Annotated in this window: 46 protein-coding genes and 1 tRNA gene (2 of these 47 only partly in view); 26 read left to right on the forward strand and 21 right to left on the reverse strand. The window is 66.6% G+C overall.

Annotated features, from left to right (window positions below):
• Both JOF55_RS11060 and JOF55_RS11065 read right to left on the reverse strand, forming a co-directional pair.
• On the reverse strand, positions 1 to 2,015 hold the 5' portion of the coding sequence (locus JOF55_RS11060; protein WP_374727267.1) for a DUF6049 family protein. Its footprint begins 469 nt before the window's first position; 2,015 of the gene's 2,484 nt are visible here — the first part of the coding sequence; its start codon is at positions 2,013 to 2,015; the stop codon falls past the left edge of the window.
• A gap of 3 nt (positions 2,016 to 2,018) precedes the next feature.
• The gene (locus tag JOF55_RS11065; RefSeq protein ID WP_374727268.1) at positions 2,019 to 2,546 is read right to left on the reverse strand and encodes an NUDIX hydrolase; all 528 of its coding nucleotides are present in this window, start codon (positions 2,544 to 2,546) and stop codon (positions 2,019 to 2,021) included.
• Between the two features lie 257 nt (positions 2,547 to 2,803).
• On the opposite strand from JOF55_RS11065, the gene JOF55_RS11070 reads away from it, so the two are divergent.
• Together JOF55_RS11070 and JOF55_RS11075 are read left to right on the forward strand one after the other, a co-directional pair.
• Positions 2,804 to 4,264, forward strand: coding sequence for a CCA tRNA nucleotidyltransferase (locus tag JOF55_RS11070; RefSeq protein WP_374727453.1), 1,461 nt, complete (start codon positions 2,804 to 2,806; stop codon positions 4,262 to 4,264).
• Between the two features lie 174 nt (positions 4,265 to 4,438).
• Positions 4,439 to 5,011: a YqgE/AlgH family protein gene (locus tag JOF55_RS11075; RefSeq protein WP_310273202.1), complete on the forward strand. Its 573-nt coding sequence runs from the start codon at positions 4,439 to 4,441 to the stop codon at positions 5,009 to 5,011.
• Positions 5,012 to 5,077: 66 nt separating this feature from the next.
• Here the strand turns inward: JOF55_RS11075 and JOF55_RS11080 are convergent, their stop codons facing one another.
• Positions 5,078 to 5,512, reverse strand: a complete 435-nt coding sequence (locus JOF55_RS11080; RefSeq protein WP_310273204.1) for an SdpI family protein — start codon at positions 5,510 to 5,512, stop codon at positions 5,078 to 5,080.
• A gap of 67 nt (positions 5,513 to 5,579) precedes the next feature.
• Between JOF55_RS11080 and JOF55_RS11085 the strand changes: the two genes are divergently transcribed.
• Positions 5,580 to 6,710, forward strand: coding sequence for an esterase-like activity of phytase family protein (locus tag JOF55_RS11085; RefSeq protein WP_310273206.1), 1,131 nt, complete (start codon positions 5,580 to 5,582; stop codon positions 6,708 to 6,710).
• Positions 6,711 to 6,716: 6 nt separating this feature from the next.
• Here the strand turns inward: JOF55_RS11085 and JOF55_RS11090 are convergent, their stop codons facing one another.
• On the reverse strand, positions 6,717 to 9,035 hold the full coding sequence (locus JOF55_RS11090; RefSeq protein WP_310273208.1) for a type I restriction-modification system subunit M/S: 2,319 nt from the start codon (positions 9,033 to 9,035) through the stop codon (positions 6,717 to 6,719).
• Positions 9,032 to 9,715: a hypothetical protein gene (locus JOF55_RS11095; protein ID WP_310273210.1), complete on the reverse strand. Its 684-nt coding sequence runs from the start codon at positions 9,713 to 9,715 to the stop codon at positions 9,032 to 9,034. The genes JOF55_RS11090 and JOF55_RS11095 overlap by 4 nt, the downstream gene beginning before the upstream one ends.
• A gap of 335 nt (positions 9,716 to 10,050) precedes the next feature.
• On the opposite strand from JOF55_RS11095, the gene leuS reads away from it, so the two are divergent.
• From leuS to JOF55_RS11110, 3 genes are all read left to right on the forward strand, one after another.
• The gene (gene leuS / locus JOF55_RS11100) at positions 10,051 to 12,942 is read left to right on the forward strand and encodes a leucine--tRNA ligase (protein WP_310273212.1); all 2,892 of its coding nucleotides are present in this window, start codon (positions 10,051 to 10,053) and stop codon (positions 12,940 to 12,942) included.
• Between the two features lie 122 nt (positions 12,943 to 13,064).
• Positions 13,065 to 15,065 carry an acyl-CoA dehydrogenase family protein gene (locus tag JOF55_RS11105; RefSeq protein WP_310273215.1) on the forward strand — a complete coding sequence of 667 codons (2,001 nt, stop codon included), beginning with the start codon at positions 13,065 to 13,067 and terminating at the stop codon, positions 15,063 to 15,065.
• 116 nt (positions 15,066 to 15,181) lie between these two features.
• On the forward strand, positions 15,182 to 15,949 hold the full coding sequence (locus JOF55_RS11110) for a CAP domain-containing protein (RefSeq protein WP_310273216.1): 768 nt from the start codon (positions 15,182 to 15,184) through the stop codon (positions 15,947 to 15,949).
• Between the two features lie 50 nt (positions 15,950 to 15,999).
• Here the strand turns inward: JOF55_RS11110 and JOF55_RS11115 are convergent, their stop codons facing one another.
• Positions 16,000 to 16,731: a TetR/AcrR family transcriptional regulator gene (locus JOF55_RS11115; protein ID WP_310273218.1), complete on the reverse strand. Its 732-nt coding sequence runs from the start codon at positions 16,729 to 16,731 to the stop codon at positions 16,000 to 16,002.
• Positions 16,732 to 17,134: 403 nt separating this feature from the next.
• Here JOF55_RS11115 and JOF55_RS11120 point away from each other — a divergent pair, with 403 nt between their 5' ends.
• On the forward strand, positions 17,135 to 17,464 hold the full coding sequence (locus JOF55_RS11120) for a glutaredoxin family protein (RefSeq protein WP_374727454.1): 330 nt from the start codon (positions 17,135 to 17,137) through the stop codon (positions 17,462 to 17,464).
• Positions 17,465 to 18,268: 804 nt separating this feature from the next.
• Positions 18,269 to 19,906 (forward strand): phosphoenolpyruvate--protein phosphotransferase, encoded by a 1,638-nt coding sequence (gene ptsP / locus JOF55_RS11125; RefSeq protein ID WP_310273222.1) that lies wholly within the window; start codon positions 18,269 to 18,271, stop codon positions 19,904 to 19,906.
• A 71-nt stretch (positions 19,907 to 19,977) separates the two neighbouring features.
• Here ptsP and JOF55_RS11130 read toward each other — a convergent pair whose 3' ends face one another.
• Both JOF55_RS11130 and macS read right to left on the reverse strand, forming a co-directional pair.
• A complete protein-coding gene (locus JOF55_RS11130) occupies positions 19,978 to 20,649 on the reverse strand; it encodes a response regulator (RefSeq protein ID WP_310273224.1) in 672 nt (223 codons plus the stop codon).
• Positions 20,646 to 21,944 carry a MacS family sensor histidine kinase gene (gene macS / locus JOF55_RS11135; RefSeq protein WP_310273226.1) on the reverse strand — a complete coding sequence of 433 codons (1,299 nt, stop codon included), beginning with the start codon at positions 21,942 to 21,944 and terminating at the stop codon, positions 20,646 to 20,648. Before macS ends, JOF55_RS11130 begins: the two co-directional genes overlap by 4 nt.
• A gap of 181 nt (positions 21,945 to 22,125) precedes the next feature.
• Between macS and JOF55_RS11140 the strand changes: the two genes are divergently transcribed.
• Complete coding sequence (locus JOF55_RS11140) at positions 22,126 to 23,322, forward strand: GGDEF domain-containing protein (protein ID WP_310273228.1); 1,197 nt, start codon at positions 22,126 to 22,128, stop codon at positions 23,320 to 23,322.
• 3 nt (positions 23,323 to 23,325) lie between these two features.
• On the opposite strand, the gene JOF55_RS11145 is transcribed toward JOF55_RS11140, so the two are convergent.
• Positions 23,326 to 24,621 carry an AI-2E family transporter gene (locus JOF55_RS11145; protein ID WP_310273230.1) on the reverse strand — a complete coding sequence of 432 codons (1,296 nt, stop codon included), beginning with the start codon at positions 24,619 to 24,621 and terminating at the stop codon, positions 23,326 to 23,328.
• Positions 24,622 to 24,911: 290 nt separating this feature from the next.
• On the opposite strand from JOF55_RS11145, the gene JOF55_RS11150 reads away from it, so the two are divergent.
• Both JOF55_RS11150 and JOF55_RS11155 read left to right on the forward strand, forming a co-directional pair.
• Complete coding sequence (locus JOF55_RS11150; RefSeq protein WP_310273232.1) at positions 24,912 to 25,880, forward strand: hypothetical protein; 969 nt, start codon at positions 24,912 to 24,914, stop codon at positions 25,878 to 25,880.
• Between the two features lie 288 nt (positions 25,881 to 26,168).
• A complete protein-coding gene (locus JOF55_RS11155) occupies positions 26,169 to 27,752 on the forward strand; it encodes a hypothetical protein (RefSeq protein WP_310273233.1) in 1,584 nt (527 codons plus the stop codon).
• A 69-nt stretch (positions 27,753 to 27,821) separates the two neighbouring features.
• On the opposite strand, the gene JOF55_RS11160 is transcribed toward JOF55_RS11155, so the two are convergent.
• The gene (locus JOF55_RS11160; protein WP_310273235.1) at positions 27,822 to 29,144 is read right to left on the reverse strand and encodes a glycosyltransferase family 87 protein; all 1,323 of its coding nucleotides are present in this window, start codon (positions 29,142 to 29,144) and stop codon (positions 27,822 to 27,824) included.
• Between the two features lie 260 nt (positions 29,145 to 29,404).
• On the opposite strand from JOF55_RS11160, the gene JOF55_RS11165 reads away from it, so the two are divergent.
• Positions 29,405 to 30,256: a GGDEF domain-containing protein gene (locus JOF55_RS11165; RefSeq protein ID WP_310273237.1), complete on the forward strand. Its 852-nt coding sequence runs from the start codon at positions 29,405 to 29,407 to the stop codon at positions 30,254 to 30,256.
• A 1-nt stretch (position 30,257) separates the two neighbouring features.
• On the opposite strand, the gene JOF55_RS11170 is transcribed toward JOF55_RS11165, so the two are convergent.
• The 4 genes from JOF55_RS11170 to purS form a co-directional block, all read right to left on the reverse strand.
• Positions 30,258 to 32,414 carry a putative bifunctional diguanylate cyclase/phosphodiesterase gene (locus JOF55_RS11170; protein ID WP_310273238.1) on the reverse strand — a complete coding sequence of 719 codons (2,157 nt, stop codon included), beginning with the start codon at positions 32,412 to 32,414 and terminating at the stop codon, positions 30,258 to 30,260.
• Positions 32,415 to 32,625: 211 nt separating this feature from the next.
• On the reverse strand, positions 32,626 to 34,947 hold the full coding sequence (gene purL, locus JOF55_RS11175; protein ID WP_374727455.1) for a phosphoribosylformylglycinamidine synthase subunit PurL: 2,322 nt from the start codon (positions 34,945 to 34,947) through the stop codon (positions 32,626 to 32,628).
• A gap of 95 nt (positions 34,948 to 35,042) precedes the next feature.
• Entirely contained in the window at positions 35,043 to 35,759 is a 717-nt protein-coding gene (gene purQ / locus JOF55_RS11180) for a phosphoribosylformylglycinamidine synthase subunit PurQ (protein ID WP_310273242.1), read from the reverse strand.
• Positions 35,756 to 35,995 carry a phosphoribosylformylglycinamidine synthase subunit PurS gene (gene purS / locus JOF55_RS11185; RefSeq protein WP_310273245.1) on the reverse strand — a complete coding sequence of 80 codons (240 nt, stop codon included), beginning with the start codon at positions 35,993 to 35,995 and terminating at the stop codon, positions 35,756 to 35,758. Before purS ends, purQ begins: the two co-directional genes overlap by 4 nt.
• A gap of 262 nt (positions 35,996 to 36,257) precedes the next feature.
• On the opposite strand from purS, the gene JOF55_RS11190 reads away from it, so the two are divergent.
• From JOF55_RS11190 to JOF55_RS11200, 3 genes are all read left to right on the forward strand, one after another.
• Positions 36,258 to 36,611 (forward strand): CysS/YqeB C-terminal domain-containing protein, encoded by a 354-nt coding sequence (locus JOF55_RS11190; protein WP_310273247.1) that lies wholly within the window; start codon positions 36,258 to 36,260, stop codon positions 36,609 to 36,611.
• An 87-nt stretch (positions 36,612 to 36,698) separates the two neighbouring features.
• Positions 36,699 to 37,307 carry a TetR/AcrR family transcriptional regulator gene (locus JOF55_RS11195; protein ID WP_310273250.1) on the forward strand — a complete coding sequence of 203 codons (609 nt, stop codon included), beginning with the start codon at positions 36,699 to 36,701 and terminating at the stop codon, positions 37,305 to 37,307.
• A 45-nt stretch (positions 37,308 to 37,352) separates the two neighbouring features.
• Positions 37,353 to 38,381: an NAD-dependent epimerase/dehydratase family protein gene (locus tag JOF55_RS11200; RefSeq protein ID WP_310273252.1), complete on the forward strand. Its 1,029-nt coding sequence runs from the start codon at positions 37,353 to 37,355 to the stop codon at positions 38,379 to 38,381.
• On the opposite strand, the gene JOF55_RS11205 is transcribed toward JOF55_RS11200, so the two are convergent.
• The gene (locus JOF55_RS11205; RefSeq protein WP_310273254.1) at positions 38,370 to 39,227 is read right to left on the reverse strand and encodes a MaoC family dehydratase; all 858 of its coding nucleotides are present in this window, start codon (positions 39,225 to 39,227) and stop codon (positions 38,370 to 38,372) included. The two genes, JOF55_RS11200 and JOF55_RS11205, sit on opposite strands and share 12 nt — an antisense overlap.
• 1 nt (position 39,228) lies before the next feature.
• Complete coding sequence (locus tag JOF55_RS11210) at positions 39,229 to 40,566, reverse strand: 3-oxoacyl-ACP reductase (protein WP_310273256.1); 1,338 nt, start codon at positions 40,564 to 40,566, stop codon at positions 39,229 to 39,231.
• A 273-nt stretch (positions 40,567 to 40,839) separates the two neighbouring features.
• Here JOF55_RS11210 and JOF55_RS11215 point away from each other — a divergent pair, with 273 nt between their 5' ends.
• From JOF55_RS11215 to JOF55_RS11235, 5 genes are all read left to right on the forward strand, one after another.
• Positions 40,840 to 42,117, forward strand: a complete 1,278-nt coding sequence (locus JOF55_RS11215; RefSeq protein WP_310273258.1) for an acetyl-CoA C-acetyltransferase — start codon at positions 40,840 to 40,842, stop codon at positions 42,115 to 42,117.
• A 451-nt stretch (positions 42,118 to 42,568) separates the two neighbouring features.
• Complete coding sequence (locus tag JOF55_RS11220; RefSeq protein ID WP_310273260.1) at positions 42,569 to 42,769, forward strand: hypothetical protein; 201 nt, start codon at positions 42,569 to 42,571, stop codon at positions 42,767 to 42,769.
• 116 nt (positions 42,770 to 42,885) lie between these two features.
• Positions 42,886 to 44,832, forward strand: coding sequence for an NHL domain-containing thioredoxin family protein (locus tag JOF55_RS11225; RefSeq protein ID WP_374727456.1), 1,947 nt, complete (start codon positions 42,886 to 42,888; stop codon positions 44,830 to 44,832).
• Positions 44,833 to 44,908: 76 nt separating this feature from the next.
• Positions 44,909 to 45,229: a GroES family chaperonin gene (locus JOF55_RS11230; RefSeq protein ID WP_310273264.1), complete on the forward strand. Its 321-nt coding sequence runs from the start codon at positions 44,909 to 44,911 to the stop codon at positions 45,227 to 45,229.
• A 266-nt stretch (positions 45,230 to 45,495) separates the two neighbouring features.
• Complete coding sequence (locus JOF55_RS11235) at positions 45,496 to 47,667, forward strand: VanW family protein (RefSeq protein ID WP_310273266.1); 2,172 nt, start codon at positions 45,496 to 45,498, stop codon at positions 47,665 to 47,667.
• A gap of 248 nt (positions 47,668 to 47,915) precedes the next feature.
• Here the strand turns inward: JOF55_RS11235 and JOF55_RS11240 are convergent, their stop codons facing one another.
• Together JOF55_RS11240 and JOF55_RS11245 are read right to left on the reverse strand one after the other, a co-directional pair.
• Positions 47,916 to 49,757 carry an acyl-CoA dehydrogenase gene (locus JOF55_RS11240; RefSeq protein ID WP_310273268.1) on the reverse strand — a complete coding sequence of 614 codons (1,842 nt, stop codon included), beginning with the start codon at positions 49,755 to 49,757 and terminating at the stop codon, positions 47,916 to 47,918.
• Between the two features lie 214 nt (positions 49,758 to 49,971).
• Positions 49,972 to 50,304, reverse strand: a complete 333-nt coding sequence (locus JOF55_RS11245) for a YnfA family protein (protein ID WP_310273271.1) — start codon at positions 50,302 to 50,304, stop codon at positions 49,972 to 49,974.
• Between the two features lie 180 nt (positions 50,305 to 50,484).
• On the opposite strand from JOF55_RS11245, the gene JOF55_RS11250 reads away from it, so the two are divergent.
• The 3 genes from JOF55_RS11250 to JOF55_RS11260 all read left to right on the forward strand — a co-directional run bounded on the left by JOF55_RS11250 (position 50,485) and on the right by JOF55_RS11260 (position 52,446).
• Entirely contained in the window at positions 50,485 to 50,952 is a 468-nt protein-coding gene (locus JOF55_RS11250; protein ID WP_310273274.1) for a fluoride efflux transporter FluC, read from the forward strand.
• Entirely contained in the window at positions 50,949 to 51,326 is a 378-nt protein-coding gene (gene crcB / locus JOF55_RS11255) for a fluoride efflux transporter CrcB (RefSeq protein WP_310273277.1), read from the forward strand. Before JOF55_RS11250 ends, crcB begins: the two co-directional genes overlap by 4 nt.
• 139 nt (positions 51,327 to 51,465) lie before the next feature.
• Entirely contained in the window at positions 51,466 to 52,446 is a 981-nt protein-coding gene (locus tag JOF55_RS11260) for a mechanosensitive ion channel family protein (protein ID WP_310273280.1), read from the forward strand.
• 85 nt (positions 52,447 to 52,531) lie between these two features.
• On the opposite strand, the gene JOF55_RS11265 is transcribed toward JOF55_RS11260, so the two are convergent.
• A complete protein-coding gene (locus JOF55_RS11265) occupies positions 52,532 to 52,915 on the reverse strand; it encodes a LapA family protein (RefSeq protein WP_310273282.1) in 384 nt (127 codons plus the stop codon).
• A gap of 195 nt (positions 52,916 to 53,110) precedes the next feature.
• Here JOF55_RS11265 and JOF55_RS11270 point away from each other — a divergent pair, with 195 nt between their 5' ends.
• Positions 53,111 to 55,189 carry a putative bifunctional diguanylate cyclase/phosphodiesterase gene (locus JOF55_RS11270; protein ID WP_310273286.1) on the forward strand — a complete coding sequence of 693 codons (2,079 nt, stop codon included), beginning with the start codon at positions 53,111 to 53,113 and terminating at the stop codon, positions 55,187 to 55,189.
• A gap of 20 nt (positions 55,190 to 55,209) precedes the next feature.
• On the opposite strand, the gene JOF55_RS11275 is transcribed toward JOF55_RS11270, so the two are convergent.
• The gene (locus JOF55_RS11275; RefSeq protein ID WP_310273289.1) at positions 55,210 to 55,380 is read right to left on the reverse strand and encodes a hypothetical protein; all 171 of its coding nucleotides are present in this window, start codon (positions 55,378 to 55,380) and stop codon (positions 55,210 to 55,212) included.
• A 184-nt stretch (positions 55,381 to 55,564) separates the two neighbouring features.
• Here JOF55_RS11275 and JOF55_RS11280 point away from each other — a divergent pair, with 184 nt between their 5' ends.
• Positions 55,565 to 56,257 (forward strand): class I SAM-dependent methyltransferase, encoded by a 693-nt coding sequence (locus JOF55_RS11280; RefSeq protein WP_310273291.1) that lies wholly within the window; start codon positions 55,565 to 55,567, stop codon positions 56,255 to 56,257.
• Positions 56,258 to 57,467: 1,210 nt separating this feature from the next.
• Here the strand turns inward: JOF55_RS11280 and JOF55_RS11285 are convergent.
• Positions 57,468 to 57,541, reverse strand: a tRNA-Gly gene (locus JOF55_RS11285).
• A 116-nt stretch (positions 57,542 to 57,657) separates the two neighbouring features.
• On the opposite strand from JOF55_RS11285, the gene dcd reads away from it, so the two are divergent.
• Positions 57,658 to 57,671: the start of a dCTP deaminase gene (gene dcd / locus JOF55_RS11290; RefSeq protein ID WP_310273293.1), read on the forward strand. Its footprint extends 568 nt past the window's final position; 14 of the gene's 582 nt are visible here — the first part of the coding sequence; its start codon is at positions 57,658 to 57,660; its stop codon lies off the right edge, out of view.

Below are 57,671 nucleotides of genomic sequence, written 5' to 3' on the forward strand. Positions count from 1 at the left end.
ACCGTGATACCGGGCGGGCTGTCGACATGCAGGTTCACCCCGACCGTCACCGGCAGCCGGTTGTTCACCGTCACCGGAATCGGGCTGTTCGACGAGGTCAGCGAAATCTGCCCACCGAATTCGTCGATCCGGACCCCGGAGAGGGTGTTCTCGAGTGTTTCGGTCGCCATGCTCACCCAGCGCCGGGAGGCAGCAGGGTCACCCCGCCAGGCACTGGAAGCTCCGCGAAGCAGGCCGTTGCGCAGCGGAGTGGTCACCTCGACGGGGGCGATGTCGAGGGCGGGGTCGCGCTCGGCGGCGCGGTGGAACTCCCCGAGCTTGTGGTTCTGCGCGGCGAGCGTGTCGAGTACGTTCCGACGGATCTCCTCGGTGGCCGAGGACACCGGGTAGGTGAGTGTGGCCGTGGGAAGCTGTTCCGGGGCCGTCGGTTGCTGCGGTGCGTCCTGTTGCCCGGAGGATGCCGAGGTCGGCCGGGACGGTGCCGGAGTGGACGGTGAACCGGACGGGGCTTGCTCGGAGGAGGCGGTGGCATCCGTTTCCTCGGTGCTCGACCCGCCGGGGTCCGGGAGCCCGGTCGGTTGCACATAGCCCGCCTCGGTCAGGCGTTCGAGGCCGGTGAGCAGGTCGGTCAGGTCCTGTCCGTGCGGGTTCCAGCGCCTCGGTGGTGCCAGTACCGAGGTGGCGCCCTGCCCATCGGCCCCGACAGTGGCACGGAAGGTCAGGGCTCCGAGGGTGTTCTGTGCGGACAGCGTGGTATCCCGGGCGGACGACAGCGTCGTGGAACCACCGCTGCCCCGCGGATCCAGGGCGCGGGACAGCAGCGGGTCGACAGGCTGTGCCGCGGGGGTGTGGCCCGCGTTCTGCGTCTTGACCCGCACCGGCTGCAGTGAGCTCTCGGGCAGGGCCAGTGACTGCGGATGCATCAGTAGTGTGTCGATTCCCATCGCGGAAAGCTGCGTCGCTGCGGGCTCGTCCAGCGCCCCGTCGATGGGCCACAGTACGTCCCCTCGGGGCTCCACGCCGAGTACTCGGCGTATGACCCCGGCGCTGTCGAGGGCTCCACTGATGAGATCCGGCAGGCCCGCTCTGCCGAGCGCGACGATGTCCGCGTCGCTGTAGGGCAGGGCGATCACGCAGCGTCCCCGAGTGATGCCGCGCAGCTTGTCCAGCCAGCGCTTCGCGGCCTCGGTACCACTGCCCTGCCGGAGGCTCCCGTCGTCCTGACGTACCCGGTAACCGTCCGCCATCGAGTGGACGGTGGCGACCAGGGCGGGGTCGATGGCAAAGCACAGTCCCTTGCCCAGCGGTGAGCCGGGGCCGGCCTTCTTGCTGACTGCATCGACCAGTTCGAACAGGCGGCCACCCGGCGCCAGCGACTGCGACAGCCGGTCGTCGACGAGGATCGCGGGCCTGCCGAGAGTGCCTGCTCGCTCCACCTTCGGATAGCCGACCAGGGGAAGCAGCATCGTGACGGGAGTGGGCTGTGCGGGCTGCTTGGCGGTGCCGCCCGGAGGGGCTGCCACGGGCAGCAGGAAATGTGTGTCCGCCACGCGTGCGCGATTGCCGTAGGCGGGAACACCGTTGACGTTGAGCAGTACCGGATATACCCCGGCTTGAGCGATTCGCAGCGAGTCCGCTCCGCCTGCGATGGGAATGTGCAGTGTGAACGGGGTTTGCTCACCCGGAGAGAGCGTGTCGACGACGTCGGTGAACCGAGTCCGGAACGCGGTCCTGGCACTGCCTCGCAGCGCTTCCCGCACACTGGCCTCGGTCGCTCTCGGGGCACCGCGCTGGACCCGCATCTCCAGGTCGTCGATCGTCCTGTTGCCGGTGTTGGTCAGCGTTCCGGACACGGTCAACTCGGACGGTGAGTCGGCCCGAACAATCGAGGGAGTGACTTTGGTCACGTCTATGGTGACAAATGTTCGAGCCGATTGCGCAGTCGCTGTCGGAGCCGCCACCGGTACCAGTCCGAGCAGCAGTACGGATACCACGGCGGCAAGGAAGAACCTCAACCCTCACTCCGTCCCGGCACCCGGTTCCGCCATCCCGGTGGCGCTGCCGAGAAGCGCGACCGCGTGCCGGACCAGTCGGCGCTCGTCGGCGTAGGCCAATACCTCGTCCAGTTCACCAAGCGGCACCCAAGCCACCTCGGTGACCTCCACGTCCTCGTCGGAAAGCGCACCACCCACCGCTTCCAGCAGAAAGTGATGCACGGTCTTGTGTACTCGTCGGTTGTCCGCGACGAACCAGTAGTCGATCGCACCGATCGGTTGCGTCACCCTGGCAATGATCCCGGTCTCCTCGGCGACCTCTCGCACCGCAGTCTCCTCCGGGGACTCACCAGGTTCGATATGGCCCTTCGGCAACGACCACAGCAGTCGCCGCCGACGATCCAGCCTCCCGATGATGACAGCGTGGGATCCGGCTTGGTCGATCGCCAGTCCTCCTGCCGACGTTTCCTCCACCGTCCTCAGCCGACGCCGTCGGCGTCGGTTCCGACGCCCCGGCTGCGCGCTTCCGGGGCGTCCCGGGGAGGGAGGCATATCGCCGATGGTAATGCGCTTCGACGGGTGGCGATGGTGCATCACGCACGGTCGGTGCGGAGGTGCCCGTGTGTGCGAGTCTCCTGCAGGCCGTCGCGTGGGCATTGCTCGGGCGGCCGATATCCTGGTGTGTCGTGTCCCCTCCGGTTTCCGATTCATCAGCTCACGAGTCCGCACAGGTGCCTGCAGCGTCCCGGGAAGAGGCGGTCCAGGACGAGGTGTCCCGGCCCGAGACGTCTCGCTCCGAGGTCGGCGACATCGGGCAGGCCGCCCGGCAAAGCGCCATTGTGGAGCTGCTGAAGGTGGCCCCGGTGGCCGAAGAACTCGCGCGGCGCTTCGCCGAGGCGGGATACCGGCTGTACCTGGTCGGAGGCAGCGTACGGGACGCCCTGCTGGGCCGGTTGAGCGGTGATCTCGACTTCACCACCGATGCGCGCCCACCACAGGTTCGGCAATTGCTCGAGGACTGGGCGGAGACGGTCTGGGATACCGGTATCGAGTTCGGCACGCTGGGCGCCTACCGGCGTGGCACGACCGTGGAGATCACCACGTTCCGAGCGGACAGCTATGACCGGGTGAGCCGCAATCCGGAGGTCGTCTTCGGCGACAGTATCGATGACGACCTGTTGCGCCGCGATTTCACGGTCAACGCCATGGCCGTCGAGCTTCCACGGCGTTCCTTCGTCGACCCGTACGACGGTCTGACGAGCGTCGTGGACAGGAAGCTGGACACGCCGGCGACCCCGCAGGAGTCGTTCGCCGACGACCCGCTGCGCATGTTGCGTGCTGCTCGCTTCGTTTCCCAACTCGGATTCGAACCGGCCGCGCGGGTGGTCGAGGCGATGCGGGAGATGGCCGCTCAGCTCGAGCGCGTCACCCCGGAGCGGATCCAGCTGGAGCTGTCGAAACTGCTGTGCGGCAGGCACCCCAGACGCGGTGTCGAGTTACTGGTGGACACCGGGCTCGCCGAGTACATGCTGCCCGAGCTTCCCGCGATGCGTCTGGAGATCGACGAGCACCATCAGCACAAGGACGTCTACCGGCACTCGCTGGTCGTGCTGGAACAGGCGGTCGACCTGGAACGCGCCGCGGCCTCCGATGAGGAACCGGAACCCGAACCCGACCTGGTGCTGCGTATGGCGGCGTTGCTGCACGACATCGGCAAGCCCGCCACGCGGCGGTTCGAGTCCGGGGGCGGGGTGAGCTTTCACCACCACGAGGTCGTCGGTGCGAAGATGGCACGCAAACGGTTGCGGGCACTGCGGTATCCGAAGGATGTCATCAGCGACGTGTCCAACCTGGTGTATCTGCACCTGCGGTTCCACGGTTACGGCGACGGCCAGTGGACCGATTCGGCGGTGCGCCGATACGTGACCGACGCCGGGCACTTGCTGCCCCGGTTGCACAAGCTGGTCCGGGCGGACTGCACGACGCGCAATCGGCGCAAGGCCAACGCCCTGCGCCGTTCCTACGACGACCTGGAAGCGCGGATCGCTCGGATCGCCGAAGAGGAGGACCTCGCGCGGGTCCGGCCCGATCTGGACGGTAACGAGATCATGCGGCTGCTCGGTATCGCACCGGGGCCGATCGTGGGTCAGGCGTGGAGGCATCTCAAGGACGTGCGATTGGACCGTGGGCCGATGGAGCACGATGAGGCTGTTGCCGAGTTGTACCGCTGGGCTCGTGACCAGGGGATCGACGTCACCGAGTCGGAATGATCGCAAGCTGCTATTAATACTCGGCAGTATTGCTTGATATTGATACCGAGTGTGATTAGTCGGGAATCATCGTGTTCGCACCGCTGCCTGCGCCGAGCGCAGGCAGGGACGCGCCGACGTGCGGAAAACGGCGGGGCGCTGCCATCCGGGCCCGGGTAGTGCGATCATGCGTGTGTGGGATCCGACGCGGACGTGAAACCGGGGACACTGCTGGTCGCTGCTCCACAGTTGCTGGATGACAACTTCCGCCGGACGGTGGTCTTCGTCATCCACCATCGGGATCAGGGAACGCTCGGTGTCGTGCTGAACCGCCCGAGCGAAGTGGCGGTCCACGACGTGCTGCCCGAATGGGGAGGCTACGCCAGCGAGCCGCAGTCCCTGTTCGTGGGTGGGCCGGTGGAGCAGCGCACCGCGATCTGCCTGGCGGCTCTGCATGCGGGCGAGGACATCGAAGCCGCTACGAGTGTGGTCGGTGTCCGGGGCCCGGTGGGCCTGGTGGATCTCGAGAGCGACCCCGGTGAACTGGTGACCCGCACCCGCGGGATGCGTTTCTTCGCCGGGTATGCCGGTTGGGAGGCAGAGCAGCTCGCCGGTGAGATCGACCGCGGCGACTGGGTGGTCGTCCCCTCCCTCCCCGATGACGTCATCACGACGCCTGCCGAGGACCTGTGGGGACGGGTTCTGCGGCGGCAGGGCGCACCACTGGCGTTTTTGGCGACCCACCCCGGCGACGTTCAGCTCAACTGAGGTCACCCTGGTCAACTGAGATCGCCCGGCAGCTCGCGCCTCCCGATGGTGCTCGAACCGGCGTTGTCAACCACGCTGCAGTGCGCCGCAGCACCCACCCGCGCAGCCGCCGCACGGATCGGCGGAGACCGCTGCGGATGCGGGGTTCTTCGCCCTGACGGTCGCTGCGGCTCGGGTACCGAGTACACCGCCGATCATCATGAGTGCGAACCAGCCGATCAGGCCGATCACCGCGACCATGACGATGGTGAACAGGGACGGCAGCATCGGCAGTGCCGTGCCGGAGAGGACACCGACCGCGCCTCCCGCGAGCATCGCGGGTGCGGCGACACGGTTACCGAGCTCGAAGGCCTCCTCGGAGTGCATCGTCGCCGGGGTGCGGACACCGACGTAGCGGTTGCGGGTGAGCCGCCCGTGCAGGCTGCGCCATCCGACGAGCAGCACCGCGGCTCCGCCGAGAACGAGGATCGCGCCGAGAATGATCTGAACAACGAGCGTCACGGATCTCAGGGTAAGACTCCATCCGGATGTCACCCTCCGGACACCCGCATCGGATGTGCTGTGGGCCATGACGAGCAAGCGACTGGCAGGCCTGTGCACGGCCGTACTCCTCGTATCGACGGCGGCCTCGGCCTCGGCCGCCCCGCGCACCTTCGAAGCTTCCGGACCCACCGAAACGGGGGTGCGGTTGCTCGGTGCCACGGCGCTGCCCCACGGTTTGCGCTACGACGGAACGACCGTGGGCGGGTTGTCCGGTATCGATTACGACCCGCGCAGCGGGAACTGGGTACTGATCAGCGACGACCGCTCGCGGAAGCAGCCCGCACGGTTCTACACCGCCGATATCGACATGGGTGCCGGAGACATCGGTATCGAACTGACCGACACCGTGCCGCTGCGGCGACCGGACGGTACCGTCTACCCACCGTCCGGTACCGGTGGGAGCGTGGACCCGGAGGCCATCCGCTTCGACCCGCGCTCGCAGGACCTGTGGTGGAGCAGCGAGGGGGAACGGGCCGAGCATCGAAGAGACCCCGCCATCCTGCGCACCGAGCGTGACGGCTCGTTCGCCGGGCGGCTGCCGCTTGCCTCGAACCTGCGCATGCGCGAGCACACGGGACCGCGGCGGAACGAGACGCTCGAAGGTCTGACCTTCGCCGCGGGCGGTTCTCTGGTGGTCGGTTCCATGGAAGGACCGCTGATCCAGGACGGCGCAGCACCCACCGCCGAGCACGGAGCCCTGGGGCGGATTACCGTGCAGAACCGCTCGGGACAGGTGCTGTCGCAGTACGCGTATCCGATGGATCCCGTGTTCGCATCGCCCCCGAAAGGGGGGTCTGCCAACAACGGCGTGTCGGAGATTCTCGCCGTCAACAGGGGCAATCCGTTCCGGTACCTGGTGCTGGAGCGCTCCTATGTCAGCGGGGTGGGCAACTCGATCCGAATCCACAGGATCGACACCCGTGGTGCCGATGATGTGCGCGCGGTGGATTCGCTACGCGGTACCGAGGTGCAACCGGTGCGCAAGGAGTTACTGGTCGACCTCTCCGAATTCGAGGGATTGTCCACCATCGACAACATCGAGGGCATGACCTGGGGACCGCGTCTTCCCAGCGGGGAGCGCACTCTGGTGCTGGTCAGTGATGACAACTTCTCCGCGAGCCAGACCACCCAGATCATCGCCTTGGCCGTACGTTGACACGGGCTATTCGAGCAGTGGAAACGTGGCGCTACCGAGCAGTGCCGCCAGGGAGTCGCGGAGTTCGGCGGTGATTCGGCCGATCTCCTCGTGCAAGGCGATCTTGTCATCCAGAGATCCGAGAACTTCTTCGATCGCCTCCTGTACCCGTAGCGGAGGAAGGGCAACGGGCATGGAGCGCAACATCCGGGCGTTCAGACTGGGAACGGTCGCTCCCAGAGTGTTCCGGGAGATCCACTCCCGTGCCGGAGGTGTGCCGAGCCAGTAGGTGAGATACGGCCCTGTCAGCACCGCCTCCTTCGGGCGAAGTCGGAAGCAGGCGGTGCTGAACAAGGACCCGGCATGCTCCTCGCCGATGAGCGCCGGACGCCCCGGTTCGCCGGTTCGTACGCACAAGACGTCTCCGGGGGAGAGTCGATATCGGGTCAGCTTCTTTTCGATGTTTTTCGATTCGACCCTGTCCACCTCCGTGTCGATGACCCGGTTGTGGTGAATGTTCTTGGGGGCGAGGAGCGGTATCCCCTCGGCATGGGATTCGAGAGCTCGTAAGACCTCTCCACTCGGGCCGGCAAGAACGTCACAGACCTCGCCCAAGGGCACCCGCTCCCACGTCGGTGAAGTGCTGTCGACGAGCGGAGTCCACGAACTCTTTCGGCCCAGTTGCTGTTCGACCTCCGCATCGATCTCACTCAGTCGGGAAGCCAACTCCGCGAGGTTGCGGCGGTGTTCGCGTGCTGCTGTGCGAACTTCGGAAGGTTCGACGGTGGCCGCCGGATCACCGAGGTAACTCCGGGGGTTGAGCAGGTACTCACGTTCGCGGATTTCCGAAAGCGGGACAGCACGGCAGAAGCCAGGGGCCGAGATGCTGCTGCTCTTGCGAAACTCTCGATGGATACTTCCGATTCGTTCGATGTCCTCGTCGTCGAGTGCGCAGCGAGTGCGCTCGACCATCCGACCCATACCGGTCGCGTCGACGAGGAGAACCTCTTCGCGGTTCCGCCCAGTCGGCCTCTTCAGCAGCCAAATGCTGACCGGGATGCCCGTCGAATGAAAAAGCTGAGGAGGCAAGGCGATGATGGCCTCGACCGCTCCGTCCTCGATCATGGCAGCGCGAATCTCGCGGTTACGACCACCGTGAAAGGTGGCACCGTTGCCCATGAGCACTGCCGCGCGTCCACCGGGGGCAAGGCGTGCCAGGCTGTGCTGGAGCCAGGCGAAATTGGCATTGCTGTCCGGTGGAGTGCCGTAGTGCCAGCGTGGATCATCGGAAGTGTCCGTTCGACTCCAACTCTTCATGTTGAACGGGGGGTTGGAGACGATCACGTCGAAACCATGTCCTCCTTCGGGTGCATCGCGGAGGGCATGTACCGGCCCGTCGCCGAGGTCGGCATCGGTACCGAGCACGGACAGGCTCATCGCCGCCAGCTTCCGCGATGTCTCCGCGAGGGCGTGACCGGAGATCGATGGATCCGAAGCATCCCCATCGTTTCGTCGGACGAACTTTACCGTTCCGGTGAGCAGGCTACCGACACCGCAGCACGGATCATGGACTTTCTCACCGGAATGCGGCTCGACGAGCTCGAGCATGGTCCGCACCACGGCATCCGGTGTGTAGAACTCTCCATAAGATCTGTCGGTGGTAGCGAGTTGCTCCAGCAGGGATTCGAAGAGTTGGTGGGCGCCGTTGCCGGAACTGTTCATCGTGTCTTGTGCTTGCACCTGATCCAGCAGGCGAATGATGTTGTTCAGCCCGGTTACTTCTCCGTGTGAGTCGAGCCGTACCAGATCGACAAGGTCGGGAAGGACCAGTCGGTGGTCGCTCACTGCCTGTGCCAGCATGTCCCGGATTCGGTGTGGGTCCCCACCGGACGAAGCCGCTACCAGTTCACGCCAGCGCGAGGTGTCGCGAACTCGCAGGTAGAGCAACCCGAGTACCAGGTCGCGGTAGAAAGGTGCCGTCAGATAACCGCGATATCCGTCCAGTTCCCGCCACAGCTCCAGGAAGAAGTCCCGAGGTGTTCGGACGGGCGTTTTCGGAGTTTTCGGTTGCCATGGGACTGCGGTTCCCGCCGAATCGAGGTTCCTGCGCAGCCGTTCTCCGTAGGTGGTACCCGCCGATTCGCCGGCCTTGAGCGCATTCTTCGGGATCCTGCGGCCATCGAGCCAGGCGGCTACGTCTCCGACGGCGAACTGCTCACCTCCGGTGGTGCTCGCTGGTTCCGGAAAATCGGTCGATCGCCGCCGCCAGTTGCTGACGGCGGCCGGTTTGACTTCGGCCAGACGTCCGATCTCGGCCATCGAAACACGGTCTTCGGAGGCGTTCACCGTCGATCTTCACCTTCGTCATCGTCCGGTCGATCGTTTCCGTCCCACACCTCGTCGTACCGACCCAGTACCTCCGGTATCCGGTCGAATCGTCGGGCCTGATCGGCGATGACCGGTGAAAGGTAGCCGAGTTGCCGGTAGATCCCGGCTCGATAGGAATGGAGATCATGCTCGAATACCGGTTCGTAGTGCATGATCCGGTTGCGCAGCCTGCGCATTTTCTCCAGCTCGCTGTGCAAGGGTCGTCGAGGGCCCGAGTAGTTCGGGAAGGCCTTGTACAGCAGCGGAACCCAGAGGTAGCGGTCGTATGCCTTGCCACGACTGAGCAGAGAGACCCAGGATCCGAAAGCGAGCTTGGCGACGATGTCGTCGGCGCAGGGTTCCATGACGTTCCGCCGACTGTGTTTTTTCCGTCTTGCTTCCTCGACGAGTTCGCCCCGGGCATTGCCGACCATGCGGTGACCATTGTCGTCCAGCGGCGCGCTCGTCCACCAGTCATCGCGGCCGTAGTGGCCGCGGAGCGTGTCGTTGAGCGCGTTGCGGAGGCCGATCTCCAGCCAGTGCATCGGGCCGTAGAACGCTGAGCACACCTCCGGGTTCCACTGGTAGAGCCGGAAGGCGACATCGACGTCACCGCCTGCCAAGGTCGCTCTACGTGCCTTGCTGTTGCTGTCGATCATGCTATCCGGCACGCCTCGCCGGGTCAAGCGCAGTGCAATGCGCTCATTCTGTTAACAGCATCGGCCGGGAAAGCTTCCCTGATCCCAGGGGGGAGCGGCGTACGCGGTATTCTGGAGCTCGTGAGTACGGCCCGACTGCTTCTTGCGTGGCCGCGCTGACTAGCCCGGGAGGGCTGATCGCTCGCCGGAACCCGTCAGCGCGGCAACCCCTCACGCCCGGAAGGGCTGGGGGGTTTTCGATTTTCCGGGGCGGCACACGTCAGGGCCAACCGGCCGAGCGCGACGCGCGTCGGTCGCGGCGCGCATAACGGGCGATGAGGGAAGGAACGCACACGATGAGTGGCGCGGCAGAAGGCTCAGCCCACCAGGGCTCCGAAGAGACCCCACCGTTCCGCTACACGGCGGAGACGGCGGGGGAGATCGAGCGGCGCTGGCAGCAGCGCTGGGAGGAGCTCGGTACCTTCCACACTCCGAACCCCACCGGATCGCTGCAGGGTGACACCGCCGGGGCGGAGAAACTCTTCGTCCAGGACATGTTCCCCTACCCGTCGGGCTCCGGTCTGCACGTCGGTCATCCGCTGGGCTTCATCGGTACCGACGTCTACGCCCGATTCCATCGCATGCTCGGCCGCAACGTGCTGCACACGATGGGTTTCGACGCTTTCGGCCTCCCCGCCGAGCAGTACGCGATGCAGACCGGCACGCACCCGCGCACGACCACCGAGAACAACATCGAGCGGTATCTGAGTCAGATTCGCCGTCTCGGTCTCGGTCATGACGAGCGCCGCCGCGTCGCCACCACCGACATCGACTTCTACCGGTGGACCCAGTGGATCTTCCTGCAGATCTTCCACTCCTGGTACGACACCGAGGCCAACGGTGGAAGAGGGCGCGCCCGGCCGATCAGCGAACTGGAGAAGCAGTTCGAGTCCGGTGAGCGGACCACCCCCGACGGCCGCCCGTGGGCGGAACTGACGCGCTCCGAGCAGCGTGCGGTCCTCGACACCCACCGCCTGGTGTACCTGTCCGAAGCTCCGGTGAACTGGTGCCCCGGGCTGGGTACGGTCGTGGCCAACGAGGAGGTCACCGCCGAGGGACTCAGCGAGCGCGGCAACTTCCCGGTGTTCCGCCGCAACCTCAAGCAGTGGATGATGCGGATCACCTCCTATGCCGACCGGTTGGTCGACGACCTGGACCGGCTGGAGTGGCCGGACAAGGTCAAGACGATGCAGCGCAACTGGATCGGCCGCTCCCAGGGCGCCACCGTCTCCTTCGCGCTGGACGGCTCCGCCGGTCACGTCGACGTGTTCACCACCCGGCCGGACACTTTGTTCGGCGCGACCTACATGGTGCTGGCGCCGGAGCACCCGCTGGTCGACGAGATGACGGCGAAGCAGTGGCCGGAGGGCACCGACGAGCGCTGGACCCAGGGTGCGGCAACCCCGGCCGAGGCGATCGCGAACTACCGGCACGCTGCGTCGATGAAGTCCGAGCTCGACCGCCAGGACACCAGGGACAAGACCGGTGTGTTCACCGGCGCGTACGCGACGAACCCGGTCAACGGCGAACTGCTCCCGGTGTTCCTCGCCGACTACGTGCTGATGGGCTACGGCACCGGAGCGATCATGGCGGTGCCCGGTCAGGACCAGCGCGACTGGGACTTCGCGAGCGTGTTCGGGCTGCCGATCGTGCGCACGGTCGAGCCACCCCAGGACTTCGAGGGAGAGGCCTACACCGGGGACGGCCCGACGATCAACTCCTCCTCCCGGGACACCGGGCTGAGCCTGAACGGTCTCGGTGTCGAGGAGGCCAAGAAGGCGATCATTTCCTGGCTGGAGGAGCACGGCCACGGTTCGGGCAGTGTGCAGTACAAGCTGCGGGACTGGCTGTTCGCCCGCCAGCGTTACTGGGGTGAGCCCTTCCCCGTGGTCTACGACTCCGACGGCACTCCCCTGGGACTGCCGGAGGACCAACTGCCCGTGGTGCTGCCCGAGGTCGACGACTACTCGCCGCGTACCTTCGATCCGGAGGACGCGGCCAGCGAGCCGGAGCCACCGCTGTCGCGGGCCGACGACTGGGGCGCGGTCGAGCTGGATCTCGGTGACGGCCTGCAGCGGTACGACCGGGACAACAACGTCATGCCGCAGTGGGCGGGATCCTGCTGGTACCAGCTCCGCTACATCGATCCGGACAACGAGCGGCGATTCGTCGATCCGGACAACGAGCGGTATTGGATGGGACCGCGCCCGGAGCGGCACGGTGCCGACGATCCGGGCGGCCTGGATCTCTATGTCGGTGGTGTGGAGCACGCGGTACTGCACCTGCTGTACTCGCGGTTCTGGCACAAGGTGCTCTACGACCTCGGGCACGTCTCCTCGGAGGAGCCCTATCGGCGGCTGTACAACCAGGGGTACATCCAGGCTTATGCCTTCACGGACTCGCGTGGGGTGTACGTACCCGCCGAAGAGGTCGTCGAACAGGACGGGAAGTTCTTCCACGACGGCCAGGAGGTCACCCGCGAGTACGGGAAGATGGGCAAGAGCCTGAAGAACTCGGTCTCGCCGGACGAGATGGCCGACGCCTACGGGGCCGATACGCTGCGCCTGTACGAGATGGCGATGGGACCGTTGGATGCCTCGCGGCCGTGGGCGACCAAGGACGTCGTCGGCTCGCACCGGTTCCTGCAGCGGTTGTGGCGCAACGTCATCGACGAGCACACCGGGCAGCTGCGGGTTGTCGACGAGCAGCCCGATGTCGAGATACTGCGGGCGTTGCACAAGACGATCGCCGGTGTCCGGGAGGACTACGACGAGCTGCGGTTCAACACGGCCGTGGCCAAGTTGATCGAGTTGAACAACCGGGTCACCAAGGAATACTCCTCCTCGGCGGGGACACCGCGCGTGGTCGTGGAGTCGCTGGTGCTGATGGTCGCACCGTTGACGCCGCACCTGTCGGAGGAACTGTGGTCGCGGCTGGGGCACGAGGCAGGGCTCGCGCACGGGCCGTTCCCGGTGGCCGACGAGGAGTACCTGGTCGAGGACACTGTCGAGTATCCGATCCAGTTCAACGGCAAGGTGCGTTCGCGGGTCGTCGTGGCCGCATCGGCGGAGCAGGACGAGGTTCGTGAGGCTGCGTTGGCCGACGAGAAGATCGTGGCGGCTCTCGAGGGCGAGGAGCCGCGCAAGGTCATCGTCGTTCCCGGCCGCCTCGTCAACATCGTCGGCTGAGCTGGCGTGCCGGAGGGACGGGAATCACATGGCTAAGTTACTAGTCGGTAACTAGTCTGGTGAGGAGCGCCCCGAGGAGACGTTCTCGCGTTGGGCGCTGCCCGAGCTGGACTGGAGAGCCGATGGATATACCACCGATCCCGACAGGGTTCGACGCCGCGAAGCTCGGCGAGGTGCTGGACGGACGCTGGGCCGAGGTCCGAGCGCTGGTGCGCGACACCCTGCAGGACACGGAACTGCCACCCGGCAACGATCTGGACGTCGACAGCCATCGGGCATGGATCCTCGACCAGATGTACCGGCTGGCCGACAGCGGTATCACCCAGCTCGGTTTCCCGGCCGAGTACGGCGGCAAGGGCGACACCGGTGGCTCCGTGGTGTCGCTGGAAATGCTCGCCGGAAATCTCTCGCTGATGGTCAAGAGCGGTGTGCAGTGGGGCCTGTTCGGGGGTGCCGTGGTGGCTCTGGGTACCGAGCGGCATCACGACCGGTACCTCGAGCCGATCATGAGCATGGACCTGCCCGGCTGCTTCGCCATGACCGAGACCGGACACGGCTCGGACGTGCAGCACCTGCGCACCACGGCGACCTACGATCCCGGTACGGAGGAGTTCGTCGTCCACACGCCGCACGAGTCGGCGCGCAAGGACTACATCGGCAATGCCGCACAGCACGGCCGCATGGCCGTGGTGTTCGCGCAGCTGTACACAGCCGGGCGGGACCACCGGGTACAGGGCCACGGAGTGCACGCGCTGATGGTGCCGATCCGGGACGAGGACGGACATCCGCTGCCCGGCGTGCGAATCTCCGACTGTGGCCACAAGGCCGGACTCAATGGTGTGGACAACGGCCGCATCACCTTCGACCGGGTGCGGGTGCCGCGTGAGGCCCTGCTCAACCGCTACGGCGACGTCGAACCGGACGGGACCTACCGCAGCCCGATCGACGGAGAGAGCAAGCGGTTCTTCACCATGCTGGGCACGCTGATCCGGGGACGGATCTCCGTCGCCGGGACGGCGGGCAGCGCGACGAAGCTCGCGCTGGAGATCGCCCTGCGCTACGGCGACACGCGCAGGCAGTTCGAGAACCCGGGCACCGGCGACGAGACCCCTGTCCTCGACTACCTCGGTCACCAGCGGAAACTGCTGCCTGCGCTGGCGAAGACATTCGCTCTGCATTTTGCCCAGGAGGAGCTGGTCTCGACCCTGCACGATGTACACGGTTCCGATGGTCGGGACGAGCGCGCCCAGCGCGAGCTGGAGTCGCGGGCGGCCGGGCTCAAGGCGGTGTCCACCTGGCACGCCACGCAGACCATTCAGGCGTGCCGGGAAGCCTGCGGTGGTGCCGGCTACCTCTCGGAAAATCAGCTTCCGCAGCTCAAAGCCGATACCGACGTGTTCACCACCTTCGAGGGTGACAACACGATCCTGCTGCAGCTCGTCGCCAAGGGACTACTGACCCATTACAAGGATCAGTTCGACGATCTCGGTACCCTCGGGCTGGCGCGCTACGTCGCCGACCAGTTCTTCGGCACGGTCATCGAGCGGACCGCGGCACGGAAGCTGGTGCAGCGCTTGGTCGACGCCGCACCCGGCAGGGACGACGAGGACGTGATCTTCGACCGCGGTTGGCAGCTCAAGATGTTCGAGGACCGCGAGAAGCACGTCCTGGACGCCCTGGCGCGGCGCCTGCGCCGGGCCACCGGTGACGATGCGGACCCGTTCGAGGTGTTCAACAACGCGCAGGACCACGTGCTGCGCGCGGCGCGTGTGCACGTGGACCGTGTCGTGCTGGAAGCGTTCGTCGCAGGTATCGAGCGATGCGGCGAATCCACCCGCACAGAGGACCGATCCGTGGCGGCCGTGCTGGAGCGGCTGTGTGATCTGTACGTGCTCTCGAACATCGAGGCCGACCGCGGTTGGTTCCTCGAACACGAGCGGATCAGCAGTCGCCGATCCAAAGCCATCACCGAGGCGGTGAACACACTGTGCCGGCGGATCCGCCCGCACGCCGTCGATCTCGTGGAGGCATTCGGTATTCCGCGCCAGTGGCTGACGGCCCCGATCGCCACCGGTGCCGAAACCACACGCCAGGAAAACCAGCGGGTGCACGACCGTGGGTGAGCAGTCGGTCCCGGCTCCGTGACCACGATATTTCGGTGCGCACAGACGTCGGGAGGAGTCTGTCCCCCTGGTAGGTTCACGCATCCGTGAGACCTCCACGTGCACGACGAGCCGTGTTGACCGCAGGCCTGCTGGCGCTGATGGTCGGGGCGGGCACCGCAGGCACGGTGGTCACGTACTGGGACCAGCATGTCTCGATGCGTCCGTACAGCGGTGCCCGGCCGAGTTACCCGCAGGAGCTCCCGATGACGGAGTGGCCCTCGGAGACCGAGGTTCCCACCGCGACAACGTCCGCGTCACCAGCCACGCCGTCATCCGCATCGTCATCCGCGCCGCCTTCTCCGGTGATGCCTTCGTCCTCGCTGCCGACCGCGCAACCACCTCCGGTGGCCACGGACACGAGGACGGAACAGGCACCCGGCACGACCACGGAGCGGGTTCCGGCGACGACGGAGTCCACCCCCACGTCGACCGAGCAGGAAACCGCAGCCCCGGAGTCCCCCTCCGTGGCAGGCACGTCGAAACAGCGCCGGGTCCTCGAATTGGTCAATCGTGCTCGCCGCGAGGCAGGCTGTGACCCGGTCTCGCTGGATCGGCGGCTCAACACGGCCGCGAATCGGCACAGTTCGGACATGTCCGAGCGCGGTTACTTCTCGCACACCACTCCGGAGAACGTCGGCTTCGCGGAACGGGCCAAGCGAGCCGGATACCCCTCGCCGGGGGCGGAGAACATCGCTCGGGGATATCGCAGTGCCGAATCCGTCATGCAGGGCTGGATGGACTCGCCGGGCCATCGCGAGAACGTCCTGAACTGCGCACTGACGACCATGGGGGTCGGGGTGGACACCGATGGGTGGTACTGGACCCAGGTCTTCGGTCGATGAACAGCGGGACTTTTCACCGGGTTACTCGGTGGTCGCCGGCCCGCCGCTGATCAGCTCCGCGTGAGGCCGACCTCGTCGGCGAGTTCGGACAGCAGTGATTCGAAGAGCCGGTCGGCCTGCCGGACATCGAAGGGGAAGCGCCCGAACACCTCCAAGGCGACGTGTCCGTACAGGCGCACCCACCAGCGGAGCAGTGAGTGAACCGCCTCGGGTCCGAGTGCTTCGGGGGGCATCTCGATGCCCTCGTGCGAGAAAGCAGTGGCCAGCGCCTCCTGGTTGGTCGCCAGTTCGGATCGGAGCTCCGGTGATACCTCCTCGGAACTGGAACTCATTCTGGAAGCCCCTTCGGCCATCAGCGGCCCGACGACACTCAGGAAGACGCTGCCGAACTCGTCCTGTCCGGCCTGCCCCCAACCGCCGATCTCGTCCACGGGAGAGGCGAAGACCAGGGCGAACTCGCGGGGATGGGCCAGTGCCCACTGCCGGAAACCGTGACAGACCGTGAACACCTTGGCCGGATGGTCCTCGTCGTTCACCGATTCCAGACCTCTGTTGAGTTCGGCGGCGAGGTCGCCGCAGATGTCCTTGCCGAGGTGGTGCAGCAGATCCTCGCGGGAGTCGTAGTACCGGTACAGCGCCGGAGCGGTGATACCGAGCTCGCGGGCGATGGCGCGCAGGGTCACGGCATCCTGACCCTGTTGGACGAGGAGCTTCCGTGCGTGCTGTCGGATTTCCAGCTCCGTTGCCGCGCGGAGTCGCTCACGTCGAGTGACTTCGGTCATCTGCCACCCCATCCGGTACTTGCCGGTTCGCGTATCACTACAGTGGGCACCAACTTGTGAACGGCGTTTACTCGGTTCGCACCATTCATCTCACCGTAGCCGTTCCACCGGGGCGCCCACCACACGATCCGGAGGGCGGCCTTGTTCGCTCGCTGGGGATCCGTCGCACATCGGTCACCGGCTTCCGGTGGTGATCATCGCCTTGGCCCTGGATGCGACGGTGGTGCGAATGATTCCGGTGCCTGCGGTGTTGAAACTGATGGCAATGCCTCGTGGTGGGCACCGGGGCCGTTGAAGCGACTGCAACAACGGGTCGGTACCGGCGAAGTCGGAGACAGCCGTACGCCCACCGTGAGCGTGTCCGGAACCGATGAGTCGAGCAGTAAGCCGGGAGGCCGAATCCATGGGACCGCAGGAAGTCACCGTCTATACGCGTCCGGGATGTCCGTTCTGCACGTCGCTGCGTACCGGGCTGCGGCGCCAGGGGCTGGAATTCGCCGAGGTCGACATTTGGCAGGACCCGGATGCGGCGGCCACCGTCCGCTCCCTTGCCGATGGCAACGAGACGGTGCCGACCGTCGTGGTCGGTGAGTGGTCGGCGGTGAATCCGTCGACGGGGCAGGTTATGGAGGCTGTCGGCGAGCACGCCCCGGAACGGATGCCGGACCGGAAGCCGGGAGCGGTCGAAGGGGCACTCAATGCCCTCGGGCTCCGCAAGTCGTCGGGTGACTGAGGAGCTGGGGCCGGGCGTACGGGGGGCGTTACGGCCGGCCCCAGCGGGTTGCGATCGTCGGTGGCGCGAGACCGGCGAGCAGCAACCACACCAGTGTGACGCCCGAAGAGGCAAAAAGGGTGTGCTGCGGGCCGGAAATACGCCCGAATGGGGGTGTCCTCGAGGCATCAAGGGGGAAACACCCCTCTTACACGGCCCATCGCGGCCCCGGGAAGCGGATCGCCAGGGCGGAACTCCACAGTGCGCTGCAGGACCGCACGGTTCGCGCTGCCCAGGAACGCGATTCGAGACAGCAACCGATCCGGCGGTGTGGGGTGGACCGTTCGAATTCGGTGATTCGTTCGGTCTCCTCCGCCCCGGTAGCCGGCTTCCACTCGGAACGTGACCGGCTGGTATCCACGGGTTCCCGGTGGAGCAGGTCCGGACCGCGTGAGTCCGCTCTCTCCGGCGGTGTCCCGGTGGCACCGTCCTGCCGGGAGCACGTGGTGCTTTGGACTCCCGTGGTGCTCTGTGCCGATGCGATGCTTTGGTCCATTGCGGACTCGGCCGAGTCCGTGCGGGACTCGGGGGCTGCTGTCGTGGTTTTCTGCCGTTGAGTCATGCCCATAGCGTGCGGAATGCGAGCCCCGAGCCGGATCCGTATGGTTACTCATAAGTTACTCAATGGTAATGAGGTGCGCCTGTCGGACGGGCAAGTAAAACTCTCCACACCATCCTGAGTGGAGCCATCTCGGCATGGCCGTGTGGTGCTTCGCTGTTTGTCAGCATTCCGGGGTATCCCGGAGGAAGGTAGGGTCTCCGGCCATGGCGCGAATGAGTGGGGTCGGGGTGAGCTCCGGCCGAGCCGCAGGTCCGCTGGTACGCGTGGCCGAACCCCTTGCCGAACCCTGTGCCACTCCTGCCCCCGCGGATGCGGACAGCGAGGCAGCCCGCATCCGGCCCGCCGCCGAACTCGTCGCGGAGCGCCTGTTCACCCGTGCCTCCAGTGCCGAGGGCGATGCGAGGGCCGTCCTGGAGACCACGGCCGCGATGGCCATGGACCCCGCTTTGCTCTCCCGGGCCGAACAGCAGGTCACCGAGCACGCACTGCCCGCAGCCCGTGCGGTTCTGGAGGCCGCCAACGGCTTCGCCGATGCGTTACGCGCAACAGGAGGCTACCTGTCCGAGCGGGTGCGCGACGTGCACGACGTGCGGGACCGGATCATCGCCGAACTACTCGGTGTCGCGGCGCCCGGTGTGCCCGCACTCGATGGCCCCAGCGTGCTCCTCGCCCGCGATTTGGCTCCCGCCGACACTGCCGACCTCGATCCCGAGCTCGTACTGGCTCTGGTCACCGAGGAAGGCGGGCCGACCAGCCATACCGCGATTCTCGCGCGGTCGCTGGGGATTCCGGCCGTGGTCGCCGTGCGTGGCATTCTTTCTCTGGAGGGGGCCGTGGCGGCGGTTGTCGACGGTGACGCCGGAACGGTGGAGACCTCCGACCGACCGGTCCACGTCGAGATGGCCGAGCGCGACATCGGCCTCGACTGGAACGGCAGCGGCTCGACCGCCGACGGCCACCCGGTAGCGGTGCTGGCCAACGTCGGCTCGGTCACCGATGCGCAGGGTGCCGTCGAGGCAGAAGCGCAGGGCGTGGGCCTGTTCCGCACCGAGTTCTGCTACCTCGTGGCGGCCGACGAACCCGATGTCGGCACGCAGCGTGACGTCTACGCCGAAGTGCTCACGCCGTTCGCCGGGAAGCCGGTTGTGGTGCGCACACTCGATGCCGGTGCGGACAAGCCGCTGTCGTTCCTCGCGCCGGGGACCGAACCGAACCCCGCGCTCGGAGTGCGCGGGGTTCGAGTCTCCTTCGACCGCGTCGGGGTACTCGATCGCCAGTTGGCGGCGATCGCGGCCGCCGCTGCCGACTCGGGGGCCGAGGTGTCGGTGATGGCGCCGATGATTTCGACCGCGAGTGAGGCCGCCTGGTTCGCCGAGCGGGCCCGCGCGGCGGGCATTCCTCGGGTGGGGGTGATGGTCGAGGTTCCTGCGGCCGCGCTGAGCATTCGGGACATTCTCGAGGCCGTCGACTTCGTCAGCATCGGCACCAACGATCTCGCACAGTACGTGTTCGCGGCGGACCGGATGCTGGGCACTCTGGCCGGGCTGAACGACCCCTGGCAGCCCGCGCTGCTTCGACTGATCGCAATGATCGGCCGTGCCGGTGCGGAGTTCGGCAAGCCGGTCGGTGTGTGCGGGGAGGCGGCGGCCGATCCGTGGCTTGCCCGCGTGCTCGTCGGACTCGGTGTGACCAGCCTGTCGATGGTGGCGACGGCAGTACCGACCGTGGGATCGGCCCTGGCGGAGTACTCGTCGGCCGACTACCGGCGAGCCGCGGAGGCGGCGCTCGCCGCGCCGGATCCGACGCGGGCGCGCGAGGCGGTGCACGCCGCCCTGGGGTGATGTGCGACAGCACTAACTCCGACCGGAGCGAAAAATGCAGTTTCGCGCGAAACTGCAAAAGTATTACCATTTCATGTCTCGGCCACGCCATCCTCCTCGATCCCGTGCTCGATGGCATAGCGGGCGAGTTCGACACGGTTGTGCAACTGCAACTTGCGCAGGGTGGACTGCACGTGGTTTTCCACCGTGCGATGGGAGATCACCAGTTTGTTCGCGATCTGCCGCGCGGTGAGTCCTTTGGCCACCTGGCGCAGCACGTCGGTCTCCCGGTCGGTCAATTGCGGGGCCTGCGAGTCCGAATCCGGCGTGACGGCCATACGCCGGTACTCGCCCAGGACCAGCCCGGCCAGCCCTGCCGTGAACACGGCGTCTCCGACAGCGGTACGCCGTACCGCGTCCACCAGCTCCTCCACGGAAGCGGATTTGACCAGATACCCGGATGCTCCCGCCTTCACCGCCTCCAGCACGTCGCTGTGCTCGCCGCTGGCGGACAGGACCAGGACCCGTGTCCCCGGGATCTCCTGAGTGATCTCCCGTGAGGCCTCGACACCGGAGGTGTCGCCGAGGTTGAGATCCATCAGCACGACATCGGGCCGCACCGTACGGGCGATGCGCAGCGCCGAGACCGCGTCACCAGTGGTGGCCCCCACTTCGAATCCACGTTCTTCCAGGTCACGGGCAACCCCGTCACGCCACATCGGGTGATCGTCGACCACCATCACCGAGATGTCCGGCCCGGTCATCGTGCCACTCCCTCACCGTGTCCTCGAACACTCCGCTTGTGTTCTCTGCTGTCCTGCCGGTGCCCTCGGATGCTCTCCCCGGCACTGTCCGTACTCCCGGGTCGGGGTATCCGCATTTCCCATTCGGTACCTTCGCCCGGCGCGGTGTCCAGGGTGACCGCCCCACCCAGGCCCGCGACTCGTCCCCGGATGGACTGTGCCACTCCCATGCGGCCCTGGGACTCGGCTGCGGCCAACCTACCCTCGGGAATGCCGGGGCCGTTGTCCCGGACACTGGCGACGATCTCGTTGCCGAGATCCTCGAGCAGAACCCACGCTGCGGCATCAGCTCCCGCGTGTCGATCGACGTTGTCCAGCGCCTCCCGGACCACCGCGAACAGCTCCGAGGCCGTGGGGGCGGGCAGCAGTACCGGGGTGGCAGGTACGGACACCTGGACCTTGGCGGTACCGAGAACCTGTAGCTGTGCGGCGAGATCGGTCTCGCCGTGTTCGGTTGATTCGGCGGGGGCGGCGGCCATCAGCGAGCGCAGTGCGATCTCCTGCTCGCCTGCCAGCTGCCCGAGATTCGCGGCTTCGCCACCCAGTTCGAGGCCGCGCTTGCGTACCCGTGCGAGCACCTGAAGCACGCTGTCGTGGATGGAGCGGGCCAGTCGCTCGCGTTCGGCTGTCGCAGCTTCGGCACGTAGGGCTCTGCTCAGTCGTTCGGTGGAGCTCCGCGCCGTGTCGGAAGCGAGTCCGAGCAGCAGACCTGTGCCGATGTGCAGCAGTGTGTCCATCCACATGTTGCTGTCGATATAGCCGCGAAGGAGAAAGTTCGACACAGCCGCGACAGTGCCGACGGCGCCGCCGCTGAGCATGCCCCACTGCACGGCCGCGGCGGTGACCATCGACCCGTGCCACACCGTGACCACCGAGGGCATCCCCGCCTGCATCTGCTGCTCGGTCAGGATGAACTCACCTGCGAGGAACAGAGCGGTAACCACGACCAGATCGGTGAGCACCAGCGGATTCGTCCGCCCGCTGCGTGTGCGGTACCGGTAAATGGTGAAGGCGGTCCACAGCGCCATGCTCACCAGGACACTGGAGCCCAGTATCGGGCGTGCGTAATCGTCGACCTGCAGGATGAACCACACCAGGGCGTACAGGAACGCGCCGGCACGCAGGCCGTTGTGCGCTCGCCACAACGGTGATCGGCCATCCGGTATCTGCGGGGAGGATTCCGGTGCCGGAGGCGGTGCGGCCGAGGATGGTGTCCGATCGTCGTCCGGTTGCGGAGATCGTGTTCGTCGGGTCAAAACCTGTGCTCCTTCCCGACGATCATCCTGCCTTACCCGTGTGTGGGAGTAATCGTCCACGGTGGTGAGCACGGAGAGTGCGGACCCTCGCAGGTGGTTCAACTTTTGAATGGGTGGGTGTGCCGGACTTCTGCCCCGCGGTGCCATGTGCGAGGCTCCCGCAGGGAGGTGTGAAGGGGCCATGGGGGTATGGGCACTGTGGAAGCTGCGTCCGCCGGCGTTGGCCTATGTACTGCTGGTGAAGGTCACCGCTGTGGTGGTCATCGCGCTGGTCATCGCCACGACACCGCAGCCGGGGCCCCGTGCTCTCCGGATTTTCGCCATGCTCGCGCTGACGGCCGGACTGGTGATCATCGCGACCTCGGTATCGATTCACCTCCGGCATGAGGTGCGGCGCAATCCGTGGATCATCCACATCGCCTACCTGGCGGCCGGGATTCTGACGCTGCCCCCGAACCTGCTTGTGCTGCTGCTGCTCGGGCCTGCCCTGCACGGCGTGCTCGACATCCGTCCCGAGCCGTATCGGTGGATGTTCACCACCGCTGCAACCGCACTGGCGGCCTTCGCCGCACGGTGGGTGATCGGCTGGAACCATCCACGCTGGGAGCCGGTGCTGTTCGTGCTCGCCGGTGCCGTACTGCTGCTTGTGCGCGCGGCGATCGTGGCCATCGGCCTGCGGTTACGGGACCCGGAGGCTTCCCGGGAGGGAGTGCTCGGCGAACCGATCGACGTGTTGCTGGGCATCGTCGCGGCGAGCTTGGGCGGTCTGCTCGCGGTCGCGGTGGACTCCCATTCCGCCAGTGCACTCCTGGCCGGACCACCGCTGGCGTTGCTGGACATCGCCTGCCAGCTACCGCAGTGGCGCCGCTCGGCGCAGCACGACGGCAAGACCGGCCTGGCCAACGCGATGCACTGGGAACGGGTGGCGCGTGTGGAACTGACTCGCGCACGCTCTCGGACGCAGCCCATGGCGGTGTTGCTGCTCGATCTCGATCACTTCAAGCGAGTCAACGACGAACTCGGGCATCTCGCGGGCGACGCCGTGCTGGCCTCGGTCGCGCTGATGTTGCGCAGCAGTGTGCGCAAGGGGGACGTGGTCGGTCGTTTCGGTGGTGAGGAGTTCGTGGTGCTGCTTCCGGGGGCCGACACCGACATCGCCTGCACGGTTGCGCAGCGGGTGCGATTGTCCACCGCTTCGCTGTCCGTCCCCGCGCAGGACACCGACGGCAGTCACCGTGAACTCGACGATCTGACCGTCAGTATCGGCGTCGCGACCACACTGCGGTTCGGTTACGAGCTGCCGGATCTGCTGGTGGCCGCAGATGCGGCGTTGCTCGCCGCGAAAGCGGGTGGCCGCAACGCCGTCACCGTGGCGTAGAGCTCACCGGTCCTCGCCCCGTTGCTCGCCGGAGCTTCCCTCGTCCGACCTCCGGTGCCCGGTGGGGCCGTTCTCCGCATCCTCGTTCTCGGTGGAGCTGCCTCCGGTGGCCGACTCCCGACTTTCTCCGTGCCTGGTGACCGCCGGTTGTTCGGGCGGGGCCGTGCTTTCCCGCTCCCCGGGGGGCATACCTTCTCTCGAGTCGGTGGGACGGACCTGCTCGTTCTCGTCCTCGTCGGAAACCAGGGATCTGATGGCCGAGTTCAGCACGGCTATCAGCGGCACCGCCAGCAGCGCTCCCACGATCCCGGCCAGAACGAAGCCCGCGCTGATGGCCAGTACGACCGCCAGGACGTGCAGTTGAACCGCACGTCCGATGATCAGCGGCTGCATCACATTGCCCTCGAGTTGCTGCACGCCGAGCACCACGCCGAGCACCAGCAGTGCCGCGATCGGACCCTTGGTGACCAGGGCCACCAGGACGGCGACGACGCCGGAGGCGATCGCACCGATGATCGGGACGAAAGCGCTGAGGAAGACCAGGGCCGCCAGTGGAACCGCCAGCGGTACGCCGATGATCGCCAGGCCGATCCCGATCCCCACCGCATCGAAGATGGCCACGAGGGCGGTGCCGCGAACGTAGCCGACAAGCGAGGCGAACCCGCGTGATCCCGCGGTATCGACGCGTGGCCGGACGGATTTCGGCACGATCCGCAACAGGAACAGCCAGATCCGTCGACCGTCGTGCAGGAAGAAGATCAGCGTGAACAGCATCAACAGCAGACCGGTCAGAAGAGTGCCGAATGTCGAGGCCGTGGCCAGGGCGCCGGAGGTCAGCATGGCCTGATTGCGTTCCAACCATTGCCGGGCCTGGTTCACGAAGTTGTCGAACTGCTGCTGGGTCAGGTGCAGCGGGCTGTTGGCGAGCCACTGCTGAATCTGATTGAAGCTTGCCAGAATCTGGGACTGCAGATCGGAGAAGCCGGTGATGAACGCGTTGATGACGAAGGTGAGCACACCCCCCACGGCGGCGAGCCCGCCGATCATCACGATCGCGGTTGCCAGGGCACTCGGAACCCCCAGTCGGACCAACCTGGCTACGGCAGGTGCCAGCAGTGCCGCCAGCAGCAGCGCGATTGCGACCGGGATCAGGACGGCATAGAACCTGCGCACGACCTCGCCGAGCACGTACAGCGTGCCGAGGATGACGAGGATGCGCCAGCTCAGCGCGGCCGACACGCGCAGGATGGGCGGAACCGCGGCGGTGCTATCCGAACGGGTGATCTTGGAGCTGCTCACGTCCGCCACAGTATCGACAGATCGGTTTTCCGGGGGCGAGTTCGAACTCGAAATTTCGATATCAGGCACTTCCCATCCGTCGATGGTGGGCCGGAGTGGTCGACGGTGCGTGATGTACAGGAGGTCGCCGAGATCGGGGCGTAACACGATGTGGCGACATTGTTGCGTTATGGGTGCGTGATCGCTCGCAGGTTTGGAAGAGTGCCCGTCGTTGATCCAAGCCGCCCGTGCTCATGGCGGGTACGGCCGAATCGATCGCACACCGAATCCCGGGAGGTCGCGAAAGTCCCATGTCCGACGACGATCAGTGTCCGGGAGGTATCCGCCTGCGGCGGATGCTGACCCGTGCTCTGGTCTTCACGGGTACGACCGTGGCGGGAACTTCGGTCGCATGGCTGCTCGGAGCCGGAATCGCGGCAGCGGACAGCAGTACACAGCCGGACGGTCCGGACGGGCCGGACTGCCCGTCCCGCGTGTCGGCCGCGCAGGAGCGGGTCGGCTCGGAACACAGTCGTGTGGCCGGTGCGGACCGGAATCGGGACGCGGCGATGTTGGGCCTCGCCGACCTCGACTCCGCCACGACGCTGACCTCGGAATCCACGGCGGTCCCGGTATCCGGCACCTGTGTTGGGATCGCCGCAGTGACCGGCGCCGTCCGGGATACTCTGCACAGCGCCGATTCGGTTCTGACTCCGGTGCGGCAAGCAGCCGACGAGGTACTTCCGGGAAAGGACGGCGACGACCTGCTTTCCGAGACGGTCGAGCAGGGACTGGATGCGCTGGAACGGCCGCTGCGTCCGCTTGGTCCGGGAACGTCCGCACCGCACTCGGACGTCGGGAAACCTCCGGCTGTGCCGACCGGCGGCGATGGTGGTGGCAGCGAGGTCGATGCGACCCTGCCATCGCGGTCTCCCGAAGATGGTCTCTCCGCTGACCTCTCTTCGGCTCCCGCGGCCCACGCTGCCGCCCGTGAGAGCCGGGCGATTCTCCACTCCGTGTCCACGCGGCAGGGTCCGGACAGCAGGGCGCCTGCTGCGCCGCAGAAAACCGAACCGGCCCCGTTTCCACCCCGGCACGCGGTCGTGCCGGGGGTGGCCGGTGGCGGCAGTGCCACCGACGGGCACTCGAACAGCAGCTTCGGTGTCGGTCGACAGGATGACCTCCGGATTCCCGCACCGTTTGCGGGCATCGCACCCGGCTATGGCATGCACGCCCCGACGAGCGGGGCACGCCCCCAGCCGGGCGTTACCCCCGACTGAGCATCCTGCCCGCGCAAGGATTCTCCCGCTGTTCCCGATCTCCTTCGCGCCGAAGCCCCGACAGTCCGGGGCAAGGAGATCTCCTCGGGACCACCGCGCACGGCAACACGCACGGATCTCCGCCACGGCGACCGAATACGGCGACCGGATGTCGAAAGCCGTCCGGCTCATCCGGGACCGGCCGCCGCGCGCCCGGTAAATCCACATGCCCGGTAATCCATCCGCACAGCAGACCCACGGCCTCAGTTTTCCCGCTCAGCAGCGGAAATCATGCAAAGGAGAGTTCCCATGCAGACTTGGGCGAAGCGCGGAGTTCAAGCCGCGTTGGTGACCGGAGGCATGCTCGCTGCCGGAACCGCAGCCGCCTCGGCTTCCGAGACATGCTCCGACCGTCCGTACTCTCCGTTGGGAGAGACAGCGCCGGGTACCGATGCCGGTAACGATGGCACGCCCAGCCGTAGCGGACCGTGCTTCGCGGGTGAGCTGTTCCCCGAAGAGGTCGGCTCGGTTCCCTTCCGAACTCCCGGCAAGTCGGCACAGCATTCCATGACCGCGCTGTCCGGAACCATCGATCCGGTTCGCGACCTGCTGCCTGCGGTGGAGGAAGCGCTGACGCACGAACTCCCCCGGATCATCGACCGGCCCGACCCAGCGGTGCGCCTCGACCGCTCGGAAACGACCCGTCGGATCAAACCGGTCGACCGGGCCGGGTCGAATCGCGGTCCCAAGCACGCGAGCCGTTCCGGACGAGTCGATCCGGTGGGAGCGGCGAAGCAGGACCGGACCTCACCGGAACTCGAGGACGGTTCCAGCGCAGTCACCCGTCCGCTTCCCCGGATCGACCATCCGCTGGAGCTCGCCGGGTGGGTTGCCGACTCCCCGCAGATCGGTGACGCACAGGTCGGAAGCCGCACTTCGGTGCCGGGACGCACGCACGCCGCGCTGGGCATCCTGCCGCAGAACGGCAAGCGCGGGCGGCATGCGGTGGAGGCGACGCTGGGCACCCCGGCCGAAGGATTCCACCGCTCGCTGAGCTGGGCCGGCCCGATCGGCGATGTCATCACGAGTGACCGCAGTGCCGCGGGGGCTGCGGATGCTGCTTCGGACACGGCGCGCCTCGAGGACACGGTGAGCACGGAAGCCGCCCCCGCTCTCGTCGTCCCCACCGGCGACCCCGCCGTTGTCGAGGTCCTGCAGCAACCTGCGGGCATCGTGGCCTTGTGGGAGGACACGCTCGGTCGCGGTTCGGTATCGGGTCGCTCGTTGTCCGCGGCCCTTGTCGCCCCGCGGACCGTGGATTTGACCTCGGGAGAACTGGGCGGTGGTGCGGAACTGCGGACGGTCCCGCGTTCGCTGCTCGCCTCGGTGCTGTCCGGAGGGACGACCGCGCGAGAGCACCCGAATCCGGAGTCCGTGCCGTTGCAGGTTCCGGGAGGACTGCAGGAACAGGCCACCGATATCCCGAACCTGTCCGGTCCGGTGGAGCTCGAAGCCACCGAGACATTGAAGCTCGACCGACTTTCGGACGAGGCAGCCGATCACTCGCCTGCCGGGCGCTCGGCGGAACCGACGCTGCCCGCCTTCTCCGACACCCCGCAGCTCACCGATGTCACGGTGGAGGTGCTCGACGAGCTCGCGGCCGCCGTTCCCGAGCGGTCGCAGGTCGCCCGGAATCCGTTCGCTCCGGCTCCGGCAGCGCGCACCGCGCCGGTCGGTGGTATGGCCCTGCCCGTCCTCGACGGAGGGGTTCCGGACATCAGGGTCATGCGGGGCGAGACCCTGCCGCTTCCGGCGGTCGGGACGGACGGGACGCCGGTACTGACGGCACCGGACACCGCAACGACACCGGGGATCGTGCCTGTTCGGGCCTGATGCCCGAAGGAGCCCGGGTGGAGGAGCCACGAGAGGCGGTGCCCGAGACATGGTTCCCTCGCTCGGGCTCTACCGAGTTTGCGGTCTCGAGGTGGCAGGAGCGACCGTAGCGGAGCCGTCGGCGGGCACGGGCGCGACCTTGCGCGCGTGCCACCAGCCGTGGAAGTGGTACAGCAGGAAGGCCACACCGAAGTAGACGTAGGCGTTTCCGATCAAATGCTCGAAAAAGTTCCACGTCAGTTCTTTGCCCTCGCCCTGGGGCACGGTCCAGTGCGGGCCGAGTACGAAGAACTCGGCCACGAGCGTTGCGGCCACGAGCAGGGGCCAGTGGCGCCGGACAAGGGCGGCTCCGAGCAGGAGCACCAGTCCGGGAACCGCCCACACCCAGTGATGTGACCAGGATATGGGCGAAACCAGCAATCCCAGGATGCCGTTGATGGTCAGAGCCATCGGCGGATCCTGTCTGCGCAGGGTGTGCACCATGCCGAGCACGGCCACCGCCAACATGGCCAGGGCCAGCAGCCCGAAGACCACGGTCAACCACGGCGCGGGTACCTGCGACTTGGCCAGCAGCGAGCGCAGCGACTGGTTGCCCGCGTAGATGGCGGCGGTGCCCTCGAACCGCGGTCCGAAGGAGACTTCTCCGCTGGCAAGCATCTCGTGCAACCAGAACCGCTTGGCGGAGTCGAAGGCGAGCACCAGACCGATCAGCACGGTCACCAGGAAGGTCAGCAGGGTCGTCGCGATCGCTCGGTAGTCCTTGCGCAGCAGGAAAAACAGCAGAAACACGGCCGGGGTGAGTTTGATGCCTGCGGCAATACCGATGAGCATTCCGCGTGGGTAGGGCAGTCTGCGATCGCCACCGATGCGCCACAGGCAGTCGATGGCGACCAGCGCCATCAGCACCACGTTGATCTGGGCGTAGGTGATGGTTTCGATGACGGGCTCGGTGATCGTGGCCGGCGGGAGTGCGGCAGCGGCGATCATCAGCACCTTGTCGCGGTGCTCGGTGAGGAATGCCGCGGTTCCCAGAACCACGTAGAGCGTGGCCAGCAGCGACAGGTGCGTCACAACCATGATCATGGTGATCGCGACCGGCTTCGGCACCAGCGCGAGCGGCGTGAACGCGATCGCCGCGAACGGTGGGTAAATGAACGGCAGGTGGAGACCGGAATCGGTGGCGGGTAGGTTTCGGTAGATGTCCTCGCCGGACAGCCAAGCCCGAGCGCCGAGCTGGTAGACCTCACCGTCGATATGGGCGTGCGGATTGATCGCGGATACCATGATCACGGCGACCAGTTCGGCGACTCCGATCACGGTGAGTAACTTGCGGTGAGCATGGACTCTCCGGCCCAGAGCTCGCCAGCGCGGAGACGTTCCCGTCAGCGGCACGATTCCACCATCCAGGTTCGACCATGGTCATCGAGATTCGGATGACCGGGAAACAGCGTAAGCGGTGCGGACCACCGCACCCGCGCGCGGGCAGTGACGTGCGTACCGAGATAACGGTACCGCCGGATAAGGCCACTCTCCGTTATGTGCGCTGGAGTGGATATCACCATGATGTGGGGCCGCTGCTCTCTTGAATTTCCTACCGCTTGGCGGGGAGGCTCAAATTACGTTGCGCCATCTGGTGGGGAGGACAGGGCCAAATGAGTGTTGTCGATGCTGCTGTGCCGTCGCAGTTCACGGGAGTCTGGGACGAGCTCATCGCCGGTCTGGAGGTGGGTTTCTTACTGACGGACGAACGGGGTCAGGTGCTGGCCACCAATGACGCTGCGGCGGAGCTGATGCGGCTCGACAGATCCGACCTGCTGACGGGTTCTCGACCGAACGGCTGGGTCGTGCGTGACGACACGGGAGCGGCCCTGCCCGACTGGGCGGATCTGGCCGGTCAGGTTCTGCGTGCGAGAACGCGCTTGTCGACGCCGTTGGTGGTTGCACCGAGCGGGCAGGTGTCGAGCCGGATCTGGGTGGATTACCAGCCCGTGCGCATGCAAGGGCGGGACAGGGTACTGATGCTGTTGCAGCCGGTGGACACGGGTGTCGCACACAGTCGGGGGTTACTGGACCCGTTGACGGGACTGCCGGGCCGTGTGTTGTTACTGGATCGCTTGGAACAGGCACTGGTGCGTTCGCGCATGCGTGGGACGTTGACGACACTGGTGCTCGTCGATATCCGGCACCTGACTGCTTTCAACCGGGACCACGGCTTCGATCAGGGTGACGAGTTGCTCGGGATACTCGCGGCACGAATCCGTCAGGGCATGTGTGACGAGCACACCGTCGCTCGATACGGCGGCGATGAATTCACGGTGGTTGTCGAACATGCGAACGGCACCGGTGCGGAGATCGCCGAACAGGTGCGGAGTTTCGCGGGGCGGCCCATGCGCATCGGGCACAAGCGGGTACGCCCGAGCCTGAGCGTGTCATGGGTGACCAGCGATGGTCATGCCCCGGTGCATTCGGTCGTGGCCCAGGCAGAGCGGCAACTCACCCGTTGAGTCAACCGAACTCGTCCGTGAGCCGGGAGCGAACCGCCTCGGGCGAACCGGGACGAGCGAAGAACCAGCCCTGCCCGGTCTCGCATCCGATGTCGGCCAGGCGCTGTGCCTGGGCATGTGTCTCGATGCCCTCGGCGGTGACCGTCAGCCCGAGCGTGTGTGCCAAATCGACGAGTGTGCTCACGATCTGCGCATTGACCGGATCGGGGCTTTCCGTTTCCCGGAGCCCCTCCATGAACGATCCCGCGATCTTGAGCTCGTGCACCGGCAGGTGCCGTAGGTAGGTGAGGTTGGAGTAACCGGTGCCGAAGTCGTCGATGGCGATCCGCACGCCCATCCGCGACAGTGCGCGCAGGGCTCCGAGCGGCTCGTCGGCGGTGCCCATCACGGCGCTTTCGGTGAGTTCGAGTTGCAACTTCGACGGTGGCAACCCGGTCTCTTCCAGAATCTCCGCCACATCCGAGACCAGGCCGGGGTCCCGGGACTGGCGAACCGCGAGATTGACGCTCACGAACGGTGCCGCCGAGCCGAACTCGTGCTGCCATCGGGTGGCCTGCCAGCATGCGCGCCGGAGCACCCAGCGTCCCAGCGATACGATCAGCCCGGTTTCCTCGGCCAGGCTGATGAACCGGTCCGGGCCGAGCCGTCCGAGTTCGGGATGCCACCAGCGCACCAGCGCTTCGACTCCGCTCATCGATTGCTCACGCAGGCCGACCAGGGGTTGGTACTCGACGTAGAACTCGCCGTGCTCCAGAGCGGCGGGCATTCTCGCCGACAGTTGGAACTGCGCGACCTCGGCTGCGTTGCGTTCGATGTCGAACAACGCCCACTGATTCCTGCCTTCGTCCTTGGCCCAGTAGAGCGTCACGTCGGCGTCGCGTACGAGTTCGGCCGGTGTCTGACCATCGATGGTCCGTTCCACGATGCCGACACTGGCCATGACCGTCAGCTCGTGTCCCTCGACGCGGACCGGCTCGACGAGTGAGTCGAGCACCTGTTCGGCGACCTCGATGGCCTGGTCGACGCCGTCGGAGTCCTCGATCAGGATCACGAACTCGTCCCCGCCCATCCGGGCGATCAACCGGTCGGATCCCTGGACCGAGGCCGCGAGGCGTTCGGCGACCGCCACCAGCAGACTGTCCCCCACGGGATGCCCCAGGCTGTCGTTGATGGCCTTGAACCCGTCGAGATCCATGTAGCACAGCGCGATGCGCTTGCCCGGTGTGCCCTGGAGTGCTTCTCCGAGTCGTTCCAGGAGCAGCGCCCGGTTCGGCAGGCCGGTCAGCGGATCGTGCAGGGCCTGGTGCCGCAGGCGTTCCTGCAGCATTCTGCGGTCGGTGATGTCCTCCATCATCGCGACCTGGTACAGCGGCAGGCCGCCCTCGTCCCGCACCAGCGATACGATCAGTTCGGTCCACGACTTGCTGCCGTCGGGCCGGGTGAACGGCTTTTCCACCCGGAACTGCTCCCGATCGCCGCGCACCAGTTCCTCGTACTGATGCCACACTTCCTCGGGATCCTCCGGGTCCATCAGCTCGTAGACCGTCATGGACTGCAGTTCCTCGCCATTGCGCCCGACGATGCGCCGCAACGAGGAGTTCGTCTCCAGAATCCGGCTCTTGGTGTCGGCGATGCCGATGCCGATGGCGGCTTCCGAGAAGATCGCCCGGAACCGGGCCTCGCTGGTGCGCAGCGCCTGCTCCACCGAGTCCCGGGCATCGAGCACCGCCTGCCGGATGGCTTCCTGCTCGTCGAGTGTCCGGGTGCGTGCGGCCTGGGTGAATCCCGAGCAGACCGCCGCCTGCACTGCCGAGACCCTGCTGCGCCACGCGGCGGTGTCGTCGAGTCGTAGCAGCGGTAGTATCTTCTCGCCGATCAGGTCGACGGTGCGTGCGAGAGACTCCGCACCGGTGAAGTGCACCGCCACGAGGTCCGCCCCCACCTTGCGGGCGGCCGTGGTGTCGAACGGTTCACTGGCGAGGGATTCGAGTAGTTCGTCGGTGTAGTGGCGGAGCCGTTGTTCCACCTCGGCACTGGTCATCGGCACATAACTCGTGCCGACGAGTGCCTCCGCCCAGGTCGAGGCGAAGCGCTGCCGGTCCGTGTGACTCGCGGACGGTTCGTGAGCGCTCGACACAGGCGCTATCCAGCCGGTCATGCCTGCGGCGCCCTCCGCTCGTCGTACACGCCTGCGTCAGGTACGCCCGGAGCATACGGCCGGGGACACCTGGAGGTCGAACATGAGTCCTGAACACCACCCAGGGTAGTGAGAAGGTGTGTTCTCTGCCGCACCGGCAGCGCGCGGGCACCGTGCCCGGCGTGCCGGTCCGGCCGCCGGGCACGTCCTCGTAAACGCCTCGGAAGCGAACTCAGCCGAACAGCTGCGGCAAGGTACCTTCCCACGCCCGGCGGAGCTCGCCGAGATCGATCCGAGCGATGTCCTGGATCTCCAGCGACTTCGACTCGGTGTCGACGACACCGACCTTCGTGCAGGGCAGCTCCCGCGCACTGCACATCTCGGTGAAGCGCAGTTCCTCGCTGCGCGGGACCGCTACGAGCACCCGTCCCGCGGATTCGGAGAACAGCCAGACGAACGGGTCCGCAGCCTCGGGCAGCACGACGCGCGCGCCCGTCTCGCCGATCAACGCCGTCTCCACCAGAGCCTGCGCCAGCCCACCCTCGGACAGGTCGTGTGCAGCCGAGATCATCCCGTCCCGGGAGCCCGCACGCAGTACCTCGGCGAGCAGTTTCTCGCGAGCCAGATCCACCTCCGGAGGGGTGCCGCCGAGGTGGTCGTGCACGACCCTGGCCCATTCCGAACCCCCGAACTCCTCGTGGGTGTTGCCGAGCAGCAGCAGCGTCTCCCCGTCTTCCTCGCCGATTCCGGTGGGGATCCGGCGGGTGACATCGTCGATCGTGCCGAGCACTCCGACCACCGGGGTGGGCAGGATCGGTTTGGTGCCCGTCTGGTTGTAGAAGCTGACATTGCCACCGGTGACCGGGATGCCGAGTTCGGCGCAGCCGTCGGCGAGGCCGCGCACCGCCTGCTGGAACTGCCACATGACTCCCGGGTCCTCGGGAGAACCGAAATTCAGGCAGTTGGTGACAGCCATCGGCGTGGCACCGGTGACCGCGACATTGCGGTATGCCTCGGCCAACGCCAGCCGCGCACCCCGGTACGGGTCCAGTCTGGTGTAGCGGGCATTGCAGTCGGTGGCCACGGCGATCCCGCGGCCGCTGTCCTCGTCCACCCGCAGTACGCCGCTGTCGGAGGGCTGGGCGAGCACGGTGTTGCCGCGCACGTAGCGGTCGTACTGGCTGGTCACCCAGTCCCGGGAAGCGAGGTTCGGCGAGGCGGCCATCCGCAGCATCGTGGCCCGTAGCTCATCAGATGTGGACGGGCGGGACAGCGTGTTCGGATTGTCCGCGGCGATCAGGTCCTGCTCGCCGGGCCGTTCCACCGGTCGTTCGTAGACGGGCCCCTCGTGCGCGACGGTACGCGGCGGAACGTCGACCACCAGCTCGCCGCCGGCGTAGACCTCGAGGTTGTCGCCGTCGGTGACCTCACCGATGACGGTCGCGGTGACGTCCCACTTCGCGCAGACCTTCATGAAGGCGTCCACGTCGGACGGCTGCACGACGGCGCACATGCGCTCCTGCGACTCACTGGACAGGATCTCGGCCGGGGTCATGCCCTGCGCGCGCAGGGGAACCTCGTCGAGGTCGACCCGCATTCCACCATCGCCTGCGGAGGCGAGTTCGGACGTCGCGCACGACAGCCCGGCACCCCCGAGATCCTGGATGCCCACGACCAGTCCCGAACGGTACAGCTCCAGACAGCACTCGATGAGCACCTTCTCGGTGAACGGGTCGCCGACCTGCACACTCGGCAGCTTCTTCCGTCCCGTTCCCGACTCGTCACCTTCGAAGGTCTCCGAGGCCAGGACCGAGACTCCGCCGATGCCGTCCAGTCCGGTACGAGCGCCGAACAGAACGAGCTTGTTTCCGGCGCCGCTGGCATGTGCGAGGTGCAGGTCCTCGGACTTGAGCACGCCGATGCACATCGCGTTGACCAGCGGGTTACTGGCGTAGGAGTCGTCGAAAACGACCTCGCCGCCGATGTTGGGCAGGCCCAGGCAGTTGCCGTAGCCGCCGATGCCGCCGACCACTCCCGGCAGCACCCGCGCGGTGTCCGGTGCTTCGGCGGGACCGAACCGCAGCGGGTCGGCCACGGCAACCGGACGTGCCCCCATTGCCATGATGTCGCGGACGATCCCGCCGACACCGGTGGCCGCGCCCTCGTGCGGCTCCACGTACGACGGGTGGTTGTGGCTTTCCAGCTTGAACGTGACCGCCCAGCCGTCGCCGATATCGACCACACCCGCGTTCTCGCCGATACCTGCCAGCATCTTCTGCCGCATCTCGGGTGTGGTCGTGTCCCCGAAGTACTTCAGGTGCACCTTGGAGGACTTGTACGAGCAGTGCTCGCTCCACATGACCGAGTACATGGCCAGTTCGGCCTCGGTGGGCCGCCGCCCGAGGATCTCGCAGATCCGGGCGTACTCGTCCTCCTTGAGGCCCAGCTCCAGGTAGGGCTGGGCGGTGTCCGGCGTGTTCCGCGCGTGCTCGACGGAGTCCGTCGGCGCGCCATCGCCGTCGGTGCCACGGCCACCGGTGTCGACGGTGCCCAGCTCGGTGCCGGTTTCGGCGGTGGGGCCGTCGGTGGCGGCTTCGACGGACGAACCGCTCGCGGCCACCGACGTCTGCGGGTCTTGCGGGTTGTTGCTCACGCTGCCACCAGTGCGTCGAGGGCGGACAGGAACATGCCGAGACCGTCGTCGGTGGGACCGGTCAGCGGATCGATCGCGTGCTCGGGGTGCGGCATCAGGCCGGCCACCCGGCCGCGCGCGTCGGTGATGCCTGCGATGTCGCGCGCAGAACCGTTGGGATTGCCCTCGACGTAGCGCAGCAGCACACGGCCCTCGCCTTCGAGTTCGTCGAGGGTCGCCTTGTCGGCCATGTAGGAGCCTTCACCGTGCTTGACCGGGATGAGCAGCTCGGCACCGGGTTCGTAACGGGTGGTCCACAGGCTGGTGGTGTTCTCCATGGTGAGCCACTGGTCGCGACAGACGTAGTGCAGTCCGGCATTGCGGGTCAGTGCCCCGGGCAGCAGCCCGGATTCGCACAGCACCTGGAAGCCGTTGCAGACTCCCAGAACCGGCAGCCCCCTGTTCGCGGCCTCCACCAGTGCGGTCATCACCGGCGAGAACTTCGCGATGGCGCCGCAGCGCAGGTAGTCACCGTAGGAGAACCCACCGGGCACGATGACGGCGTCGACGCCGTGCAGGTCGTCGTCGCCGTGCCACAGCGCGACGGCCTGGGCGCCTGCGCGGCGCACCGCGCGCTGGGCGTCCACGTCGTCCAGCGTGCCGGGAAAGGTGATGATGCCGATCCGTGCACCGGCGGCGCCGGTGGTGGTCTCGGTGGTGACAGGGGCGCTCATGAGTCGACCCTGCGCACGGTCCAGTCCTCGATCACGGGGTTGGCCAGCATCGTCTCGGCGATCTTGGCCAGCGTCTCGTCGTCGACGGAGTCGGCGACCTCCAGTTCGAAACGCTTCCCCTGGCGGACTTCGGAGATTCCGTCGAAGCCCAGACGCGGCAGGGCACCTGCCACCGCCTGTCCTTGTGGATCGAGGATCTCCTGTTTCGGCATGACGTCGACAACGACTCGGGCCACGGGCGCTGCTCCCGGTTTCCGTGCAGATTCACTGCGCACGCGCGGAAATACCACGTACGGCAGTGAATGGCCAGCAGTACGCCAAAAGGGTAACTGACCTGCGCGTTCAGCTCGGTCCACAGGGTGCCCGGTGCGGTATAGGTCACGTTGGGAGCGGTGCTCGATGTGCGTGCCGTTCGCGGAAAGAGTTGAAAAACCGAGCGCTCGCTCTAATAATGACGAGCTTGGTTTCCGGGGAGTCGATACACCGGCGGAGACGGTCGTGCGGGATCCGGCATGGTCGCGGTACGGCGCGTGGGTCGTTTGCCCGCTGCTGGGCGCGGGGCTCCTGTTGTTGCTCAACTTCCTTTCCGGCCGGCTGGCGTCGACGTCCTGGATGCCGTGGCAGCCGGCGTTCGAGCTGGCCTCCTCCGTACCGGAGCCGTGGGCGGTGCCCGACACTCCCGCCCTCGATTCCGGTGCCAACGCCGTGTTCGCGGATCGCCGACGGGCCTTGGACGAGGACAGGAGCGGTGACGCGGCCGCGCTGCGTACCGAACTCGGCAATATGGGGGTCGTCGTGCGTGATGGGAAGAAGCGCCAGTACTGGCGCCGTACCTCGGACAGCTCGGGTTGAGGCATGCTCGGGGTGTGGCGGTTCCGCGCGAAATCGCCACCGCGACGACATCGAATCAGCGTCCCCCGATGACAGGTATCAAGACTCATGCGCACTGTCGATCCCGCCAAGCACGAGGCCAAGCGCCGCCACATCATCGAATCGGCGGCCTCCTGTTTCGCGCGGGCGGGTTTCGACAAGACAACCGTGGCCGACATCTGCACGGCGGCCGGGATCAGTTCGGGCAGTCTCTTCCATTACTTCCCCTCCAAACGCGCGGTGTTCACGGCGATCTTCGAGCAGGACGGTCGGGACAATGCCGAGCGGCTGGCGGCGGCTGTCGATTCCGACGACCCCTGGGGCGCTGTCCTCGAGCAGGTCGAGTACATGGCTCGCTCCCTCGCAGACCCCGAAGCAGCGGGGCTCGCGTTCGAGGTGGTCGCGCAGGCCGGCCGTGATTCGGAGCTGGCCGAACTGGTGACGCGCGACGACCGTGAGGTCCGCGAGAAGCTGGCCGTCCTGCTGCGCCGAGCCGCGCAGCAGGGACAGATCGACGCTTCGATCGAACCGGCCACGGCGGCCACCTGGGTGGTGGGGCTGGTCGATGCGCTGTACACCCGAGCGGGAGCGGATTCGGAGTTCGCACCGGCCGAGCAGTTGGGCACGCTGCGTCTGATCCTGGCCGGGTTCTTGCGGGCCGAGTCGCGTTCACCCTGAGCGAGATCGCTCGCCTCCTGCCGCGGGAATGGCGAGAGTGGCCGCATGCGACTTCTGGTGTTGGGTGGTACGGGATTTCTTTCCGGAGCGGTGGCTGCCGAGGCGGTCTCGCGTGGCCACGATGTGGTATGCGCGGCGCGTGGGCGGTCGGGGTCGGTTCCCGATGGTGCGAGGCTGGTCGCGGTGGACCGGGACGAGCCTGGTGCGCTCGATGTGCTGGGCGGAGAACGCTTCGACGACGTCGTCGACGTGGCGAACGTGTCGCTTCCCGGAGGCGTGCCCCGCGTGTCGCTTCCCTGGATCGCCGAGGCGCTGCGCGTGCTCGGAGCGAACGCCGGGCACTGGGCGTTCGTCTCGACGATCAATGTCTACGCCGATACCGCGACGCCGGGACAGCGGCCGGGATCGCCGCTGCTGGAACCGAGGGAGCAGGAGACGGAGTCGACCCCGGAGACTTATGGGGCCGTCAAGGTCGCTGGGGAGAACGCCGTCCGTGCAGCGATGGGTGAGAAGGCCTTCGTCGTCCGGCCGGGGCTGATCGTCGGTCCCGGGGATACCCAGGACCGCTTCGGGTACTGGCCGGTGCGTTTCGCTCGCGGTGGTCGGGTCGTCGTGCCGAACGCACCGAACCAGCCGTTCCAGCACATCGATGTCCGCGATCTCGCCGCGTGGATCGTCGACGCCGGTGAGCAGCGGATGGCGGGAACCTTCGATGCTGTCAGCCTGCCGACGAAGCTCGGGCCGCTGCTGGACGAGATCGCCGGACTCACGGCTGCCGAGGACACCGAGATCGTGCGAGTGCGGCCCGAGACGTTGGCCGAGGTGGAAATCAATCCGTGGGGTGGTCCGAAGTCGATGCCGCTGTGGCTGCCCGAGACGCACCACGGACTCACCGCGCACGACGCCACGGCATCCCTGGAAGCCGGGCTGAGGATTCGCCCGCTCGCCGACACCGTCACGGCCGTGCTGGAGCACGAACGCACCCTCGGACTCGATCGCCCGCGCGAGGCCGGGCTCACCCCCGACGAGGAGGCCGAGGTGCTCGCGTTCACCTCCGGAAACTCAGCGCACTGAACCGCGCAGGTGGAGCTTGCCGGAGCGGGAGTGCAGCGCGAAGTCCCTCCCCCTGCCATCGCCCTGCCCGGTGGCCCGCTCGGTGAACTCGACCGTGGAGGGCAGCAGCACCGGCTTGGCGAACTCGACTTCTACCGTGCAGGCCTCCGGCAGGCGTCCCTCGAACGCCGCCAGGCAGCGCGCCTTCGACCACATGCCGTGCGCGATCGCGCGGGGGAAGCCGAATGCCTTGGCCGTCAGCGGGTGCAGGTGGATCGGGTTGCGGTCCCCCGACACCGCCGCGTAGCGGCGCCCCAGGTCTCCGGGGAGCTGCCACGTCGCAGTGGGTGCTCCCGCCTCGATCGCCGCGGTCCGCTCGGATTTCGCGGCCGACTCGTCCGGCTTGCCGCGACGCAGGTAGGTGCTGCTCTCGGTCCACACCGTCTCACTACCCGCACTGGTTTCGGTGACGACGTCGAACTGGCTGCCCTTGGGATGCGGCCGCAGGTCGGACAGGTACACCCGCTGAGTCGGTGACTCGGTCACCAGCAGCGGCCGGTGTTGAGTGATCGTGTTCGCCACGTGCACCAGCCCGACCAGTGGGAACGGGAAGCCGGGGTCGGTCATCAGGCGCACCGCCGTGCCGAAGGACAGGATGTGCGGATACGTCATGGGCAGCTCGTCACGCAGCCCGAAGCCGCACATCCGGTTGTACTCGGCCAGGTGCTCTCGGTCGACGGTGATGTCCCGGCGCACGTACTCGGTGTCCGGCAACTCGCCACCACCGCGCCGGCTCGGCGTCGTCGCCACCGCCTTCAGGTACAGCGCTGCCAGGTTCGGGGCGCTGCTCAACTCGGTTGCCCGCATCTCACGCTCCCAGCAGGCTCTGCCCGCAGACCCGGACGACATTGCCGTTCACGCCGCCGGACGCGGGGTTGGCGTACCAGGCGATGGTTTCGGCCACGTCGATCGGCAGGCCGCCCTGGGACAGGCTGTTCATGCGTCTGCCCGCCTCACGCACCACCATCGGAATCGACGCGGTCATCGCGGTTTCGATGAAGCCGGGCGCCACGGCGTTGATCGTCACGCCGCGTTCGGCCGCACGGGACGCGAGTCCCTGTACGTGGCCGATCACCCCGGCCTTGGACGTGGCGTAGTTGGCCTGGCCCACGTTGCCCGCGATACCGGCGATCGAGGAGACACCGATCAGTCGTCCGTTTTCGCGCAGCGGTGACGAGTCGGTGAGCAGTGCTTCGTTGATGCGCTCCTGGGCTCGCAGATTCACCGCGATCGTCGAGTCCCACTGCTGCTCGGTCATCCGGGCCAGTGTCTTGTCGCGGGTGATCCCGGCGTTGTGCACGACCACGTCGAGACCGTCATGGCGCTCGGTGAAGTGCTCGATGATGTGCTGTGACGCGTCCTCGGCGGTGATGTCGAGTTGCAGGGCCGAGCCACCGATGCGGTTGGCCACGCGCGCCAGGTCCTCGCCCTGCGCGGGAACATCCAGGCACACCACGTGGGCGCCGTCGCGGGCGAGTGTTTCGGCGATCGACTCGCCGATGCCACGGGAGGCGCCGGTGACCAGAGCGACCTTGCCGCGCAGCGGATGGGCGCGGTCGGTGTGCGGCACGTCGGCTGCTCCGACACGGACGACCTGCCCGGACACGAAGGCCGACTTCGGTGCGAGCAGGAACCGCAGTGTCGAGTCGATCGCGTCCTCGGCGCCCTGGGAGACGTAGACGAGCTGGGCGGTCGCGGCCCGCTTGAGCTCCTTGCCCGTGGTGCGGACGAAGCCCTCCAGTGCGCGCTGCGCGGTCCGCTCGGCGGGGTCGGTGATTTCCTCGGGCGGTGTGCCCAGCACGATCACCCGGCCGCCGGTGTCCACCTGGCGGATCGAGGGGCTGAAGAACGCGTGCAACTGCCGCAGCTGGTCACTGGCGGTGATGCCGGTGGCATCGAAGATGAGCGCCGCGTAGCTGGTGTCCTCGGCGCGGGAATCCGTGACCTGCGCGGGGAGTTCCTCGAGTGTGCCCGCCACGGCCTTGCCCAGTCGTGAGTTCTCGGCAGCCGACGACAGCACCGGTCCCGACACGACGGGGTCGCCCGTGCGATGACGACGCAGCGGGGTGGGAGTCGGCAGCCCGAGCCACCGGGCGAGCTGACGTCCGATTCCGGAGGAGGTGAGCTGCTGGTACAGATCGTCCATGGTCTCTCCTGAGGGGCTCGTAGCACGGCACTCGACGCATAAGCTACCCGCCGGTAGGTTAAGGAGGCGAGATGGACCACACTATCCGGGTGGGGTTCCTCGTCGGGGGACGTAGCCACCGGCCCGGCCTGCACGGCCACGCTCGACTCGAACGGCCACACTCGGACAACGGGCAGGGCTCGTGCGAGAACGGGCGCTCGTGCGAGAACGGGCCCGGAACGGATCAAGCCACACCGGCCACACCTGTACACAGATCAGCCGAGGGAGTCGGGCATGCCAACCACTCGCCGGGTTGCCGTCATCGGAGGCAACCGGATTCCGTTCGCACGTTCCGGTGGACCCTACACCCGGGCGTCCAATCAGGACATGCTCACGGCCGCGCTGGACGGGCTCATCGCACGTTTCGGCCTGCAGGACGAGCGGATCGGGGAATTCGTTGCGGGTGCGGTACTCAAGCACAGCCGGGACTTCAACCTTGCCCGTGAGACCGTCCTCGGTTCCCGTCTCGACCCTCGCACCGTCGCCCACGACGTGCAGATGGCCTGTGGGACGGGGCTCGAATCGGTCATCTCGGTGGCCAACAAGATCGCACTCGGGCAGATCGACTCCGGCATCGCCGGGGGTGTCGACTCGGCCAGTGATGCGCCCATCGCGCTCAACGACGACCTGCGCCGCGTGCTGCTGCAGGCCAATCACGCCAAGAGCTTCGGAGGGCGTCTGCAGGCGCTGACCGGATTACGGCCGCAGCACATCGTGCCCGAGATCCCGCGGAATGCCGAGCCGCGCACGGGGTTGTCCATGGGTGAGCATGCGGCCTCCACCGCCGCCGCCTGGCAGATCGACCGCGTCGATCAGGACGAACTCGCCGCGCGCAGCCATCAGCGCCTCGCCGCTGCCTATGACCGGGGTTTCTTCGAGGATCTGGTGACTCCGTTCCAGGGATTGTCGCGCGATCAGAACCTGCGACCGGAGAGCTCGGCGGACAAACTCGCCAAACTCAAGCCGGTTTTCGGGCGTGACGAGAACGCGACGATGACCGCAGGGAACTCCACTCCCCTGTCCGACGGCGCTTCCACCGTGTTGCTGGCCGACGAGGAGTGGGCCAAGCAGCGGCGGCTGCCCGTGCTGGCCTACATCGCCGACTTCGTCTCGGAGGCAGTCGACTACGTCAGCGGCGACGAGGGGCTGCTCATGGCGCCGACCTACGCGGTGCCGAAGTTGCTCGACCGTGCCGGGATCGGGCTCGGCGACTTCGACCTCTACGAGGTGCACGAGGCCTTCGCCTCGCAGGTGCTGACCACGCTGAGGGCTTGGCAGGACCCCGAGTTCTGCGAGCACCGGCTCGGCCTGGACGGGCCGCTGGGTGACATTGACACGGACCGTCTCAATGTCAACGGTTCCTCGCTGGCCGCGGGGCATCCGTTCGCGGCGACCGGTGGCCGCATCGTGGCGACGTTGGCGAAGCTGCTCGCCGAACGCCGGTCGGGGCGGGGACTGATCTCGATCTGTGCGGCAGGCGGGCAGGGCGTCACAGCCATCCTCGAACGTTGAGGTCCCCGAAGCGTCCTTGCCGCTGTTGCCGATACTCGGTCGTTGTTACTGGTGAGGCGCTTGCGTGGTGGCGAATGACCTCGGCTGTGAGTACATCTGAATGTGATCTAAGTTACAGTGAAGCATAGTTGTAACGCTCGGATGTCAATCCACGATGTACGGGGTGACTCCGCGATGCTGTCGGACCCCCGACCTGACAGCATCGCGGAGCTTTCCACCATCCGATGTTCACCCGGGGTCGATGCCTCGAGCTCGGGTGCCAGCGTTGAAATGTCCTCGCCTCCGGAGTGGTCTCCACGCCGCCGGCCGAGGTGTCTCCTCGTCGCCATTCGGTGACGAATCCGATCAAGGCGGCCCTGTGTAAGCAGGGGTGCCTCCGCATACCTCATATCGGTTACCCACGGTGATTATTTGATCACCTGGCTCTTCGGTGCACGAAGGGTGAGACACCATGCAAACCACGATCATGCTCATCGGCGCGTTGGTGCCGATCATGGCGGCAAGCCTGTTCTACGTCAGCGACCGCCGGGGGCAGCTTGCCCAACCGGTCGCAGGCCGGTCCGAGCAGGACCAGCCAGGACTGCACTCATCGGGTCAGGACCGCGCCGAACAGGATCGGTCGATCCTGCCTTCGGAGACCGACCACGGCTGACCGGCCGCTGCACGTGTGACACGGACGGCGACTCCGCAACGCCGGGAACAGCGGCGGAGGTGCAGTGGTTCGATAGGGGTGTGGCCACTTCCGCACAGCAGACCCGCCGCGCGCGCGTGCGCGCGCCTGAACCGACCGGACGCCGGTGGTTGAACACCGGCGGAGAACGGGTTCGACTCTCGGATCTGCGGGGCAAGGTGGTGCTCCTGGACTTCTGGTCTTTCTGCTGTATCAACTGCCTGCACGTGCTCGACGAGTTGCGCCCGCTGGAGGAGGAGTTCGCCGACGAACTCGTCACGCTCGGTGTGCACTCGCCGAAGTTCGAACACGAGGCCGATCCCGAGGCTCTCGCGGCGGCGGTTGAACGCTATGCCGTGCACCATCCCGTCCTCGATGACCCGGAGCTTTCCACCTGGCAGGACTATGCCGTCAAGGCATGGCCGACGCTGGTCGTGGTGGATCCCGAGGGCTACGTCGTCCACGTCGCGGCCGGTGAGGGACACGTCGAGGCACTCGGGAAGGTCATCGGTGAAGTGGTCGTCGAGCACGACGCGAAAGGCACATTGCACCGTGGTGACGGTCCGTACGTGCCGCCGGAGAACCCCGGTACCACGCTGCGTTTCCCCGGCAAGGTGATCAGGCTCGAGGGCGGGACCATGCTGGTGTCCGATTCGGCGCAGCATTCGCTCGTCGAGTTCGCCGCCGATGGCGAGACCGTGGTGCGCCGCATCGGCAGTGGTGAGCGGGGCAGCACCGACGGTCCGCCCACCGACGAGTTGCCCGTCGGTGACCTGCCCGCCGGCGGTCCGGTCACCGATGGGCCGGTCACCGATGGGCGGGTTCGTGCCGCGAGCTTCCGTGAACCCGCCGGACTGGCACTGCTGCCCGAGCCCGTCGCAGCCGAGGTCGGCTACGACGTCGTGGTCGCCGACACCGTCAACCACCTGCTGCGGGGAGTCTCCCTGGCGGACGGTCGGGTAACCACTGTCGCCGGGACCGGTGAGCAGTGGCGATCCGGTCCCGCCCAACCTGGTGCGGAGACCCTGCCCGCCCTGGAGGCTCCGCTCACCAGCCCCTGGGACGTGTGCTGGTGGGACCCCGTTGGGGGGATCGTGGTCGCCATGGCGGGCAACCACACGCTCGGACTGTTCGATCCGATCGCGGGTGAAATTCGGCGGTTCGCGGGCACCACGGTGGAGGGCTTGCGCGACGGCGATGTCACCGAGGCCTTCTTCGCCCAGCCCTCGGGCCTGGCCGACGGTGGGCGGCGGTTGTGGCTGGTGGACTCGGAGACCTCGGCGCTGCGCTGGATCGAGGTCTCCCCGGAAGGGCTCGAAAACGGATTCGAGGTGCATACCGCTGTCGGGACGGGACTGTTCGACTTCGGGCACGCCGACGGGCCCGCCGAGCAGGCGCTGCTGCAGCATCCGCTTGGTGTCGCGGTACTACCGGATGCCACGGTTGCGGTCTGTGACACCTACAACGGCGCGATCCGCCGCTACGACCCCGAGACCGGAGAGGTGTCCACACTGGCCACCGATGTTGCCGAACCATCCGGGGCGACCCTGATCGATGGTGAACTGGTGGTGGTCGCCTCGACGGCACATCGCCTGGAGCGCCCCGTGCCACCCGGAGTGGCCGCACAGCTCGTCCGGGGCGCAGCACAGCAGGTCACGCGCCCCGCGACCGAGGTCGCTCCGGGCGAGGTGGGACTGGTGGTGGTGTTCACGCCACCACCGGGGCAGAAACTCGACGAGCGGTACGGCCCCTCCACCAGCCTGGAGATCAGTGCGTCGCCGTCGGAATTACTGGTGGAAGGCGAGGGCACGGGCACCGCGCTGAACCGTCGCCTGGTGCTGGCCGAGGGGCGGGAGTCCGGATCGGCGGCGGATGGCGTGTTGCATGTCGTCGCCCAGGCTGCGAGCTGCGATGACGACGGGGCGACCGAGCATCCCGCCTGCCGGCTGACCCGTCAGGACTGGGGAGTGCCGATTCGGATCGTCTCAGGAGGGCCGGACCGCCTGCCGCTGGTGATGGGCGGACTGGATGATCAGGAGTCGTGAATGGGTATAAACCATTGTGTTGAAGGCGACAACCCTGCACGAAGGTACCTGTAGGACAAGCGCGTAAACTTTTCGGGTGACCGATGCCAAGCTTGAGATCCAGATGCTGCACGACCGGGTCATGGTGCAGGTCTCCGAAGATTCCGGGGAGCGCCGCAGCAGCGGCGGCATTGTGATCCCTGCCACTGCCCAGGTGGCCAAGCGACTGGTCTGGGGAGAGGTTTTCGGAGTCGGCAGCCACGCCCGGTCGGTCCAGGTCGGAGATCGGGTGCTGTTCAACCCCGAGGAGCAGTTCGAGGTCGAGGTGCAGGGCCGGATGTATCTGGTGCTGCGGGAACGGGACTTGCACGCCGTGGCCTCGGAACGCACCGAACAGGGCACCGGCCTGTACCTGTGACCTCCCCGGACGGCCGTCCGAGAACAACGAACAACAGCGCACGGCATCGGACCCGGCCGTGCGTCGAGTACGTTTGGCACAGCGAACATTCTTCCTTGCCACGGGCTCTCGCCTGATGCTGTTCGCTGTTGGCCCCACCGCACGACCGACGAGAAGGGGACGCGGTGCCGGAAGACGACGAACACCCCGACAGAGTGGGCACGGGGTCGGATGACCAGGTGTGGACTTCCACCGAACGGATAGGCCCTCCGGGGGAGGACCTCGGCATGGCGGACACCGAGGGCAGTGACTCCGCTTCCGATGTGGAACCAGCGACCTCGTCGGGTATCAGCCGGGAATCCACCGGCGACTCGGCAGGCAGTGAGCGGACCGTGCGGATCTCGGGTGGGTTGGCCCCGGAGGAACCGACCGAGCGGGAGTTGTCTCCGCAGGATCCCTCCGCAACCGAGCGGACACAGCGGATCCCGGCGGTTCCGGCCGAGCCGGAGCCGGGCGGTGGGTTCTCCGAGTCCGACACCGAGCGGACACGGGCCATCGAACCGGTTGCCGAACACTCCTGGAACCCGGCAGTGGCGGAACCGGCAGCGGAAATCACGAGCACGGAGGTCCCGACAGCGGTGGTTGCCGCTGAAAACCGGTCGAATCCCTCCGACGGGCATCCGGACTCTCCGGCCGCATACCCCGATGAACAGCAGCCCACCGAGCGGCACGACACTGCCGAGGAGGGGGGTAAAAACCGTAAGAGGCTGCTGCACGCGGGCGTGGTTGCGGGCATCGTCGCGGGTTTGCTCGGCCTGCTCTACATCGGAGACCTGGCCTTCAGTAGTGGCCTGATGCCGCGCGGCACCGTCGTGGCCGATGTTGCGGTGGGGGGACTGGACAAGGCAGCGGCAGAGCGCGAACTGCGGGCGGAGATCGGGCCGCACCTCGACGAGCCGGTGCAGCTTCGAGTCGGTGACGCGACGGCCTCGATCGACCCGGCCGCAGTCGGTCTGAAAATGGACTGGGATGCGACTCTGGACAAGGCGGGCTCTCAGCCGTTGAACCCGATCACCCGAGTGTCCTCGTTCTTCACCACCAGGGAAATCGCTCCGGTCAGCAACGTCGATCGGGAGAAGCTCACGGCGGCGCTGCAGAAGGTCAAGCCGGAACTGCACCGGAAACCGAAGGAAGGCACCATTCGGTTCGAGGGCACCGAACCGGTTGCGGTGGAGCCGGTGACCGGTCGCTCGGTCGATGTGCAACGATCGCTCGATGTGGTCGTGGCCGAGTGGATCGGGACCGATCCGGTGCGGCTGCCGTTCACCAAACAGCCGGTGAGCACGACCACCGAAGGTGTGCACAAGGCGCTGAATCGGATCGCGAAGCCTGCGGTGGCGGCGCCTGTGACGGTGCTCGGTGATGGCAAGAAAGCCACACTCGGCCCCGAGGACATCGCGAACTCGCTGCGCTTCGAACCCAACGGTAAGGGCGGTCTGAAGTCGCACATCGACGTCCCGACGGCAACCGAGGTGGTGAAGCCGCAGCTGGCGGACACCATCAAGCAGGGCGAGGATGCGAGCGTCGTCATCGAAGGTGGCAAGCCGGTCGTGCAGCCGTCGGTACACGGCCGCGTCATCAACTGGGAGAAGAGCTTCGCTCCGCTGAACAAGGTGCTTCGGCAGCCGGGCGGGCGCCAGGTACGGGCTGTCTACGAGGACCAGCCCGCCGAGTTCACCACCGAGGAGGCCAAGCAGCTCGGCATCAAGGAGCAGGTCAGCACCTTCACGACCAAGGGTTTCAGCCATGACTCCGGGGTGAACATCCGGCGGGTCGCCGAGGAGGTCGACGGTGCGATCGTCAAGCCGGGTGAGACATTCAGCCTGAACGGTTACACCGGTGTCCGGCAGAAGCCGCAGGGCTATATCGCCTCGGGCATCATCAAGAATGGCCGCCCGGCCGAGGCCGTCGGCGGTGGCATCTCCCAGTTCGCCACGACACTGTTCAACGCCGCCTACTTCGCGGGCATGAAGGACATCGAGCACCGCGAGCACAGCTACTACATCAGTCGCTACCCGATGGGGCGGGAGGCGACCGTGTTCCAACAGCCGGACGGCACCAGCCTCATCGACGTCAAGTTCAAGAACGTCTCGGACAGCGGCATCCTGATCGAGACGGCTTGGACACCGAGTTCGGTCACCGTGACCCTGTGGGGGACCAAGCAGTTCGAGGTGAGCTCGAGCACGAGCCCGAAGAGCAACTTCGTCCCGCCGAAGGAGATCACGATCCCCGAGGGGGAACCGTGCAGCCCGACCGGCGGTCAGAAGGGCTTCACCGTCTACAACACCCGCACGGTCAAAAACCTCGAGACAGGTGAGGTGACCAAGCAGCGCGAGCGGACCGTTTACGAGCCACAGCCGATCGTGCACTGCGGAAAGCCACCGGATTCGGCGCAGTAGGCGCCGCAGTGGGCACGGATCGAGCCGGTTCGATCCGGGCGGTGCTATGACGCGTTGAACAGTTTCGCGCGAAATCAACGAAATGTGCTTTCGCGCGAAACTGACAGCACAGAGCAGCGCTGTATCCACAAGGTCATGCAGTTGTCCCCAGGATCACCGAAGCCGCAAGGGTCCGTGCACAAGCCTGGAACGAACGAAGGCGCCCCTTTCGTGGCCGAAAGGGGCGCCGCTGTGCCTCGTTCAGGAGATCAGAATGCGGCCTCGTCGATCTCCATCAGGGAGTTGTCGGCCGACTCGACGATCGTGCGGCGCGAGCCGAGCTCGGGCAGCACGTTCTTGGCGAAGAACCGGGCCACGGCCACCTTGCCCTGGTAGAAGGACTCGTCCTTGGTGGAGCCGGTGTCCAGCGCCTGCAGCGCGACTTCGGCCTGGCGCAGCAGCAGCCAGCCGATCAGCAGGTCGCCCATGCTCATCAGCAGCGTGACGGCGTGCTGGCCGACCTTGTAGACGTTGTCGACCTCCTCCTGGGCCGAGCTCACGTAGCCGATCATGGTGCCGAGCATCCCCTGGGCGTCGTCCAGAGCCTGCCCGAGCAACTTGCGGGTTTCCGCGAGCGGGTCATCGGAACTCTCCGAGACCAGCGACTCCTGCACCTGTCCGGCGATGTGGCCGAGCGCCTGACCGTTGTCCTTGACGATCTTGCGGAAGAAGAAGTCCTGCGCCTGGATCGCCGTGGTGCCTTCGTACAGACTGTCGATCTTCGCGTCGCGAATGTACTGCTCGATCGGGTAGTCCTGCAGGTAGCCGGATCCTCCGAGGGTCTGCAGTGACAGGGTCAGCATCTCGTAGGCGCGCTCGGAACCCACTCCCTTGACGATCGGCAGCAGCAGATCGTTGACTTTCTCGGACAGCGACACATCGGTGCCGTCGGCCTTGCCCTGTGCGATCTCGTCCTGGAACGTCGCGGTGTAGGTGTACACCGCGCGCAGGCCCTCGGAGTAGGCCTTCTGCAGCATCAGGATGCGCCGCACGTCGGGGTGGTTGGTGATCGTCACCCGCGGCGCGGTCTTGTCGGTTGTCCGGGTCAGGTCGGCGCTCTGCACGCGCTCCTTGGCGTAGTCCAGAGCATTGAGGTAACCGGTGGACAGAGTTCCGATGGCCTTCGTTCCGACCATCATCCGTGCGTACTCGATGACCTGGAACATCTGCGCGATTCCGTCGTGGACGTCACCGAGCAGCCACCCCTTGGCCGGGGTGCCGTGCTGGCCGAAGGTCAGCTCGCAGGTCGCCGAGGCGTTCAGTCCCATCTTGTGCTCGACGTTGGTGACGAAGGCACCGTTGCGCTCGCCGGGCTCTCCGGTCTGCGAGTCGAAGTGGAACTTCGGCACCAGGAACAGACTCAGCCCCTTCGTGCCGGGCTTGCTCTCCACGCCGTGCCCCTCGGGGCGAGCCAGCACCAGATGCATGATGTTCTCGGTCATGTCCTGGTCGGCGGAGGTGATGAACCGCTTCACTCCGTCCAGATGCCAGCTGCCGTCTTCCTGCTGGATCGCCTTGGTGCGCCCGGCGCCGACGTCGGAGCCCGCGTCGGGCTCGGTGAGCACCATCGTGGCACCCCAACCGCGGTCGATGATCAGCTCGGCCCAGCGGCGCTGCTCCGCGGTGCCGTTGTTCCAGAGGATGGTGGCGAAGTTCGGTCCCGCCATGTACATGAAGACGGCCGGGTTGGCGCCGAGCATGAGCTCCGCGGCGGCCCACTGCACGGTCGGCGGGATGCCGTAGCCGCCGAGTTCGTCGGGCAGTCCGAGGCGCCACCACTCACCGTCGATCACCTGCTGGTAGGACTTCTTGAACGACTCGGGCAGGGTCACCGAGTGCGTCTGGGGGTCGAACGCGGCCGGAACGCGGTCGCCCTCCTCGAACGACTCGGCCAGAGGTCCCGTGGCCAGCGTGTTGAGCTCGGTGAGTACGCCGCGGGCGGTGTCCTCATCGGATTGCTCGAAGATTCCGGAGCCGAGCCGCTTTTGCACCTGGAATACCTCGAACAGGTTGAACTCGAGGTCGCGGACATTGCTCTTGTAGTGACTCATGGCGGGCTCTCTCTGCTGATGTTCCGGGCGGGCCCAGCTCATCGGACACCACGCCCTTACTCGTCGGTAACAAGAGGGTATTACCTAGCAGTAACTTCTGCCAAGGCCGGGGTGGGGTGAATTGCGGTCACACAGGACCGCGTGATGAACACCGGTGCCCGGTCGCACCGCGTCGCCGGGTGAGGTCCCACACGGACGAGGATCGGAAGCGCTCTCAACCTCTGGGCGCATACATGATGATCGCGACGCCGACCAGGCTGATCACCGCTCCGGTGATGTCCCACCGATCCGGCCGGTACCCGTCGACGACGACGCCCCACAGCAGCGATCCGGCGACGAACACCCCACCATAGGCGGCGAGGATGCGTCCGAAGTGCGGGTCGGGCTGCAGCGTGGCCACGAAACCGTAGAGGCCCAGCGCGACCACCCCTGCACCCATCCACAGCAACCCCTTGTGTTCACGCACCCCCTGCCACACCAGCCAGGCCCCACCGATCTCGGCGAGTGCGGCCAGCAGGAACAGCACGATCGAGCGCAGCACGGTCATCGGGCCAGGGTATTGGCCGCGCAGGTGGCAGCGGGTGACCACCGCGGAGCTCGTGCCGTAACCTGGAGCGAGCTCCGGCTTCCCGGAGCTCGCGGCGGTGGGGCTCGCCGGACTCAACCGCGAGAATGCTCGCCAACGGTCCCTACCTGGTGTTGCAGCGCGCCGGTAGGAGGACCGCACATGAGTTCCGATGCCGCCTCGACCGAGGCCGTTCCGGAGGCGCCCGTGGCGCCGCGCCACCGTGGCCCACCCTGGGACGTGCTCTCGGCGGTGGCCGTGGGCGGTGCCCTGGGGGCCGTGCTCCGCTACGGGTTTTCGCTGCTGTGGCCGCATCAGCCCGGGACGTTTCCCTGGGCGGTTTTGTCGATCAACGTGGTGGGCTGCCTGCTCATGGGCGCACTGATGTGCCTGATCACCGAGACTGTCACCACGCACCGGCTGGTGCGCCCGTTCCTCGGGGTGGGGATGCTCGGCGGGTTCACCACCCTGTCGACCCACGTGCTGGGGACGATGAACCTGGTGGCGGCGGGGCATCCCGGAACTGCCGTGGTTTACGTGCTGGTGACGGTGTTCGGTGCCTTGCTCGCGGTGCTGGCGGGAGTGCGGGGAACACGCCTGCTGCTTCGCCGGAAAGGAGACGCACGGTGACCGCGCTGCTCGTCGCGGTCGGCGGCGCCGTGGGGGCCTGCCTGCGGTACCTGGTTGATCGTCACGTGCAGGGCAGGCACGGATCGTCTTTCCCGTGGGGCACGTTGCTGGTCAACGCCGTCGGCTCGCTGATTCTGGGAGTCTTCGCCGGAATGGCACTCTCGGGGCCGTCGATACCGGTTTTGCACTCGCTGTTCGGCGTCGGCCTCTGCGGGGCGCTGACCACCTACAGTACGTTCGGCTACGACACCGTCCGGCTGTTTCTCGACGGGGCACGCCTGCGGGCTGCCGCCAATGTCGCCGCCACGATCTGTGCAGGTCTCACCTGCGGGGCGCTCGGTGTGCTCGGTGCCACCGCGCTCTGGGGAAGCTGAGTACCGCCGGGCACGAGGCGGAAGTGTTGTGATTTCGTGATCGCGCCTGCGGCCGGTATGCTACCCGATCGGCGTAGCGGAAATCAGCCCAAAACGGCTTTGCCGCAAGTCGGACTTGTCCATCATGAGAGGTTTCTCTGTGTCCCCTCCCGTGCATTCTTCATCGAACTTCACCGCGGCCGGTGATTCCGAAGTGCTGGCGCAGGCCGGACCTGTGGTCGCCTGGTTCACCGAGAACAGTAGCGCGCTCGTGTCGGGCCTGCTGAATATCCTGATCATCCTGGTGCTCGCGTTGGTTCTGCGGGCGGTTGCCGGGCGCTTGATCACACATGCGGTCAAGCGCATGGTCGGCTCTCATCAGCGCTTGAATCGGGCCACGTCCAAGATCGGCGGACGGGAGGAGGCCTCGGACCACGCCGACGAGCGGCAAGCCCAGCGAGCGGACACGATCGGATCCGTGCTGCGTAGCGTTGCCACGGCCGTCATCTTCGGCGTCGCGTTCGTGATGATCCTCGGCGAATTCGGGATCAACCTCGCACCGATCATCGCCAGCGCGGGCGTGCTCGGCCTGGCGATCGGTTTCGGCGCGCAAAGCCTCGTGAAGGACTTCCTGGCAGGAATGTTCATGATGATCGAGGACCAGTACGGCGTCGGTGACGTCATCGATGCGGGCGATGCCGTCGGCACCGTGGAGGATGTGAGCCTGCGCATCACGAAGATTCGCGACCTCAACGGCGGCCTGTGGTATGTCCGCAATGGCGAGATCATGCGCGTGTGCAACTTCAATCAGGACTGGGCCAACGCGGTCGTCGAGCTCCCGCTGGACTACAGCGTGGATGTGGCACATGCCGAGCGCGTCATCGAGGCGAGCATCAACGACTTCGCCGCCGACCCACAGTACAAGTCGAAGATCCTGGAAAGCCCGGACCTCAACGGTGTGGTCGGGATCGGCAACGGTTCGGTGACCGTGCGGATCATCGTCAAAACCAAGCCGGGTGAGCAGTGGGCGCTGGGCAATGCTCTGCGTGCCCACCTGAAGAACAGCTTCGACGTCCACGGTGTCGCGGTCGCCTACCCGCTGCTTCCCCTCGGTGGGAGCGGGGCCGTCAAGCAGGGCTGAAGGCACGACACGGACAAGGGGGCGCTTTCGCACTCGCGGGAAGCGCCCCCTTGTCCTTTTCCGTCCCGGAATCGCCGCAGGCACGCTACTGCCTGCGCCTGCGGTGTTGGGAGCGGCGGAGTTGCAGGATGCGGGCGGCGCCGACGAGGGCAACGAGCAGGCCGCCGATCGCTGCGGCAAGCAGCAGAGCGACACCGATCGGCAGGTTGGTGCGGATGCCGAAGAACGTGATGGCGGCCTGCTGCAGGTTCTGCAGAATGAATACCAGGAGCACGATCAGGGCCACGGTGGCGATGACGACCGCTGCCCAGGTTCCCGCCGTTCGGGTGTGTCCGGAAGTGCCGGATCGCTGCGTCTGCGACTTGATCGGCTCGGGTTTCCCCGCCGAAGTGCTCTCGGGCGTCATGGGGCGTTCGTCGTCGCGGCCGGATTCCCCGGAATTCGCCTGCCGGTTGTCACTGTTCGACATGTCTCCATTCTCCGAGCACGGTGCCGCGATGCGCTCGCTGCGAGTTTCCCACCTGCCCGGGGAGCGCGAATTCGCGATGGTCTGCTTCGGGAACGTGTGCCGATGGCGATATGCGGCGACACTGGATATATCGGACGGGCCCACCCCGACCCGGCCGGGATGTGTTGCTGAAGTCGGAGAGGTCGTGTTGCAGCCATGACTGGCGAGGGTGCCGCAGGCGGCGAGCGAGCCGGACCCGAAGACCCGCTCGTTCCACTGGCCGCTGCGCTGCGCGAGTACGCGGTGTTCACGCTCGATCCGGAAGGCACGGTGACCAGCTGGAACCCCGGTGCCGAGCGAATCAAGGGCTATCGTGCGGAAGAGATCATCGGGCGGCACTTCTCGGTGTTCTGCACTCCGGAGCAGATCGCTGCAGGTAGGCCGGCCCGGACACTGGCCAAGGCCGCCGAGGTCGGAAGCCACGTGGACGAGGACTGGCGTGTCCGCAAGGACGGCACCAGGTTCTGGGCCCATGTGGTGGTCACCGCTCTGTGGACAAGCAGCGGCACATTGCGCGGATTCGCCAAGTTCACCCGCGACGACACCGAGTACCGTGCGCGGCTGGAGCGGTTGAGCAGGCGATTCACCGACCTGTTCGAGCTCGCCCCGGTGGGGATCGCCCTGTTCGATCCTTCCGGGCGGGTGGTCGAAGCCAATCCCGCACTGTGCGAACTGCTCGGTTACTCCCAGCACGAGATGTGCGGAAAGATCGACACGGAGTTGATTCATCCGGACGACCAGGACGGGCTGCTGATTCCCCGAACATCGGAATCCGGTACCTCCGGCGCGGGCAGGGACGTCTCGCAGCGGATGCTTTCCCGTTCCGATGGGAGAGCGGTGCACTGCGAACCGCATATCACACGATCGGTGCGAGAAACCGGCAGCGACTTCTGGTTGGTGGTGTTCCAGGACGTCACCGAGCGGTACCGGCAGGCCGAAGCACTGCGCTACCGGGCCACCCACGATGAACTGACCGGACTGCTGAACCGTACGGCGGTCGACGAGCTGTTCAACGGGATCGATCTCGAGCGGGCGGCAGTGCTGTATTGCGATATCGACAACTTCCAGCGGATCAACGATTCGCTCGGCCACGAGGCAGGCGACGAGTTGATCGTCAACCTGGCCAGGCGTCTGAAAGCGGGACTGCCGGACTGGTGGTCGATCGCCCGCCCTCCCGGCGACGAGTACTTGATCATCTGCCCGGACGTCTCCGCTGCGGGTGGCATCGACGCGGTGGTCAGCACGGTATCGGACCTGCTGTACACGACGGTGTCCCTACGGGGACAACTCATCCGGGTATCGGCGTCGATCGGGGTCGCGGTCGCCGGTACGTCCGATGGTGGGCATGAGGACCTCGTGCGGTTCGCCGGCGCGGCCGTGCTCGAGGCGAAGCGAGGTCCCGAACGTATTTCGCTGGCAGGGCCCGGCCTGATCACCTCGGTGGATCGGCAGCTGCAGATGGAAGAGCAGTTGCGCACGGCGATCGAGTCCGACGAGCTGGCGTTGCACTATCAACCGGTCGTGATTTCGGACGGGGCCATCGTCGGGGCAGAGGCGCTGGTGCGGTGGCCGCATCCGCAGCACGGTCTGCTCACCCCGGACGTGTTCCTCCCGATAGCCGAACGAGGCGATCTGCTCCGTGACCTGGACTGCTGGGTACTGCACACGGCGCTGAGCGAGGCAGCGTGCTGGCCCACTCCTTCCGGGCAGCCGTTGAATATCGGGGTGAATCTGGCGGGGCTGGTACCCGGCTACCCGAATTTCGCCGAGTCGGTGACCTCACTTGTCGCCGACAGCGGTATTGGCTGGCATCGCGTGGTACTGGAGCTGGTCGAGACCTCGCTGATCGACTTGCCGCCGCTGTGCAGGATCGCGATGAGCGATCTGGTCGACCGCGGTCTGCGATTCGCCGTGGACGATTTCGGGGTCGGGTACTCGTCGCTGGTCCGGCTCAAGGAACTCCCGATCCGGGTCATCAAGATCGACCGCCGGTTCGTCTCCGGCATCGAGTCCACTCCCTCGAGTCTCGCGATGGTCAGGGCCATCAACGACATGGCGCACGCCATGGGTTATGGCTGCATAGCAGAAGGCGTGGAGACGGTCACCCAGCTCGATTTGCTCCGCGAAGTCGGTGTGGAGCGCTACCAGGGCTGGTTGTTCTCCCGCGCTGTCCCGGCCCCGGATTTCCGTGCGCTTCTGGAAAGCGGTCCGCTGCAGCCGGTCGAACCGGATTGAGGTGGCGGTCATCGGCCGGGTCACGCATCGAGCAGAGTCATCAACCTCGTCACCGTTGCCCAGTTGCGTGCGGTTGTCCTGGCATCCGGCCGCGCCAGCTTGGGAGCCAGCTCGCTGCCCGCAAGCCCGTCGGGAGTGTGCAGAAGCAGCGTCCGCCCCATGACGTGCAGCAGGGCGATGTGTGTGGGCATGAGCGGATTCCGCCGCACAGGGCCGGCCGCCCCTCTTCGTGCATGAGTCGGCCATCCTCGCCGGGCGGCGGTGCAGGTGGCCGAGTGGGGCGAGGCGCGTCATCGTGGGAGCAGCGGCAAGACCCGGCCGGTGGCTTCTCGAGTGGAGATCCGCCGGGCGGCACGTTGCCGCGGGAGGGAGGTCATGAGCGTGCATCCGCAGCCCCGGACGCTCGTCAGGTCATCGCGTCGCGGCCTGGCCAGGTGTCTTCAGCGCGCACAGCTTCGCCGCTACCTCGCGTCGACGAGCATGCCGAAGCTGCACCTCGGTGCGGGACACAACCACCTCGACGGCTGGCTGAACACCGACCGCGATGTCGACTCCGGCACGGTGATGCTCGACGTCGCACAGTCCTTCCCGCTTCCGAGCGGAGCGTTCCACTGCGTGTTCTCCGAACATCTCATCGAACACCTCCCGTACGCGACCGGCGTGGCGATGCTGCGGGAATGTCGACGCGTGCTCGCCCCCGGCGGCTGGATCCGGATGGCAACCCCGGACCTGGGCGCGATCGTGTCCGTCCTCGACGGAAGCGGTGGGCAGCTCGGCGAGCGTTACGCCGCCTGGCTCGCGGACTCGTACTTCCCGGACGCACCCGGTTCCGCCGCGACGTTCGCCGTCAACCAGGTCATGCGGGGATGGGGTCACCGGTTCGTCTACGACGAGGCGACCCTGCGGGCGACGCTGGAGGCGGTCGGATTCACCGACGTTCAGCGGTGTTCCTTCCGGGACAGTGCCAACCCGGCCCTGGTGGGCCTGGAAGACCACGGCGTCGCCGACGGCAATGCGGAAATGACTCGCTTCGAAACGATGAGTCTCGAGGCCCGCCTGCCTGCGTGACCTCGGCGCGAAAAAGGCCCATGCGGAGCGAATCAAGCTCGCTGCCCTGGTCCTTCGCTGTTGGAGCGGGTGACGGGGATCGTGGGAACCGGCGCCGATGCTCGGTCGCTCTCGAGTCGGCGCACCGCCGCAGTCGGATGTCACCTCGCTCTGAGATCCAACACATCGAATAGGTATTGCGGGGATCCAGCTACGCTGAGTTCTGATAATGTGCGCGATCGTAACCGACTCGGGGGAGTGACCATGACAGACAGCGGCGCGGGGTTCGGCGTCGACCTGTATCGCTTGGAGAAGGCCGCCAAGAATCATCTACCGACGGTATCCATGGTTTACGACAAGGCAATCGGCAAGAGTTGCGTGAAAGTGAATTCGCCGCACGGGCCACCGAGGCCGCGACCTTCCTGATCGAGGACCACCAGGTAAAGATGGACGAGTTGAAGGCACGGTACTACGGATGATCGGGCGCGCGTTACGGATCGCTGCTTTGTTGATGGTGGGCCTCGGGCTGGTGACGGCACGTGGTTCCTCGGACGGGCCCCGCGAGCTGTCGATGAACGACGTGAAACCGTGCGATCTGATCTCCCAGTCCTCCCGGCAGCGGTTACAGGTAAGTACAGAATCGCAGAAACTTAATTCCGTTCCAGGTGTTGATGTGGAAGGTAATACCTGTTTTTGTCGCGTGAGCACCGGGAACAGCGTGTATGTCAGCACAATAACCAATCACGGAATCGACCGGTGGATAAACAGTTCTTCGAACGTGCGAGATTCCAAGAGATTCCGCGCATTCAGGGGTTTCGCGCGATCAAGGTGTGGTACGAAACCGACCGTCCGGACCCGAACCACAGGTGCAGGGTCTACGTTGATGTGGTCGGCGGTCAGTCGCTGCGAGTCGAGGTCGACGAGTCCTTCGTGAAGGGGATCCGCCGACCTGCGACACGGCACGCCGATACGCCGAAGCGGCGATGAAGACACTCGCTGACGGCGAGTAGTCAATGGGCTGCGGTCTCGGTGGCAGTGTCGGCATGGTCACCGAGCACCGCGAGGGCCGTTCGGTGGACGAGGGCGACGGGGGAAGACGAGGACGGTGACGGGTCGGCTGGAGCCGACGAGAGCTCGTAATGGCCCATATCGGCCCGAGCGGTCCTGTGATACGCAGAAGGGGCGTTCCCGATGATCCGGGAGCACCCCTCATGCGCTGCTAAAACTCTGTTGGAGCGGGTGACGGGGATCGAACCCGCGTTCTCAGCTTGGGAAGCTGATGTTCTGCCATTGAACTACACCCGCACTGCCTTCTGCGGCACTGAACAGCCTAGCACGGACACTACCGAAGATCGGCAGGCCCCGGGGTGGCTCCGGGGGCGGATACGTCGGGTCCTGCACTGCGCGGATACGCTGGTCCCGTGCTGCTGAGTGA

It is taken from the genome of Haloactinomyces albus (assembly GCF_031458135.1).
Lineage (GTDB): Bacteria > Actinomycetota > Actinomycetes > Mycobacteriales > Pseudonocardiaceae > Haloactinomyces > Haloactinomyces albus.

Bases quoted from the DNA above. Each gene is read 5' to 3' on its own strand.
- JOF55_RS11065 (WP_374727268.1), bottom strand. From the start codon at position 2,546: ATGCCTCCCTCCCCGGGACGCCCCGGAAGCGCGCAGCCGGGGCGTCGG.
- JOF55_RS11120 (WP_374727454.1), top strand. From the start codon at position 17,135: ATGGGACCGCAGGAAGTCACCGTCTATACGCGTCCGGGATGTCCGTTC.
- JOF55_RS11220 (WP_310273260.1), top strand. From the start codon at position 42,569: ATGCAAACCACGATCATGCTCATCGGCGCGTTGGTGCCGATCATGGCG.
- JOF55_RS11095 (WP_310273210.1), bottom strand. From the start codon at position 9,715: ATGATCGACAGCAACAGCAAGGCACGTAGAGCGACCTTGGCAGGCGGT.
- JOF55_RS11275 (WP_310273289.1), bottom strand. From the start codon at position 55,380: ATGCCCACACACATCGCCCTGCTGCACGTCATGGGGCGGACGCTGCTT.
- JOF55_RS11245 (WP_310273271.1), bottom strand. From the start codon at position 50,304: ATGACCGTGCTGCGCTCGATCGTGCTGTTCCTGCTGGCCGCACTCGCC.
- JOF55_RS11195 (WP_310273250.1), top strand. From the start codon at position 36,699: ATGCGCACTGTCGATCCCGCCAAGCACGAGGCCAAGCGCCGCCACATC.
- purQ (WP_310273242.1), bottom strand. From the start codon at position 35,759: ATGAGCGCCCCTGTCACCACCGAGACCACCACCGGCGCCGCCGGTGCA.
- JOF55_RS11130 (WP_310273224.1), bottom strand. From the start codon at position 20,649: ATGACCGGGCCGGACATCTCGGTGATGGTGGTCGACGATCACCCGATG.
- JOF55_RS11170 (WP_310273238.1), bottom strand. From the start codon at position 32,414: ATGACCGGCTGGATAGCGCCTGTGTCGAGCGCTCACGAACCGTCCGCG.
- JOF55_RS11215 (WP_310273258.1), top strand. From the start codon at position 40,840: ATGCCAACCACTCGCCGGGTTGCCGTCATCGGAGGCAACCGGATTCCG.
- JOF55_RS11240 (WP_310273268.1), bottom strand. From the start codon at position 49,757: ATGAGTCACTACAAGAGCAATGTCCGCGACCTCGAGTTCAACCTGTTC.
- JOF55_RS11140 (WP_310273228.1), top strand. From the start codon at position 22,126: ATGGGGGTATGGGCACTGTGGAAGCTGCGTCCGCCGGCGTTGGCCTAT.
- JOF55_RS11115 (WP_310273218.1), bottom strand. From the start codon at position 16,731: ATGACCGAAGTCACTCGACGTGAGCGACTCCGCGCGGCAACGGAGCTG.
- JOF55_RS11270 (WP_310273286.1), top strand. From the start codon at position 53,111: ATGACTGGCGAGGGTGCCGCAGGCGGCGAGCGAGCCGGACCCGAAGAC.
- leuS (WP_310273212.1), top strand. From the start codon at position 10,051: ATGAGTGGCGCGGCAGAAGGCTCAGCCCACCAGGGCTCCGAAGAGACC.
- JOF55_RS11155 (WP_310273233.1), top strand. From the start codon at position 26,169: ATGCAGACTTGGGCGAAGCGCGGAGTTCAAGCCGCGTTGGTGACCGGA.
- JOF55_RS11265 (WP_310273282.1), bottom strand. From the start codon at position 52,915: ATGTCGAACAGTGACAACCGGCAGGCGAATTCCGGGGAATCCGGCCGC.
- JOF55_RS11250 (WP_310273274.1), top strand. From the start codon at position 50,485: ATGAGTTCCGATGCCGCCTCGACCGAGGCCGTTCCGGAGGCGCCCGTG.
- JOF55_RS11235 (WP_310273266.1), top strand. From the start codon at position 45,496: ATGGCGGACACCGAGGGCAGTGACTCCGCTTCCGATGTGGAACCAGCG.
- JOF55_RS11210 (WP_310273256.1), bottom strand. From the start codon at position 40,566: ATGGACGATCTGTACCAGCAGCTCACCTCCTCCGGAATCGGACGTCAG.
- JOF55_RS11165 (WP_310273237.1), top strand. From the start codon at position 29,405: ATGAGTGTTGTCGATGCTGCTGTGCCGTCGCAGTTCACGGGAGTCTGG.
- ptsP (WP_310273222.1), top strand. From the start codon at position 18,269: ATGGCGCGAATGAGTGGGGTCGGGGTGAGCTCCGGCCGAGCCGCAGGT.
- JOF55_RS11085 (WP_310273206.1), top strand. From the start codon at position 5,580: ATGACGAGCAAGCGACTGGCAGGCCTGTGCACGGCCGTACTCCTCGTA.
- JOF55_RS11280 (WP_310273291.1), top strand. From the start codon at position 55,565: ATGAGCGTGCATCCGCAGCCCCGGACGCTCGTCAGGTCATCGCGTCGC.
- JOF55_RS11105 (WP_310273215.1), top strand. From the start codon at position 13,065: ATGGATATACCACCGATCCCGACAGGGTTCGACGCCGCGAAGCTCGGC.
- JOF55_RS11150 (WP_310273232.1), top strand. From the start codon at position 24,912: ATGTCCGACGACGATCAGTGTCCGGGAGGTATCCGCCTGCGGCGGATG.
- JOF55_RS11205 (WP_310273254.1), bottom strand. From the start codon at position 39,227: ATGCGGGCAACCGAGTTGAGCAGCGCCCCGAACCTGGCAGCGCTGTAC.
- JOF55_RS11200 (WP_310273252.1), top strand. From the start codon at position 37,353: ATGCGACTTCTGGTGTTGGGTGGTACGGGATTTCTTTCCGGAGCGGTG.